Origin of the sequence: Streptomyces sp. NPDC058664, from assembly GCF_042716635.1 — a bacterium.
Taxonomy (GTDB): domain Bacteria; phylum Actinomycetota; class Actinomycetes; order Streptomycetales; family Streptomycetaceae; genus Streptomyces.
Window position 1 is genome coordinate 1 of sequence record NZ_JBHXRW010000028.1, and the last position, 57,016, is coordinate 57,016.

Genomic DNA, 57,016 nt, shown 5'->3' on the forward strand with positions numbered 1-57,016 from the left:
ATACCAAGATGTGGGTGGGGGTGGGTTTTTTTTTTATACCCCCCCGCGCCGCCCCCCTGGGCGGGGGCGGGCCCCCCCGTGGGGCCCCCCCCCGCCCCCCGGGCGGCGCGCCCCACCTCATGGGACCGTGTTCCCCTACAGCGCCGGGTGGGCGTTCTTCATGAGCTCCTGGAACTGGGCCGAGAACCACGCCCCCGAGAGCGGGGCGTCCGGCAGCGCGCCCGACATGCTGTTCCCGTTACGGGCGTTGCCCGTGTACGTCGGGTCGCACATCCGGTCGAAGCCCTTGCCCTCGGTGTTCGGGATCTCCTTGGAGGCGCCGTCGGACTCGCCCGGGGGCTTCATCCAGACGTACGCGTCGATGCCCGCGGCGGGTGCCGCCTGGGGCCGTTCGCCGAGACCGGCACCGGACTGGTTGCACCAGTTGCCGAGGTGGATGCGGCGGTCGTACTTGCCGCCGTTGACGTACGTGTCGACGTTGGTCAGCGCCCCCGGACCGGTGGGCCGCTGGGTGCCGCCCCAGCCGTTGCGGGAGGTGTCGATCAGCATGCCGAGGTTGCTGTTGAAGCCGATCGAGACCAGCTTGTCGCGCATGGCCTGGGCGTACGACAGCTCGTCGGTGTACTGGTTCCAGTCGATCCACTTCGACGTGCGCACGGAGGTGCCGTTGACGGAGTCCCCGATCTTGAAGTGGTCCTCCTTCAGGGCGCTGTAGTTGGCGGTGTTGACGATGAAGCCGTGCACCTTGTCGACCGTGGAGCCCTCGGCCGTGGCGGCCGTCTTGAACAGTTCGGCGGAGGGGCCGAAGTTGCTGTCCCAGCCCAGCCAGCCGTGGTGACCGGCGTCGACGTAGTTGTAGACGTTGCCGATCGAGCCCAGCTTGTTGAGCGCGTAGCCGACGCCGGTGATGTAGTTGCCGTTGGCCTTCATGACGTCACAGTTGGCGGTGGCCGTCGGGCGCCCGGAGACGTTGGTGACCAGGTTGGGCAGGGAGTCGATCTCGACCGTGGTGACGATCCGCAGGCCCGCGTACTTCGGGTCGGCGAGGATCGCGGCGATCGGGTCGATGTACTCGGTCTTGTAGCGGCCGATCTCCGTGGGGCCGAGCTCGCCGTTGGAGGCGAGCGCGGCACAGTCGCGGCCCGGCAGGTTGTAGATGACCAGCTGGACGACGAGCTCTCCGGTGCCCTTCTGCTTCAGGGCCTCGTCGAGGTGACCGCGCAGGCCCCTGGCACTGGGAGTGCCGTTGATGGCGGCGATCCGGTCCAGCCAGACGCCGGTGGGCTGGTTGGAGATCTTGGTGCCGCCCGGCTCCGCGGCGGCCTTCGCGCTCCAGTCGGGGTTCACGTACACCTTGGCGCCGGAGTAGGGGTTGTCGACCTTGCTGCCGGCCGGCGGCGGGGTCGTCGGGGGAGTGGTGGGCGGGGTGGTCGGGGGCTCGGTCGGCTCGGTGGCCCCGTTGCAGGTGACGCCGTTCAGCTTGAAGGTGGCGGGCACGGCGTTGGTGCCGCTGTACGAGCCGTTGAATCCGAAGGAGGTGGAACCGCCGGTGGCCAGGGTCCCGTTGTAGGAGACGTTCTTGGCGGTGACGGCGGCGCCGGACTGGGTGATGGTGGCGTTCCAGCCCTGGGTGACCTGCTGGTTGCCGGCGTAGGACCACTCCAGGGTCCAGGCGGAGACCGGGTCACCGGTGTTGGTGACGGTCACGTTGGCGCCGAAGCCGGTGCTCCACTGGTTGGTGACCTGGTAGTCGACCTTGCAGCCGGGGGCGGCGGCGCCGGCGGTGGCGGTGCCGAGGACGGTGGCGGTGGCGCCGGTGGCCGTGATGAGGCCGAGCGCCGCCAGAAGGGCGGTGCGGCCGGTACGACTGGTGCGGCTCATGCGGGTGGGGGTTCCTTTCAGGGGTTCTTTCAGGGGTTCTTTCACGGGGTGAGGCCACGCAGGCGGTCGCGCAGCCCGATCCCGAATGCGGTGGGGGTGCCGTCGTACGAACTGATCAGCGCGGGACCGGAGTTGCAGTTCCAGGTGTTCCAGGTCCAGCCCAGGTACGAGAGGCCGCGGTCGTCGAACCACTTCATGACGCGGTCGATGAACGCGTGTCCGCAGGTGTTCTCACCGATCTCGCCCGCCAGCAGGGGTACCTGGGCGGCTACCGGGGCGAGGGTGTCGTTCCAGCACGTCTCGTTCGAGCAGGTGTTGAAGTTGTAGACGTGCCAGGCGGCGGCCAGATTCTCCGCCGGGTCGGTGGGGCGGTACGTGAGCCACTGGCTCAGGTCGTTGGAGTACGCGATGCCCGGGACGAGGACGAGGTTCTTCGCCCCCGTGGCGCGGACGGCGTCCAGCAGGTCCTGCATGCCGGCGACCTCGTAGCCGATGCCGGGGCAGGTGCCGCCGTCGCGCCAGCAGGACCAGGCCTGTGCCGCGGTGGAGGTCGCCCGGTCCGGATAGGGCTCGTTGAACAGGTCGAGGACGACCCGCTCGTCGTTCTTGAAGGTGTTCGCCACCGAGGTCCAGAAGGCCGGGGTGTACTGGGCATTGGGCATCGGCTTCTGGCAGGAGGCGTGCACGTCGGAGCAGCCCGAGGAGTTCCCGGTGTACTGGCCGTGCGTCCAGTGCAGTTCGACCACGGGGGTCATGCCGTGGGCGAGGACCTTGGTCACCAGGTCCTTGACCGCGTTGATGTAGTGGGCGCCGCGGTACTCGGGCTTGATGTTGTCCAGGCCGAGCCAGCACTCCTCGTTGAGGGGGACGCGGACCGTGTTGGCCTTCCAGTCGGCGATCGCCTTGACCGAGGCGTCGTCGACGGGACCGTCCCAGATGCCGTGGCCCTGGACGCACATGAACTCGCCGCCGGAGCGGTTGACGCCGAGCAGGCGGCGGACCGCGCCGTTCTGGTCGACGAACTTGTTGCCGACGACGCTCAGCTCGGGTGCGCCGGAGACCGGAGTCGGCGGGGGAAGGGTCGGGGGAGTGGTGGGCGGGGGAGTCGTCGGAGGGGTGGTCGGAGGGGTGGTCGGAGGGGTGGTCGGAGGGGTGGTCGGAGTGGTCGGGGTCGGGGTCGGGGTCGGGGTGGTCCCGTCCGTGGCGCAGGGCGTGCCGTTGAGCGTGAACGCGGTGGGCGCCGTGTTGGCACCCGACCAGGAGGCGATGAAGCCGCCCGAGATCTTCGCGCCCGTGCCGAGCGCGGCGTTCCAGCTCTCGTTCGCGACGGTGACGTCCGTGCCGGACTGGGACCACTTTCCGCCCCAGCCCTGGCTGACGACCTGGCCGGCGGGGAAGTCGAAGCCGAGGCTCCAGCCGTTCAGCGCGGAACTGTTGTTGGTGACGGTGACGGCACCCTGGTAGCCGCCGGCCCACTGGCCGACGACCGAGTACTCCACCGTGCAGACGGGTGCGGCCGCGGCTCCTGAGGCCGTACCCATGAGGGCGAACGCGGTGCTCGCCGTCGTGAGCGCCACTCCGGAGAGCAGCGCGGACAGGCGTGGGGGATGTCGCATGAGCGAGTCCTCGCAGCGAGGGCACACCCCTGACGGCGTGCCGACCGGACGGATTCGCTCCCACTGGTCGGCCAGACCGTAGCGTCAACCGGCGTCAAGCAAAAGGGGGGTTGGGTAAATTTCCCGGTCGATTGCCTTCGACTCTTCACACACCTTGACGCCGTTGCGTCCCAACTGCACAGTGGGAGCGCTCCCACTGGTTCAGAGCTTGTCTCCACGCACCTTTCGCTCTTCGCTCCCCCGCCTCCCGAGCCGCGAGGAGAACCACCCGCATGCCACGCCTACGAGCAAGAACGAGACCACGCCGGCCGCTGACCGCCCTGGCCGCGGCGCTCTCCCTCCCCCTCGGCCTGCTGGCCGTCGGCGCCACCACCTCCCAGGCCACCGCCCGGGCCGCCGCCGTCCAGTGCAGCGTCGACTACAAGACGAACGACTGGGGTTCGGGCTTCACCGCCGAACTCACGCTCACCAACCGGGCCGCCGAGGCCCTGAACGGCTGGACGCTGACGTACTCCTACGCCGGTGACCAGAAGCTCACCAACGGCTGGAGCGGCGTCTGGTCCCAGTCCGGCAAGAACGTCACCGTGACCAACGCCTCCTGGAACGGCACCCTCGCCGCCGGCGCGGCCGTCACCACCGGCGCCCAGTTCACCTACAGCGGGGCCAACGCCGCCCCGGCCTCCTTCGCGGTCAACGGCACCCCCTGCACGGGTGCCCACCAGCCGCCCGTCGCCGTCCTGACCAGCCCCACCGCCGGGGCGACCTACTCCCGGGGCGACGCGGTACCGCTCGCCGCCACCGCCGCCGCGGCCGACGGCGCCACCGTGCAGAAGGTCGAGTTCTACAGCGACACCGCGCTCCTCGGCACCGACACCACCGCGCCCTTCACCCACAGCGCGGCCGGCCTCGCCACCGGCGCCCACTCCCTCTACGCCAAGGCCTACGACAGCCTCGGCGCCTCCGCCGAGTCGGCCCCCGTCGGCATCACCGTCGCCGCGGGACCCGCGCTCGTGGCCTCCCCGAGCCAGCTCGGGGTACGCCAGGGCGCCACCGGCACCTTCGACCTGAAGCTCTCCACCGCCCCCACCGCGAACGTCACGGTGAGCGTCGCCCGCACCTCGGGCAACACCAACCTCACCGCGACCCCGGCCGCCCTCACCTTCACCCCGGCGAACTGGAACACCGCCCAGAAGGTGACCGTCGCCGCCGCGGCCACCGGCACCGGCTCCGCCGTCTTCACCGCGACCGCCCCCGGCCACGCCAAGGCCGAGGTCACCGTCGCCCAGCTGGCCGCGGACTCCACGTACGACGCCCGCTTCCTCGACCTCCACGGGAAGATCACCAACCCGGCCAACGGCTACTTCTCGCCCGAGGGCATCCCGTACCACTCCGTGGAGACCCTGATCGTCGAGGCCCCCGACCACGGGCACGAGACGACCTCGGAGGCGTACAGCTACCTCATCTGGCTCCAGGCCATGTACGGCAAGATCACCGGCGACTGGACCGAGTTCAACGGCGCCTGGGACATCATGGAGAAATTCATGATCCCCACCCACGCCGACCAGCCCACCACCGGCTCCTACAACGCCTCGAAGCCGGCGACGTACGCCCCCGAGTGGGACCTGCCCTCGCAGTACCCGGCCCGGCTCGACTCCGGCGTGACCTCCGGATCCGACCCGATCGCCGCCGAGCTCAAGAGCGCCTACGGCACCGACGACATCTACGGCATGCACTGGATCCAGGACGTCGACAACGTCTACGGCTTCGGCAACGAGCCCGGCAAGTGCTCCGCAGGACCGACGGCGACGGGACCCTCGTACATCAACACCTTCCAGCGCGGCCCGCAGGAGTCCGTCTGGGAGACCGTCACCCACCCGACCTGCGACAACTTCACCTACGGCGGGAAGAACGGCTACCTCGACCTGTTCACGGGGGACGCCTCCTACGCCAAGCAGTGGAAGTTCACCAACGCCCCCGACGCCGACGCCCGCGCCGTCCAGGCCGCCTACTGGGCCGACCTCTGGGCCAAGCAGCAGGGCAAGGGCACCCAGGTCGCCGGCACCGTCGGCAAGGCCGCCAAGATGGGCGACTACCTGCGGTACGCCATGTTCGACAAGTACTTCAAGAAGGTCGGCAACTGCGTCGGCCCGACCGCCTGCCCGGCCGGCACCGGCAAGGACAGCGCCCACTACCTGATGTCCTGGTACTACGCCTGGGGCGGCGCCACCGACACCTCGGCCGGCTGGTCCTGGCGCATCGGATCCAGCCACGCCCACGGCGGCTACCAGAACCCGCTGGCCGCCTACGCGCTCAGCGAGTACGCCCCGCTCAAGCCCAAGTCGACGACGGGCCAGGCGGACTGGGCGACCAGCCTCGACCGGCAGCTGGAGTTCTACCGCTGGCTCCAGTCCGACGAGGGCGCCATCGCGGGCGGCGCCACCAACAGCTGGCAGGGCCGTTACGCCACCCCGCCGGCCGGCACCCCCACCTTCCACGGCATGTACTACGACGAGAAGCCCGTCTACCACGACCCGGCGTCGAACCAGTGGTTCGGCTTCCAGGCCTGGTCGATGGAGCGGGTCGCCGAGTACTACCAGCAGACCGGTGACGCCGCCGCGAAGACCGTCCTCGACAAGTGGGTCTCCTGGGCCCTGTCCGAGACCACGGTCAACCCGGACGGCACCTACCGCATCCCCTCCACCCTCCAGTGGTCCGGCAAGCCCGACACCTGGAACGCGGCGAACCCCGGAGCCAACGCCGGTCTGCACGTCACCGTCGCCGACTACACGAACGACGTCGGCGTGGCCGCCGCCTACGCCAAGACCCTCACCTACTACGCGGCCAAGTCCGGCCACGCGGAGGCCAAGCGGGTCGCCAAGGCCCTGCTCGACGGCATGTGGGACCACCACCAGGACCCGCTGGGCATCGCCGTCGAGGAGACCCGCGCCGACTACAACCGCTTCGACGACCCCGTGTACGTACCGAGCGGCTGGACCGGTGTCATGCCGAACGGCGACACGGTGAACAACTCCTCCACCTTCGCCTCGATCCGCGGCTTCTACCAGGACGACCCGGCCTGGCCGAAGATCGAGGCCTACCTGGCGGGCGGCGCGGCCCCCGTCTTCACCTACCACCGGTTCTGGGCCCAGGCGGACATCGCCCTGGCCATGGGCTCGTACGCGGAGCTGCTCGAATAACAGCCGCCCCGCACAGAGAAGTTCCGCGTACGACGAGACCGGGCGGACCCCGTGAGGGGCCCGCCCGGTCTTCGGCCGTTTCCTCGATACCGCCGACGCGCCACGCCTGGTCCGAAGGACAGGCCCTACGCGTCCGCGCGGAGCGCCACCTCGTCGACCACGTCGGCGAGCGAGCCCCGCCGCGCGAACACCGCACGCTGCCGGGCGGCGCCGCACCCGGCGGTCCGCCGGCTGGTCCACAGCTCCCGCACCAGGTCGAGCTCGCCGGCTGCCGCGAGGGCCGGGGCTGCCTTCGCGAGGAGGTCTTCGACCAGCTCCACCGCCGGGCGCGGCGTCCCGCTCGCCGGGTCCAGGGCGTGCCCCGCCAGACCGTCGCGCGCCGACCGCCAGTGGGCGGCGCGCAGCAAGGCGTCACTGATCTCCGGCACGGGGACCCCCTGGCGGACGTCGGTCAGCAGGGCGGCCGCAAGCCCGCGAAGCAACCCGGCCAGGAGCAGGACGGCGTCGAGCTCCGTGCACACGTCGGCGACCCGGACCTCCAGGGTCGGCCAGTGCTCATTGGGCCGGCAGTGCCAGTAGACCGTCCGCCGGTCGACCAGCATGCCGGAACCGACCAGCCGGTCCACCAGCAGGTCGTACTCGGCGGCGTCGGCGAGGAACGGGGCCGGTCCCGCTCCCGGCAGCTGGGCCCAGCGCATGAACCGCCAGCTCGCATAGCCGCTGTCCCGGCCGCAGTGGAACGGAGAGTTGGCCGCCAGCGACTGCAACGTGGGCAGCCAGGGGCGCAACCGGTTGCTGAGCCGCACCGCCTCCTCGCGGTCCGCCACCTCCAGGTGCACGTGGCAGCCACACACCCCGATCCCGCTCTCGGCGGTCACCAGTGGGCCGTAGCGCTCGGCGATCCTTCGGTACCGCGCCTCGTCGGTGACCTCCTGGCCGCCGCGCGAGGCCAGCGGGGCGGTGCCGGACGCCAGCGCCAGGCAGCCCGCCTCCTCGGCGGCCCCGGCCACCCCCGCGCGCAGCTCGGCCAGCTCCGCGCGCAGCCCGAGCAGATCGGCGACCGGTCGGGTGCGGGTCTCCACCATGTCGGTGAGGATCTCCGGCCCGACCCGGTCGGCCAGCCGGTCACGGGCGCGCTTGACCACCGCGGCCGCGGAACCGAACGGGGTCCGGCTGGTCCGGTCGACGAGGAGGAACTCCTCCTCCACCCCGATCCTGGGCAGGGCGGCGGCCCGGTCTGCGTGGTCGGTCACGGGGAGAGCATATGGATTGACGGTACGTCAGCTCGGTTGCCTCGGTGTCTTCCGCGCGCCGCGGCGGCCCGGCCGCACCGGGCCGCCCGTGCCGCCGTGCGTCCGCGACCTGCGGCGTTCGCGGCGAAAGGTCCATTGACGCGCGCGAGCTGCGCTCCTACGTTCTCGTTCGAACATGCGGTCATTGGTCGATATTTCGAACGATCCGAACGAGAGGATGTTGCGTGTCCCGCACCGATCGGGCCATCCGTGCCGCCCCCTTCGCGTCCGACCTCGACTTCAATGTCGGTTCGGTTTTTGAATCCTTTCACAAGGATGGGTCCGGCGTGGGCCTCGAAGCGCTTCGAGAGATCCGGTCCGAATCGTTGACGTGGCTGGCCGACGACCCTACTTTGTCCCAGCAAGCGCTTTCCTGAAACGTTCCATTAACGCGCGGAGGACGAACTGTGCGTACTCAAGGCACTGTTGACCGTCGGGGCATGCTGAAGGTCGCCGGCGGCTCGCTCGCGGCTCTCGGCCTGACCGCGGCGGGCTGTGGCACCGGCTCGGGCTCCGGAGACGGCACCGTCACCATTCGGTACAGCTGGTGGGGCTCGGAGGACCGGGCCAAGCGGATCAACCAGTCGATCGCGCTCTTCGAGAAGAAGTTCCCGAAGATCAAGATCAAGACCGACTTCCAGCCCTACGCCGACTTCTGGAAGAAGTTCAACACCCAGGCGTCCGGCGGCAACACGCCCGACGTCTTCCAGAACGCCATCGGCTTCCTGCGCAAGTACGACGCGAAGAACGTCCTCCTCGACCTGCGCGAGCAGGCCGAGGAGGGGAACCTCCGCCTCGACGGGTTCCGGGCCGGCCTGGAGAAGTTCGGCGAGGTCGAGGGGAAGCTGCTCGGTGTCCCCGTCGGCAGCAACTCGATGGCCCTCGTCGTCGACCGGGCCGTGTTCACCAAGGCCGGGATCACCCCGAAGCCGGGCTGGACCTGGGACGAGTACCACGCGGCCCTCACGAGGATCCGGGAGACGCAGGGCCGGGCCGGCGACGCGGGCCCGTACGGGATCATGTACCTGTACGACCTCTACCTGCGCCAGCAGGGCAAGGCCTTCTTCACCACCACCGGCCTCGGCTTCACCGAGGCGGACCTGACGGACTGGTGGACCAAGGCCACCACGCGGGTGAAGTCCGGCGTCTACGCCGACCCGAAGAAGACCATCCCGGTCAAGCCCAAGTCGGCCGTGACCGCCGAACTCGCGGGTTGCGAGTTCACCTGGGACAACTTCGCCGTCCGCTACACCTCCGAGGGCAAGAGCCAGTACGGCCTCGCCCCCATACCCACCACCGACGGCCGCAAGACCGGGCAGTACCTCGGCTCGCTCATGCTCAGCGCCTCCAAGCGCACCAAGCACCCCAAGGAGGCCGCCCAGTTCATCGACTTCATGGTCCACGACCCCGAGGTCGGGAAGATCATGGGGTACGACCGCGGAGTCCCGGCCACCATCGCCCAGAGCGACGCGTACGTGCCCTCCGACGAGGTCGGCAAGCAGATCGCCGCGTACGAGAAGCAGCTCGTCGAGTCCCGCGTCCTGGAGCCGATCACCCCGCACCCGGCCGGCGCCGACGTGTGCGAGGCGGCGTTCATGCGGCTCGCCGAGGAGATGTCCCTGGGCGAGCGACCGGTCGCGGACGCGGTGAAGCAGTACTTCACCGAGGCGAAGACGGCGCTCTCCTCCTGATGGGCGCCGTCGTGACCTCCGCACCGACTCCCGCACCGCCCCCCGGACGGGCGCCCCGCCCGGACGGGGAGACCGCGCCCGCGGTCTCCCCGTCCGGCGGCGGGCGCCCGCCCCGGGCGCCGCGCGACACCGCCCGCTCCGGCAGGGCCCGCCGCGAGAACCTCGCCGGCTACCTCTTCATGTCCCCCTGGATCGCGGGCTTCCTGCTGCTCACCGCGGGTCCCATGGTCGCCTCCCTCTACTTCGCCTTCACCGACTACAACCTGTTCGACGCCCCGAAGTGGATCGGCCTCGACAACTTCACCGAGATGTTCGGCGACGCCCGCTGGCGCACCTCGGTCGAGATCACCGGCTGGTACGTGGTCATCGGCACCCCGCTGAAACTGGCCGCCGCGCTCGGCGTCGCCCTGCTCCTCAACCAGAGCAGGCGCGGACAGGGCTTCTACCGGGCCGCGTTCTACGCGCCCTCGCTCATCGGCGCCAGCGTCTCCATCGCCATCGTCTGGCGCGCCATCTTCTCCGACGGCGCCGCCGTCGACCGCGCGCAACAGGTCTTCGGCATGGAGGCCGGAGGCTGGATCGGCGACCCCGACCGCATCATCTACGCCCTGGTCGCGCTGACCGTCTGGCAGTTCGGCGCCCCGATGGTCATCTTCCTGGCCGGGCTCAAGCAGGTGCCGCGCGAGCTGTACGAGGCGGCACAGGTCGACGGGGCGAGCCCGTGGCGGAGGTTCTGGCACATCACCCTGCCGATGATCTCCCCGGTGCTCTTCTTCAACGTGCTCCTGGAGACCATCCACTCCTTCCAGATCTTCGGGTCCGCCTACATCATCGGCAGCCAGGGCAACGCCTGCGGGCCGGCCGACGGCACGCTCGTCTACACCTGCTACCTCTACATCCAGGGCTTCGAGAACAGCCGGATGGGTCTCGCCTCGGCGATGGCCTGGATGCTGCTGCTCGCCGTCGGCCTGGTCACGGCGGTGCTTTTCTGGTCCCAGCGGCGCTGGGTGCACTACGAGGAGGGGGCCCGATGAGCCTCGCACGCATCGGCGCGAAGCCGTCCGGAGCGAAGCCGTCCGACGCGGACCCGCCCGACGCGGACCCGTCCGGCGCACGGCCGTCCGGTGCGCGGAACGGCAGGCCGCGCACGGCGGGTTCGGTCGCCTGGCACCTCGGGTCCCTGGCCGTCCTCGCGGTCATCCTCTACCCCGTGGTGTGGGTGTTCGGCGGCTCCTTCAAGCCGAACGACGAGATCGTCGGCAGCCTGACGCTCTTCCCCGCCGACCCCATCACCGACAACTACCGGCGGCTCGCCGACGGCATCGCCGACATCCCCATCACCACCTTCTTCGGCAACTCCCTCTTCCTGGCGGTCGGTTCGGTGGTGGGCGTGCTGATCTCCAGCTCGCTCTCCGCGTACGCCTTCGCCAAGATCGGTTTCGCCGGACGCGGAGTGCTCTTCACCCTGATGATCGGTACGCTGCTGCTTCCGTACCACGTGCTGCTCATCCCGCAGTACGTGCTGTTCCAGAAGCTCGAACTCATCAACACGTACACGCCGTTGCTGCTCGGCAAGTACCTGGCCACGGACGCCTTCTTCGTCTTCCTGATGCTCCAGTTCATGCGCGGACTGCCGAAGGAGCTCGACGAGGCGGCCCGCCTCGACGGCTGCGGGCACCTGCGGACGTACTGGTCGATCGTGCTGCCGCTCTGCCGTCCCGCGCTCATCACCAGCGCGATCTTCACGTTCATCAACGCGTGGAACGACTTCATGGGTCCGCTGATCTACCTCAACGAACCCGAGAAGTACACGGTCTCGCTCGGTCTGAAGATGTTCGTCGACCAGGACGGCGTCGCCAACTACGGCGGCATGATCGCGATGTCGCTCGTGGCGCTCCTCCCGGTGGTCGCCTTCTTCCTCGCCTTCCAGCGGTACCTCATCGACGGCATGGCCACCTCCGGCCTCAAGGGCTGAGGGGAGGTCCGGCGCGATGAGAGAACGGTTCATGGCCCGATTCGGGATCTTCGCGGAATGCCTCCTCGTGGGCGTGTGGATCGCCGTCGCCGCCCTCCCGCTGGTGACCCTTCCGGCGGCCCTCGCGGCCGGCGCCGCGCACCTGCGGCGCTGGACCGGCGACGAACAGGCCGGACTGCGGTTCTTCGCCGCCGACCTGCGTGCGGCCCTGCGGGGCGGGGGCTGGTCGGCGGGGCTCGGCTACGGCGCCGCGCTCGCCCTGGTGGGTGCCGACCTCGCGTTCGTACGGGCGCTGCCCGTGCCCGGCGGGCGGGCGGCGGGAACCCTCGCGATCCTCGCGGCGCTCTGGCTGACGGTCACCCTCCTGCGGGCGGCCACGGCCTGGCGCCCGGACCTGCGCTGGCGTACCCTCCTCGGCCCCGCCGCCCGCCGCACGCTGCGCGACCCGGCGGGCTCCCTCCTCGTCGTCTGCGGCCTCGCGGTGATCGCCGCGTCGGCCTGGTTCTCCGCCCCCCTGGCCCTGCCGGCCCTCGGCGTCCTCGTCGCCTCGGCCCTGGCGGCGGAGCGCCGCGGGGCGGTACCGGCGGCCGCCTGATCCACCCTCCCGGGGCCGCGGCAGTTCCCGGTCGCGCCACGCCCACGGCCCGGGGCCCTGAGCGGCACCCACCCCGTTGTGGGCAATCGTCCGCCAGGGGCGGGACGGGTGGGCACAACGGACGGCGCCCCCTGCCGGGCCCAGGCTTCCGTGCCTGGACCCGCACCCGGTGCGCGCCGCACAGTTCATGCCGCCTGAGCCCGCACCCCGGGTGCACCGCACAAGTGGTGCGGGTCCGGGCGCAAAGGGCGGAGGCGCCCGCATAGGGCGCCGTCCCGTGTGCCCACCCTCCCGCAAGCTCTCGGCTTCGCTCGAGCAGGGGCCCCCATCGCCCCAGCGGGACGAATGCCCACACGGGGGGTGGGGCCCGGGTCCCCCCAGGTCCGCCGCCCCGTGGCGTCATGGCCGCGCCTACCGAGGCGGCCCCCCGTACCCCCGCTTCCGCAGGCATGTCATCGGCATGCCCATGAAAGGAGTTTCCGTGTCCTCGATACCTCGCCGCTCCCTCCTCAAGGCCGCCGCCGTGGCCGGAGCCGCCGCGCAGTTCAGCTGGGTCCTCGGGCGCGAGCAGGCGCAGGCCGCCCCGGCCGCCCCGGCCGCCTCGGCGGCCGGGGAAGGGCGGCCCGCGACCGTCACCTGGCTGGAGCCCGGCGGGCTCGGCGCCGCCGCGGGATCCACCTTCGGCGCCGCCTGGCCCAAGGGCGTCCACCCCGACGACCAGGCCTTCGCGCTCACCACGGCCGACGGCGGATCCGTCCCCGTACAGACCTGGACCACCGCCCGCTGGCCCGACGGCTCCCTCAAGTGGACCGCGCACGCCGTCGGCCCCGAGGCCGCCGGGGCCGAACGCTTCACCCTCGCCCCCGGGACCCCCGCGACCGCCGCGAAGACCGTCTCCGTCACGGAGACCGGCCGCCGGATCACGATCGACACCGGCACCGTCCGGGCCGTCGTCTCCAAGGACGGCGGGAAGCTCGTCGAGTCCGTCACCCGTGACGGCGTGAAGATCGCCACTGACGGCCGGCTCGTCCTGCTCCGCCAGAGCGACCTCGACGACGGCGACCAGGGCAACGCCAAGTGGGAGCGGTTCGACGGCGAGATCTCCGGCGCCGTCGTCGAACAGAGCGGCCCCGTCCGGGCCGTGGTCCGCGTCGACGGCAAGCACCGCAAGGGAAGCCGTAGTTGGCTGCCCTTCTCGGTGCGCCTCTACTTCTACGCGGGCTCCGAGTCCTTCCGCATGGTCCACACCATCACCTACGACGGCGACCAGCAGAAGGACTTCATCCGCGGCCTCGGCGTCCGCTTCACCGTCCCCATGCGGGACGCCGCCTACGACCGGCACGTCCGGATCGCCGGCGAGGGCGCCGGCTTCCTCACCGAGGCCGTCCAGGGCGTCACGGGCCTGCGCCGCGACCCCGGCGCCGCCGTCCGCACCGCCCAGGTCAAGGGCGAGAAGCTGCCCGACCCCGCCACCTGGGACCAGCGCGTCACCACCCGCATGCAGTACGTCCCCACCTGGGGCGACTACACCCTCGCCCAGCTCTCCGCCGACGGCTTCGCCCTGCGCAAGCGCACCAAGCCCGGCCACGGCTGGATCCCGGCCGGCGGCGGCCGCCGCGCGAGCGGCTTCGGCTGCGTCGGCGGCGTCACCGGCGGACTCTCCTTCGGCCTGCGGGACTTCTGGCAGAAGCACCCCGCCCAGCTCGACATCAGGAACGCGGCCGGCGACGAGGCCGAGGTCACCCTCTGGCTCTGGTCGCCCGAGGCCCAGCCCATGGACCTGCGCTTCTACCACGACGGCATGGGCCAGGACGCCTTCCCCGAGCAGCTCGAAGGCCTCAACATCACCTACGAGGACTACGAGCCCGGCTTCGGCACCCCGTACGGCATCGCCCGTACCAGCGAGCTGATGTTCTGGGCCAACGCCGCCACTCCCACCGCCGACGCCCTCGTCGCCCAGTCCGCCGCCGTCCGCACCCCGCCGCAGCTCGCCGTCAGCCCCGAGGACCTCGTCCGCGCCCGGGTGTTCGGCGGGCTCTTCTCCCCGGTCGACCGCTCCACCCCCGCCAAGGCGAAGATCGAGGACCACCTCGACTACCTCTTCACCTACTACAAGGACCAGGCGGAGCAGCGCCGCTGGTACGGCTTCTGGGACTACGGCGACATCATGCACACCTACGACGAGGACCGGCACCAGTGGCGGTACGACGTCGGCGGCTACGCCTGGGACAACTCCGAGCTCTCGCCCGACCTGTGGCTCTGGTACGCCTACCTGCGCTCCGGCCGCGCCGACGTCTTCCGCTTCGCCGAGGCCATGACCCGCCACACCGGCGAGGTCGACGTCTACCACCTCGGTCGGTGGGCCGGACTCGGCACCCGCCACGGCGTCCAGCACTTCGCCTGCAGCGCCAAGCAGCAGCGCATCTCCACCGCCGTGTACCGGCGTCCCTACTACTTCCTCACCGCCGACGAACGCGTCGGCGACCTCATGCACGACCTCGTCGACTCCGACGAGACCTTCCTCGTCCTCGACCCCATCCGCAAGATCCGCACCGAGCCCTACACCCCCGACCGGCACGCCCTCTCCATCGGCTTCGGCACCGACTGGAGCGGCCTCGCCGCCGCCTGGCTCACCGAGTGGGAGCGCGGCGGCCCCAAGGCCGCCAAGGCCGAGGCCCGGCTGCGCTCCACCATGGAGACCATCGCCGCCCAGCCCAACGGCTTCGTCCAGGGCACCGGTCTCTACGACCTCGACACCGGCCGCTTCACCGTCGCCACCGAACCCGTCGTCGGCGTCTCCCACCTCTCCGCCATGTTCGGCCTGGTCGAGATGTGCGCCGAACTCATCGACCTCGTCGACCTGCCGGAGTTCAAGGCGGCCTGGCTCGACTACTGCCGCTACTTCAACGCCTCCAAGACCGAACAGGCCGCCCGGTACGGCAAGAACTTCGGCACCCTGCTGCTCTTCCAGGGCCACTCGCGCCAGGACGCCTACGCCGCCGCGCAGCTGAACGACGCCAAGCTCGCCCAGCGGGCCTGGGCCAAGTTCGACAGGAGCGACGGCTACACGGCGGCCATGGTCTGGGACAAGACCCCCGTCCAGGGCCCCGCCGCCCTCGAACCCGGCTACGAGCACCTGTGGATCAGCACCAACACCACGGCCCTGTACGGCCTGGCCGCCATCCAGAACCTCGCCCTCGTCGGCGACCACCTGCCCGCGTGACCACCGGAGGCCCCACGATGAGAAGGACCGCACTCCTCGCCGCCGCGGCGACCCTGCTCGCCACCCTCGCCGCCGCCCCCACCGCCCACGCGGACAGCCCCTTCGGCCAGGGCCTCGACCACTGCGCCCCCACCGCCGACGGGTCCCTCGCCTGCCACTTCGACGTGGCTCCCGGCACGTACGAGGTCACCATGGTCCTCGGCGGCGACACCGCCGGCGCCACCGCCGTCGGCGGCGAGACCCGGCGGGCCCTGCTCGCCGAGACCGCCACCGGGGCGGGGGAGCGGGTCCGCCGTTCGTTCACCGTGGACGTCCGCGACCCGGAGGGCGAGCCCACCGGGGCCGCCGGAAGCCCCGGCCTCGACCTGGTCCTCGGGGGCTCCGCCCCGCGCGTGACCTCGCTCCGGGTCACCCCCGCCCCCGGGGCGCGGCGGCTCTTCCTCGTCGGCGACTCGACGGTCTGCGACCAGCCGGGCGCCCCGTACACCGGCTGGGGGCAGATGCTCCCCGTCCATCTGAAGCGGGGGGTCGCGGTCGCCAATCACGCCGACTCCGGCGAGAGCACCGTCACCTTCCTGGCGAACCCGGCCCTCTTCGACCGGGTCGAGGCCGGGATCCGGCCGGGCGACCCCGTCCTGATCCAGCTCGCCCACAACGACAAGCAGACGGACGCGGCCACCTACCGGGCCAACCTGACGACCCTGGTCGAGCGGGTACGGGCCCGGGGCGGCGAGCCCGTCCTCGTCACCCCGGTCGTCCGCCGCTGGTTCAACGCCGACGGCACCCTGGACAACGGCACCGCCCTGCTCGTCAACGGCCTCGGCGTGGACCACCCCGCCGAGATCCGCGCCCTCGCGAGCTCCCTCGGCACCCCGCTGATCGACCTCACCGCCCTCACGAAGGCACGGGTCGAACAGCTGGGGCCCGAGGCCTCCAAGGCGCTGTACCTGACGGCGGAGAAGCGGGACAACACCCACACCTCGGTGCGCGGAGCCACGGAGTACGCGGCCCTCGTCGCCGACGAACTACGGGCCCGGGGCGTCCTGTCGGCCCCGCTCCTCCGCTAGACGGTGTCCGAGGGGCGCCGACCCTTCGTAGGCCCCTTGGCGGAGCACCTACCATGCCGGTGATCATCGCCGCCGTGCCGAACCACGGCGGCGTCACCGTATCCCGGGGAAACATTCATGGACGCCTACAACGTGCCTGTCGGACCGGCCGCGGTGCGGGGCCCCGCTACAGATTCCGCAACCCGAACGGACCGGCGCTCGTCGTCCAGTCGCTGATCTCCACCCAGGCCCTCACCGACGTCTCCATCATGGCGACCGGCGGCAAGGACTCGCCCTGGCTCGCCGAGGACATGGTCCCGTGGCCGGCCGTGCTCCAGGTGTCGTGCTGGATCGCGTTCCTCTTCTGGTTCTTCCGCGTCCGCTGCAACGCCGAGGTCCTCGCCCCCGGCAGCCACAAGTACACCGCTGGCTTCGCCATCGGCGCCTGGGCCGTTCCGCTCGCCATGTGGTGGCTGCCGCGCCGCGTCACCCTCGACATCCAGCGGGTCGGCGGGACGCCCCGCGACGTCTGGCTGATCAACGCCTGGTGGTTCGTCTGGCTCCTCGGCGGCCCGTTCTCGATTGCCTTCCACTTCCTGGTCCTCGACCACTTCGACTACCGCAACCCGGTCGACCAGAGCCTCAACATGCTCGCCGCGATTCTCGCGATCGCGGTGATCCGCCGGGTGACGGCCGCACAGCCGGCCGGGCCGCTGCCGTACTTCAACATGACCTGAGTCCCGGCCCCGGTGCGGGGCCGGGGCACGCCGGTCAGCCGAGCGGCGCGAACGTCAGGGAGAACGCGGCGGGGGCCGCGTCGAGCCGGTACTCCGGCAGCACACCGGGCCCGCAGGACTGGGAGCCGATGCCGTGCTGGGCGTGGTCCAGGTTCAGCCACAGCGTGTCCCCCGGCACCAGGTCGGGGCGGTGCGCCGCGGCGTCCAGCTCCTCGGAGGTCCAGCGGCGGGCGGTGAACCAGAAGGCGGGCTCACCCCCGACCCGCACCCCCGTGCTCCCGTCGCCGAGTTCCAGCCACCGGGTGTCGATCCTGGCCCCGTTCTCCTGCGGACGCACGTACGGCGTCCGGAGCCCGTCGACGGTCGACTCCCAGCGGCCCAGCCGGGCGGCCGCCCGGGTGTCCGGATACGCCTCTCCGGGCCCGCCCCCGTACCAGACCACCCGGTCGAGGGCGGCGGGCAGGCCGAGCCGGACCCCGAGCCGGGGGAGCGGCACCGTCCACGTGCCCTCCGGTGCCACCTCGACGTCGAGCCGCAGCGCCGTGCCGTCCGAGGTCCAGCGGTACGTGACGCCGAGGCCGAAGTCCCGGGCCGCGGGCGCCACCCGCGACCGCACGGTCAGGGCGTCCCCCGCGGTGTTCACCCCGTCGGTGCGGTGCCGCATCCGGTGCAGGCCGAGCTCCCGCCAGAGCGGCCCGTACCGGACGTCGGGCTGCCAGGGCGCGCCCTCGTCGTTGTCGGTCGGCGCCCGCCAGACGTCGAGCCGGAGTCCCGTGACGGGGAGGGTTCCGAGGGCGAGCGGCTCGCCCGTGCGGGCGTCGAAGACGCCGGGCCCGAGGGTGATCCGGTCCGCCGCCGGGGCCGGCCGGGCGCCGGTGAGGGCACGGAGGCGGGGGACCGGGACGGTGGTGGCCGGAATCTGCCCCCAGGCCACCTCGTGCCCGGCGGGCGCCCACGCGGTGGCGTGGGCGAGGACGGCCCGTACGGTCCACACCGTCTCCGCGCCGGGCGGAGCGAGGGGCGGTTCGGGCAGGCGGACCGGCGCGCTCCGCCCGGCGGCGAGCGCGGGCACCTCGAGCGGGCCCTCGGCGAGGACCTCGCCGTCGGCCAGGAAGGACCAGGTGAAGGCGAGATGAGCGAGATCGGAGACATCATGGCCGTTGGTCACCGAGACCGTGCCGGGCTCCTCCCCGGGAGCGATCCGGACCGGCTCGATCACCTTCTTGTACTCGACGAGCCCCGGCGACGGCGTCCGGTCGGGGAAGAGCAGCCCGTCGCAGACGAAGTTCCCGTCGTGCAGCTCCTCGCCGAAGTCGCCGCCGTAGCCGTACCCGTGGACCGGGTGGACCAGGCCGTGGTCGATCCACTCCCAGACGAAGCCGCCCTGGCAGCGCTCGTACGTCTCGAAGAGCCGCTGGTACTCGGTGAGCCCACCGGGACCGTTGCCCATGGCGTGCGCGTACTCGCAGAGGATGAAGGGGAGTCGGCGGCGGGCCTCGGGGCCCTCGTCGGCGCGCCGGCCGATCTCCTCCACCTCCGCGTGCGGCGGGTACATCCGCGAGTAGACGTCCGTGTCCGCGCAGGAGCGGTCGCCCTCGTAGTGGACGAGCCGGGAGGGGTCGCGGTCGCGGATCCACTCCGCCATCGCGGTCAGGCCCGCGCCGGTGCCGCACTCGTTGCCAAGGGACCACAGGACGACCGAGGGGTGGTTCTTGTCCCGTTCGACCAGTCGGGTCGCCCGGTCGAGGAGGGCGGGCGTCCAGCGCGGGTCGTCGACCGGGTTGCCCTGCCAGGCCAGTTCCTCGTAGCCGTGGGTCTCCAGGTCGCCCTCGTCGATCACCCAGAGCCCGTACGTGTCGCAGAGGTCGAGGAAGGCGGGGTGCGGCGGGTAGTGGGAGGTGCGGACGGCGTTGACGTTGTGCCGCTTCATCAGCTCGACGTCCTCGCGCATGGTCGCGAGGCCGAGGGCCCGTCCGCGCTCCGGGTGGAACTCGTGCCGGTTCACGCCGCGGAAGAGGATCCGGCGCCCGTTGACCTTCAGGACGCCGTCCTCGACGTACACCGAGCGGAAGCCGATCCGCAGCGGGATCCGCTCGCCGCCGGCCGTGAGTTCGCCCTCGTACAGACGGGGGACCTCGGCGCTCCACGGCTCGACCGGGACGGTGGCGCTCTCGCCGGTCGCGAGGTCGAGACCCAGCTCGGGGACGCGCACCCGGCCCGGCACGTCACAGTCGACGCGCAGGCCGCCGGTGCCCCCGGTGTGGTCGTAGGAGGCGTGGACGAAGAAGTCGCCGGGGGCGCCCTCCGGCCGGTGCAGCAGCGTCACGTCACGGAAGACGCCCGGCAGCCACCACTGGTCCTGGTCCTCCAGGTAGGAGCCGGAGGACCACTGGTGGACCCGGAGGGCGAGGACGTTGTCCCGGGCCTTCAGGAGGTGGCCGACGGCGAACTCGTGGGCGAGCCGCGAGCCCTTGAAGTCGCCGAGCTCCGTGCCGTTGAGCCAGACCCGGGCGCAGGACTCGACCCCGTCGAGACGGAGCACCGTCCCGCCGTCCGCCGGCCAGTCGGCGGGCAGGTCGAAGCGGCGCAGATGGTCGCCGGTCGGGTTCTCGGCCGGGACGCGGGGCGCGTCGACGGGGAAGGGATAGCGCACGTTGGTGTAGACGGGGCCGCCGGACCCCTTGCCCTGGAGCACCCAGTGGCCGGGGACCGCGACGGTTCCCCAGCCGCTCGCGTCGAAGTCCGGCGCGGCGAAGGACTCGTCCTCGGCGTCGGCCGTGGGGGAGAGGCGGAAGCCCCAGTCGCCGTTCAGGGAGAGGGCGGGGGCGTCGGAGCGGGCGTACCAGGCGCGGGGCGGGAGCGTGCCGCGGCCGGGGGAGACGTCTTCGTACCAGGGCAGGGCGGACATGGTCCTCCTGACGGGGAGAGGGAGGGAAGGGGAAGCGCGAGAAGAAGCGCGGAGGGAAGCGCGAAAGGAAGCGCGAAAGGAAGCGCGAAAGGAAGCGCAAGGGGGCGGAAAGCGCTTGCCGCCCGGTGTTCATCCCATCGCGCCGGACGCCCGCGCACAACCCCGCCCGGGCCCCGGACCCTTGGACTCTTCGCGACCCGCCTGGACAGCCCGTCGAGCGGCCGCTTAGGGTCGGGGTCCGAATCACCGACGGGCGCCGTACGCCCGGAACACCGGGAACTGCCGAGGAGCGCGCACGTGGTCACCCTCGCCGATGTCGCCCGCCACGCCGGGGTGTCGGCCAGCACCGTCAGCTACGTGCTCAGCGGCAAACGCTCCATCTCCGCCCCCACCCGCGAGCGGATCCAGCACAGCATCGACACCCTCGGCTACCGGCCGCACGCCGGCGCCCGCGCGCTCGCCAGCAGCCGGACCGGCATCCTCGCCCTGATGATGCCGCTGCGCACCGGCCTCTACGTGCCGGTCATGATGGAGATCGCGATGGCCGTCACCACCACGGCCCGCTCCCACGGCTACGACGTGCTGCTGCTCACCGGCGAGGAAGGCCCCGAGGCCGTCCGCCGCGTGGAGGGCAGCGCCATCGCCGACGCCATGATCGTCATGGACGTCGGGATCGACGACCCCCGGCTCCCCTGCCTCCGGGAGGCCGAGCGGCCCGCCGTCCTCATCGGGCTCCCCGCCGAGACGGCGGAGGCCGCCGACGCGACCGGACTCGACTGCGTCGACCTCGACTTCGAGGCCGCAGGAGCCCGCTGCGTCGAGCACCTCGCCGGCCTCGGCCACACCCGTGTCGCCGTGCTCGGCGAGCCACCCGCCGTGTACGAGCGGGGTACGGGCTTCGCCGCCCGCACCCTCACCGGGCTGCGCGCCGCCGCCCGCGCGCACGGCGTCGGGCTGCTCCACCGGCCCGTCGACGGCACCTACGCGGCCGTCGCGGCCGCCGTCACCCGTGTCTTCGAGGAACGTCCCGGCACCACGGGCCTCGTCGTCCAGAACGAGGCCGCCGTCGAACCGCTGCTCGCGCTCCTGCGCCACCAGGGCCGCGCGGTGCCCGAGGACGTCTCGGTCGTCGCCATCTGCCCCGACCAGATCGCGGTCCACGCCTCCGTACCGCTCACCGCCGTCTCCGTACCCGCCCACGAGATGGGGCGGCTCGCCGTCGAGCGGCTCGTCCGGCGGCTCTCGGGGGAGGGCCCGCGGGGCACGGAACTCATCGCACCCCGACTGACCACACGCACCAGCACGGGTCAGGCCGCGCCCGGTGCGTCCGGTACGCCCGGTGGCCCCACCGGCCCCGGTGCGTCCGGCGTCCCCGGTGGTTCCGCCCCCCTTCCCGAGGACCGGCGTGGTCGCGGCGAACGGTGAGGCCGGCGACAGCGCGGCGGAGTTCAAGGCCTTCTTCGAGCGCCACTACGCCGAACTCGCCCGGCTCGCCCATCTGCTGACCGGCGAGACCGACGCCGCCGACGACCTCGCCGCCGACGCCATGCTCGCCCTCTGGCACCGCTGGGACCGGGTCCGCGCCGCCGACCACCCCGCCGCCTACGCCCGGGGCGTCGTCGCCAACCTCGTCCGCACCCGGATCCGGGGCACCGTCCGCGAGCGTCGCCGCGTCGCCGCCTTCTGGGACCGGCGCCCCGACCACGTCGAGGACCCCGACGTGCCGGCCGTCGTCGACGTGCGGACGGCGCTGCGCGCCCTGCCGTTCCGCAAGCGCGCCTGTGTCGTCCTCCGGCACGCCTTCGACCTCTCCGAACGCGACACGGCCCTCGCGCTCGGCGTCTCGGTCGGTACGGTGAAGAGCCAGACCGCCAAGGGAATGGCGGAACTCCAGCGGCTGCTCGGCCCCCGGGCCGCCACCGAACTCGCCGCGGGAAGGCGCTGATGGACGAGACACGGATCCGCCGCGAGCTGCGGGAGGCGGCGCTCGCGCACCGGCCCGACCACGCCCGGATCCTCGCCCGGGTGGAACGCGGCCTGGCCGAGCCCGCCCCGGCGGTCCGGTCGCCCCGGCCGGCGAGCCGGTGGCACGGCCGGCGGTGGACGGCGGTCGTGGCCGTGACCGCGGCCGTCGCCGGAGCGGTCGGCCTCGGCGGCCTCGCGGCGACCACCCTGGACGACCGGCCCGCCGGGCCCGCCACCACGGTGCCCGCGCCCGGCCCGACGGCACGGGCGACCGCCACGATCGACCCCGGCAGCAACCGCTGGTGGGCGCAGAGCGATCTCGCCGTGACGACGGACACGCCGGTCACCGGGCTCACCGTGGAACTGCGGATCGCGCGCACCCCCGGTGTCGTGAGCACGGGCCACTGGCGCACCCGCCCGGCCGAGGACTTCACGGTGACGGTGGACCAGGAGCCCGGGGCCCTGGTCTACCGGTGGACCCTGAAGCCGGGCCGCACGGTGCCGCCGGGCCCCCATGTCTTCGCGGGCCAGTACAACCACGCCGAAGGGGTACGGGACGCCTCGGCCGACACGTACGCCGTCGTCCTGACGGGCGGTGACGGCGGCCGGTCCGTCCTGCGGGGCGACTTCGGGGCGGCCTCCGCGAAGTGACCGCCGACGGGCGGCCGTCCGGGCCCTTCCGCGCAGGGCGGCGCGCCCCCGCGTGGCCGTCCGCGTGCGCGGTCACGCGCCCGTCGTGGAACCGGGCCGGACGATCATCAGGACGACGACGACCGCCCACAGGACGTTGAAGACGCCGGTGAGCATCGTCAGTCGGGTGGCCGTGGGCCGCGCCTCCTCCCCGGTGGACGCGCCCTCGGCCAGTGCGAGCAGGCGTCGCTGACCGGGGAGGACGGCGAGCCCGAGGAGGGCGCCGGCGGCCGTGGTCAGGACGAGGGACGTGATCAGCCAGGCATCGGTGAGCACGCCGAGCTGGGCGCCCGTGGCGATCCCGAACACCGGCACGACGACACCGGCGACGGCGTAGACGGTGCAGACGCGGTGCAGGAGCACGGCCGTCCCGAGCCCCTCGGGGCGGCCGTGCTCCTTTCCGGGGTGGCCGTCCCCCTTCTCGGCGCCGCAGGCCCGCAGCGCGTGGCGCGGGAACATCGACGCGGCCACGGTGATCGACCCCACGGTGAGGATCGCCACCAGGACATGGACGGACAGGAGGAACTTGGTCACGGCGCGGGCCTCCGGCTCGGCTCAATAGGTTGGCTGCCAATACGTATGGCGTCAATACATACACTGCCTACCGGTCTTTTAGGTAGGCTGCCTACTCATGAAGGCGGATGCGGTGCGAGGGCACCTGGACGGACTGTTGCTCGCGGTGCTCGAACCGGGCCCGCTCCACGGCTACGCGATCATCGCCGCGGTGCAGAACCGCAGCGGGGGCGTGCTCGAACTGCGCACGGGCACGATCTACCCGGCGCTGAACCGGCTGGAGCGCACCGGCCTCCTGAGCAGCAGCTGGGAGTCCTCGGGCGAACGGCGCAGGCGGTGCTACGAGCTGACCGACGCCGGCCGCCGCACCCTGGCCGGCGAACGGACGGCGTGGAGCGAGTTCACCGCCGCGATCGGCTCGGTCCTCAACCCCGTCACGCCGCCCGGGCTCCCCACGTGAACGCCACCGGCCAGGACACCGACCCCGTCCGGGAGTACGTCGCGGACCTCACGGCCGCCCTGCACGGACCGGCCCGCGCCAAGGCCCGGCTGGTCGAGGAGATCCGCGGCGGCCTCCTGGACACCGTGGACGCCCACGTCGACCGGGGCCTGCCCCACCACCACGCCGTCCGCGAGGCGGTACGGGAGTTCGGGACCGCCGACGAGCTCGTGCCGAGCTGCCAGCGGGAACTGACCCTCGCCCAGGCCCGGCACACCGCCCGCTCCCTCGCCCTCACCGCCCCCTTCCTGATCGCCTGCTGGTATCTGGCGGGCGCTTCGGGCCAGGACCGGTCCGGGCTCGTCCCCCGCACCGCCCAGCTCCTCGCCGTGAACGCGGCCGGTGTCGCGCTCGCCACCACCCTGCTCGCCGCCGCGGCCCTGGCCGCCACCGGCACCCTCGGCCGCCGGCTGCCCACGCCGCGCCGGCTGCCGCTCGTGGTCGCCTGGACCGGCACCACCGCCGGCGTCGCCATGGCGGTCACGACGCTCGCGCTCGCCACCGCCGCCGCCCTCGCCGTGAACCGGCCCCTCCTCGCGTGCGCCGGCGTCCTCGCGGCCGCCTCCCACGCCGCGGTGGCCACGTCCGCCCGCGCCTGCCGCCGCTGCGTCCGCCTGCCGGCGTCCGGGACACTCCGGCCCGGCTGACGAACGGCGCCGTACGGGGGCGACCTTCCTGCCGTACGGGGGCAACCCTTCTTCGGCCGGCGGCGACCCAGTGACGACCGGGAGCCGCCCCGAACCCCGTACCGAAGGAGCCGCACGCCGATGAGCCCGTACGACACCTCCGCACAGCCCCTCCGCCGCCGCACCCTCCTCGGCGCCGCCGTCGCCGGCGCGGCCGCCGCCACCGGCCTCGCGGCCGGCGGTGCCGAAGCCGCCGGTTTCGGCTGGAGCGACGACGGCACCCACTACGTCGTCGACACCGGCGCCGGACTGGTCCTCAAGGTCTCCAGGTCGACCGGCGACCTCACCTCCCTCGTCTACAAGGGAAAGGAGTACGAGGGCTACGGCGGCAAGCACTCGCACGTCGAGTCCGGCCTCGGCGCCTCCACCGTCACCCTGAAGCAGACCGGCTCCACCGTCCTCGTCACCGTCGTCCACGGCACGCTCCGCCACTACCTCGCGGCGCGCGCCGGACGGAACAACGTGTACCTGTGGACCGACAAGGCCGACACGTCCTTCACGGCCACCCGCTTCATCGCCCGCCTCAAGCCCGGCACCTTCCCGAACGAGGGACCGGACTCCTGGGTCGAGGGCGCCGACACCGTCATCGAGGCCGGGGACGTCTGGCGGCGCGCCGACGGACACACCCGCTCCAAGCACTACTCCGGCGTCCGCGTCATGGACTACGACCACATCGGGTACACCAACGGCTCGGTCGGGCTGTGGATGGTCCGCTCCAACCACGAGAAGGCCTCCGGCGGGCCGTTCTACCGCTCCCTGCTCCGCCACTCCAACGAACTCGGCGTCGGCCTGTACGAGATCCTCCACTACAACCAGTCCCAGACCGAGCCCATGCGCTTCGGCCTCCAGGGGCCGTACACGCTCGCCTTCACCGACGGCGGCACCCCCGACCCCGCCCTCTTCCCCGCGAACCACGACACGAGCTGGGTCGACGGCCTCGGCATCCCCGGCTGGGTCGGCGCCGCGGGCCGGGGGCGGGTCGCGGGCGTCGGCCTCCGGGGCATGGCGGCGGGGCACGCGTACACGGTGGGCTTCGCCAACGCCGACGCCCAGTACTGGGCCCGTGCCGCCGCCGGCACCGGCGCCTTCTCCTGCCGGGGGATGCTCCCCGGCACGTACACCCTCACCGTGTACAAGGGCGAACTCGCCGTCCACACCGGCACGGTGACCGTGACCGCCGGCGCCGCCACCGCCCTCCACACGATCACCCTCACCGGTGACCCGGGCACCGCGCCCGCGCTCTGGCGGATCGGCGACTGGGACGGCACCCCCGGCGCCTTCAAGAACGCCGCCCTCATGACGTACGCCCACCCCGCCGACGTCCGCGCCGCGCCCTGGACCGGGAACGTCGTCCTCGACGGCGGCGACGTGTCCGCCTCCTTCCCCTGCTACCTGTGGAAGGGCGTCAACGACGGCGTCCTCGTGTACTTCCGGCTCACCGCCGCCCAGGCCGCCGCCGCGCACACCCTGCGGATCGGGGTCACCACGGCCTTCCTCAACGGCCGCCCCCAGGTGACCGTCAACGACTGGGTCTCCGCCGCCCCCGCACCGCCCGCCCAGCCCTCGACGCGGTCGCTGACCACCGGCTCCTACCGGGGGAACAACCACACCTTCACGTACGTCGTCCCGGCGAGCGCCTGGAAGACCGACCCGAGCCAGTACAACGTGCTGAGGCTGAACGTCGTCAGCGGCTCCTCCGGCACCGGATTCCTCAGCCCGGGCACGGCGATCGACTGCGTCGACCTGCTGCCCTGACGCCTGTGCCCCGGCATTGACATCGGTCGTGCGTGAATCGTCATGATCTTGGTGTTGGTGCCGGTCAGGGGCGCGGTGACAGGCTGAACCCATGGACATCTTCAAGACGACACACGGTGCGGTACGGGGGTTCCGGGCGTCCGCCGGCGTCGTCGCCGTGCTCGGAATCCCCTATGCCGCACCGCCGTTCGGCGCCCTTCGGTTCCGGGAGCCCGCCCCGGCGGCCGACTGGACCGGCGTGCGCGACTGCACGGCCCACGGCCCGATCGCCCCGCAGTCGGCGGAACTGCCCGGCTCGCCCGCGTGGTCGCCGGGCGACGAGGACGTCCTCACCGTCAACGTCTGGACACCCGCCCCGGACGGCGGCGCCCTGCCCGTCCTGGTCTGGATCCACGGCGGCGCCTACACCTTCGGATCCTCCGCCCAGCCCGACTTCGACGGCGACGCGCTCGCCCGCGCCGGCCTGGTCGTGGTCACCCTCAACTACCGTCTCGGCTTCGAGGGTTTCGGTCACGTCCCCGGCGGCGGAGCCGACCACCCGGACAACCGGGGCCTGCTCGACCAGGTCGCGGCCCTGCGCTGGGTGCGCGAGAACATCGCCGCGTTCGGCGGCGACCCGGGAAACGTCACGGTCGCCGGCCAGTCCTCCGGGGCCGCCTCGGTCGCCTGCCTCATGGTGATGGACCGCGCCCGGGGCCTCTTCCACCGGGCCGTCGCCCACAGTCCCGCCAGCCCCTGCTACCCGCTCGACGTCGCCGCCGCGACCACCCGCGAGGTGGCCGCCGCCGCCGGCCGCCCCGCCACGCCCGAGGGCCTGGCCGCGGCGACTCCGCGGGACCTGGTGCTCGCCTCCGACCGGGTGGTCGACGCCTACCGGCGCGACCCCGACTCCGGGTCCCGGCACTACGACCCCTCGCTCTACGCCCCCGTCCTCGACGGCGACGTCCTGCCCGTCGACCCCCTCACCGGGATGGCCGCGGGACTGAGCCGGGGGATCGACCTGCTGGCCTGCCACACCACGGAGGAGTACTGGCTGCTCGACGCCGTCGGCAGCAGCGCCAAGATCACCACGGAGAAGCGACTCGACCGCTTCGCCGAGGACTTCGGCCTTCCCGACGGCCTGGTGGCCGGCTACCGAGCCGCGCTGCCCGACGCCCCGGTGTCCGACGTCCACCTCACCGCCTTCGGCGACCTCCTGTTCGTGGAGTACGCCCACCGGCTCGCCGAGGCCCACGCCCGGGCCGGCGGCCGGGCGTTCCTGGCGCGCTTCGACCGCCGGCGCACCGGCCCGCGGGGACCCGTCCGGGCCTGGCACTGCGCGGACATCCCCTTCGCCTTCGGCAACCTGGACAAGGAGGAGGTGGCCTTCCTCATCGGCGGCGCCCCCACCCCCGAGGACCACGGGCTCGCCCACCGCATGGTGGCCGCGTGGGCCGGCTTCGCCGCCACCGGAGACCCGGGCTGGCCGGCGGTCGACGACTCCGCCACCCACACCAGGACGTGGCGCACCGCCGACACCCCCGCTGCCGATGTCCGCACGGCCCCCCGCGCCCTGTGGGCCGAGGCCCGCTTTCCCCTCACGCGCCCGTGAGACGGAAACCACCGGACCCCGCGCGGGGGTCCGGTGGAGAGGTCCGTCAGGGGTGCCCCGTCAGGGGCAGGGCCGCCGGGGGACCCAGTCGCCGAGGTACGCCGCCGGGGTCGCGACGGCCGCCTCGGCCGCCGTGAGCAGGGGACGGTTCTCCGGGACGGTGATCCGGGCGCCCGGACCGGAGTTGCGGTACTCGGCGAAGCGCTGCGCCTGCCAGGGGAAGGCCTCGCGCATGTTCGCGTACGGGGCGACGGCGTCGACACCCGCGCCGAGGACGCTGTCCCGGACGACGAGGGACGGCCAGGCCGTGAGGTCGGAGCTCGGCACCCACGGCCGGGCCAGCTTGTAGAAGCCGTCCGGTGCCGAGCTGCTGACCCGGCAGCGGGTGGCGAGGTACCCGTAGGGGTTTCCCCGGGCCGTCGACGGGGCGAAGACGAAGCCGTGCGGCGCCGACGCCAGGTCCGGCCGCGGCAGCGTCCGGAAGTGGCAGTGCTCGAAGACGGCGGTGCCCCGGCCGAAGACGAAGTCGACGTCCCCCTCCACGTAACAGTGCGCGAAGTACTGGCGCGCGAAGGCCGAGAGGGACGCGGAGTCGGCGTACAGGGTGTCCTGGTGGCCGAGGAAGCGGCAGTGGAAGAACGCCGACCGGTCGCCGGTCACCTTGAGGGCGACCGCCTGGGTGCCCGGGTTCCCCGGCAGGTCGGTGCGGAGGAAGTCGTTGGCGAAGGTGACCCCCTGGGCGGTGAAGCCGTCCGCCTGGACGGTGCTGGTCGCGGAGCCCGAGGTGCCGTAGGTGCCGCCCTCCGGCCGGGGCGTCCCGGCGGCGTTGGCGTACACCACGACGACGTCCCGGGGGTCGCCGCTCGCGCCGATCCAGGTCATGCCGGTACGGGTGGGGCCGACGACGACCGTCTCCCGGTACGTGCCGGGGGCGATCACCAGGGTCCAGCCGGGGCCGTCCGCGGCGGTGACCGCCGCCTGGACCGAGGTGTGGTCGCCGAGGCCGCCGGGGTGCACGTACAGCGTCCGCCCGGTCAGCCGGCCGGCGGGCGAACCGAACCGGCCGAAGGGGCCGCCCGACGGCACGGCCGACGCGGGCGCGGCGGGCAGGGCCAGGGCGAGCGCGGCTCCGGCGGCGCCCAGGAGCAGGGAGCGGCGTCCTGGGACGGCTCCGGTGGGGTGCGGGGACATGCGCGGGTCCTCCTGGAGGGGTCGGGGCTAGGGCCTGTCTTTCGGACCAGGCCGGGCTCGCGGCGCCTGGCACGCACGCTCGCCGCGTTGTCGTCGGTCGCCAACGCTCCGCGTCGACTCCCTCCTCCGCCTTGCGATCGCACGCACCAGACGCCGCTCCCTGATCCGGCCTGATCCGAAAGACAGGCCCTAGCGGAGACGGCCGGCGCCCGCGCGGAGACCGACGAGCCAGGGCACGGCCCTCGGGTGGTCGACGCGGGTGCGCAGGACGGGCGTCCAGCCCGCGTCGGCCCGCAGCAGCTCCGCGGGGAACTGCTCGTTGTGGACGGCGAGGAGATCCGTCGGCGCGCCGTTGACGTAGTTGCCCGTGGTGGTGACGGGCGAGTCCTTCCACTTCTTCAGGATCTTCCCGGCGGGCACCCCCTCGGCGAGCGTGAACGCGTTCTTCTCCGCGACCAGCTGCGACTCCTGCCCGATGCCCAGGCTGTACGCGTACCCCGTGTCCGGCACCACGAAGTGGTTGTTGTACGCGTCGACCTGGCCGAACCGGACGCGGGGCGCCCGCTCGATCACGTTCTTGAAGAGGTTGTGGTGGAGGGTGACCCGCAGCTTCCCCCGGTCGGTGGCGCCCGCGCTGTCGCTGTTGCCGATCATCAGGGTCTTGTCGTGGTCGGTGAACACGTTCCAGGAGACCGTGACGAGGTCCGCGCCCCGCACGACGTCCAGTTCGCCGTCGTGCTGCTGGTACACCTCCCCGTAGTACGAGGGCAGCGAGCTGTCCGGGTGGGCGCCGTCGGTGAACGTGTTGTGGTCGATCCACACGTGGGTGGAGCCGTACACGACGAGGCTGTCGTACTCGGAGTTCCACGCCCCGGTCGCGCCGTCGGTCGGGTCCCACTGCGGGAAGCAGTCGAGCGGGCTCTCCAGGGTGAGGTTGCGGACCACCACGTTGTCGACGCCGGTGACCTGGAGGCTGGCGCCGGTGATCCCGGCGTGCCGGCCGACCCCGGTGATCGTGGTGTTCGCGGGCACCTTGGCCTTGATCGCCTCGCCCTGGGCGGTCGCCGACGCCGCCCGCAGGTCCTCCTGCGGGCCGCTGACCTCGGTCTCGTACCCCCAGACGGCCGGGTCGTAGTCGGCGAGGTAGCGGGCGAAGTCGTAGCCGGGGGCCTCGAAGGCGGCGCAGCCGGCGGCGGTCGCGTTCAGCGTGCCCACCACCTTGACGATCCTCGGCTCGGTGCCCGGCACGGCGAGCGCGGCCCGGAACTCCTCCCAGGTGGTGACGGTGAAGACCCGGGAGGCGTCGGCGGCGGCCCCGCCGGTGGTGCCGGTACCGGCCGACGCCCAGCCGTCACCGGCGGGCAGGGTCGCCCGGGCGGGATCGGCGCCGGACCGGTGACCGGCGTGCGCGCCGGCCACGGGGGCGGTGACCGTCAGGACGAGGGCGGTCGCGGCCACCACTCCCAGTTGCTTGCGTCGGTTCATGGACGGCTCTCCTCGGCATCGGGCCAGGTGATCAGGTCGGTGGGGATCTCGTCGTCCAGGCGGCGCGTCTCACGCGGCGCGAGGACATGGGTGCGGAGCAGCTCGGTGGCGACGAGCCGGGCCACCTCGATCGCGCCCGGCGGGTTGAAGTGGGTGTTGTCCTGCTCGGTCGCCGTCCAGTTGAAGTACGTCTTGGTGGCCTCGGGCCCGAGCCGCTGCCACAGGGCGAGCGACAGCGCCTCGAGGTCGAGGAGCGGCACGTCCGACTCCCGGGCGGTCTCCCGCATCGCCGCCGGGTAGGCGCCGTGCGTCCGCAGCGCGGTGCCGTCGGCGCCGAACTTCCGCCGCTCCACGGAGGTGGCGAGCACCGGGAGGGCGCCGCGGGAGCGCGCGCCCTCGACGAAGACCCGCAGGTTGTCCGGGTAGGTGGTCCACGGCTCGGTGTAGCGGGTGGGGTCGGCGACCTTCTGGTCGTTGTGGCCGAACTGGATCAGGAGCAGGTCGCCGGGGCGGATCGCCGTCAGGATCGCGTCGAGCCGTCCCTCGTCGAGGAAGCTCTTGGTGCTGCGTCCGTTGACGGCGTGGTTGGCGACCCGGACGCCCCGGTGGAGGAAGAAGGGGAGGGCCATGCCCCAGCCGGTCTCGGGTGCGGCGTCGGCGTACTTCTGGGCGGCCGTGGAGTCGCCCGCGATGAAGAGGGTGCGCATGGGGGGATGTCCTTGGGAACGGGCCGGGGACGCCCCGGCCAGGGCGAGCGCGAGGCCCGCCCCGGCCGTGACCACCGCGCGGCGGCCTACGCTCACTGCTTCTGCTGCAGCCACTCGGCCTGCGCCGTGTTCAGCTGCTCGGCCAGGTGGTCGAGGAAGGCCTTGGCCGTGGACGTGCCGAGCAGGACCTTCTGGAAGCCGGACTCGTTCTCGGTCTTGGAGATCGTGTTCCAGTCCGGCAGGTAGTACGGCAGCTCGACGATGGTGGCCTCGCCGCTGAACAGGACGTCGGCGCCCAGCTTGGTCGGCTCGGCCTCCTGGAGCCACGGGTCCTTGGCGGCGTCCGTGTTGGCGGGGATGGCGCCGGCCGACTTGTTCCACTTGCTGTTGGAGGCGTGCGAGGCCGCGAACTCGATGAACTTCCAGGCGGCGGCCTTGTTCTTGCTCGTGGAGAACAGGCCGAGGCCGTCGACCGGGTTGGAGACCTGCACCCGGGTGCCGTCGTCGAGGGTCGGGTTGGGGATGCCCCGGAACTTGTCCGTGCCGAGCGCCTTCACATGGTCCTGGTAGGAGCCCAGGTTGTGGTTCAGCATGCCGATCTCGCCGCTGTCCCACTGGGCGACCATCTTGGTGAAGTCGTTGTTGACGTCGGCGGCCGGAGTGGTCCTCTTGAACAGGCCGGCGTACTTCTCCAGGGCCGCCACGTTCTTCGGGTGGTTGACGGTGGTCTTGTCACCGTCCCAGAAGCTGGTGATGCCGCTCTGGCCGTACATGGCGTCCAGGGCCTGCGCGATCGAGCCCGCGCCGCCGCGGATCGTGTAGCCGAACTTGTTCTTGTCGGTGTCGGTCAGCTTCTCGGCCGCCGCGTAGAACTTCGACCAGGTGGTGGGCTCCGGCAGCCCCGCCGCCTTGAACAGGTCGGTGCGGTAGTAGAGGACGCCGTTGCTGGCGGAGGTGGGGACGGTGAACAGCTTGTCCTGGCCGCCCGCCGCCGTGACGCTCCTGACCATGGCGTTGTTCAGCTTGCCCTTGAGGGAGCTGCCCTCGACGCGGGCGTCGAGCGGCTCCAGGGCGTTCTGCGCGGCGATCCCGGCGAGCATCGCCGCGCCGACGCCGCCCACGTCCGGCAGGCCGCCGCCCTGGATCGCGGTGTCGTACTTGGACTGGACCTCCTTGGAGGCGATCCCGACGTACTCGACGTCGATGTCGGGGTTCGCCTTCTCGAAGTCCGCGATGATCTCCTTCCAGACGTCGGTGCGGACACCGCCGTTGTTGTCCCAGAAGGTGATCTTTCCCTTGCCCGATCCCTCGGTGCCCTTGTCACCGCCCGCGCCGCTGCCGTCGTCACCGCAGGCGGTGGCGGTCAGGGCGAGGACGCCGGACAGGGCGAGGGCGAGGGCGGCTCTGCGCCGTCCGCCGGGGAAGATGGTCATCGTCGGCTCTCTTCTCTCGGGGTGTTGCGGGGGACTTGCGGGGATGGGACGTGGGGGAGTGCGGGGGCGTCGGGGACGCCCGGGGGAGGAACCGTTCAGGCGGGGGTGACGCGGAACGCGGAGAACACGGCCGTCCCGGCGTGTTCCGCGTCCTCGGGCGCCCCGGCGAACAGGCCGAGGAGCGCGCCGACCCAGCGCCAGGGCGTGGCGGCGAACTCGGGTCCCAACGGGACCGGCCCCTCACCGTCGTCGGAGGAGTACGAGAAGCGGCAGCGGGCGTCCGCCGTGACCTCGATCCGCAGGCGGACCCGGTCCCCGGACACGGGCCGGGAGCGGGCCGCGTCCCGTTCCGCGTCGGCGTTGGCCGGCGCGAAGCGGTGCACCAGCCGGACCGTGCCGTCAAGGGCGCGTTCCAGACCGATCCACGCGTACGCGTCGCCGAGGACGACGAGCCCCGCGCGGGACCCGGCCGCCGCGGAGTCGAGCCGCAGCCCGACCTCGACCACGAGGGCCCCGGCGGGCAGCCGCTGGGTGAGCACGTGCGGCACGCCCCGCAGGTCGTCGAGGCGGTCCGTCCGCACACAGCCGAGGCGCAGGCCGTCGCCCGTGTGCTGGCTGGCCCAGCCCTCGCCCGGATTGGCCGTCCACTGCCACTGGCGGCCGAACCGCCCGCCGGGGAAGGTGTCGTCCACGGCCGGCCGCGCGGGCGGCTGCTCCGGCAGGTCGGGCTTGCGGTGGACCCGGACGGGGGCGCCGTCGTCGCCGAGCACCGGCCAGCCGTCCGCGTCCCAGCGCATCGGCTGGAGGTGCACGATCCTGCCGTGCGCGCCGGACTGCTGGAAGTGCAGGAACCAGTCCTCGCCGTGCTGGGTGCGCGTCCAGCCGCCCTGGTGCGGGCCGTTGACGTCGGTGTCGCCCTGCGCGAGGACGATCCGCTCCTCGTACGGGCCGAGGAAGGACCGCGACCGGAACGCGCCCTGCCAGCCGGTGGCCACCCCGCCCGCCGGGGCGAGGATCCAGAACCAGCCGTCGTGCCGGTAGAGCTTCGGGCCCTCCAGGGTGAACCAGCCGGGGATCAGGTCGGCGTCGACGAGGACCCGGCCCTCGTCGAGGACCTTCGTGCCGTCCGGGCTCATCCGGTGCCCGAGGAGCCGGTTGTTGAAGCCGGCGCGGGACTTGGCGAAGGCGTGCACGAGGTACGCCTCGCCCGACTCCTCGTCCCACAGGGGGCAGGCGTCGATCAGCCCCAGGCCCGCCTTCACCAGGTGCGGTGACGTCCACGGGCCGCGTACGGAAGGGGCGTTGACCTGGAAGATCCCGTGGTCCGGGTCGCCCCAGAAGATCCAGAACCGTCCGTCGTGGTGCCGCAGCGAGGGCGCCCACACCCCCCGGTCGTGGCGGGGCTCCGTGAACGCGGCGGCCGGTTCGAGCCGTTCCAGGGCGTGGCCGACGAGCGTCCAGTTGACCAGGTCCCTGGAGTGGAGCAGCGGCAGACCGGGGGCGCGGCCGAAGCTGGACGCGGTCAGGTAGTAGTCCTCGCCGGCCCGCAGGACGTCCGGGTCGGACCAGTCGGCCGCCAGGACCGGATTGCGGTACGTACCGTCGCCCAGGTCACCGGTGACGGTCGCGGGACTCACGACGCCACCGCTTTGCGGACCAGGGCCGCGGCCCCGTCCCGGTCGAGGCGGCCGTCGGCGACGACGGTCACCACTCGCCGTACGAAGGTCTCCCCGTCCGCCACCGCGAGCCGTTCGCCGTGGGCGAGGGACGAGCCGACCCCCGGGTACTCGGCGGCGCGGACGAACCACGGGTCCTCCCGGGTCCGCGCGGTCGCCCCGGCGAAGACCAGGGTCCAGCCCTCGCCCGCGAGCGCCACCCAGTCGGAGCGGACCCCGTGCACCGCGTCCTCGCCGTCGGCTTCCGCCCCGAACACCACCGGAGCCGTCGCCTCCTTCGGCGCGCGCCAGAAGAAGCCGCCGTACGCGGCGCCCGGCCGGCCGTTCGTCGCGGGACTGCCGACCGACAGGTCGTGCCCGGACACGTTGGTGAGGGAGAAGGTGAGGTCGAGCGCCCAGGCGGAGTCGGTGAGCGCGGTGGCCGCCACCGTCCGATGCTCACGGAGCAGCCGCTCGCCGCCGGCCGTCCAGCTCAGCTCCTCCACGAAGCCGTCCGGGTCGCACAGCTTGAACCCGTCGTGCCGCTGCACGCCGTGGTTGTCGAGCTCGACCGAACCGCGGCCGCGGACGAAGGTGCGCCCGCCCCAGAAGTTGTGGCCCGCGACGTCGGGCACGGCCACGCCCGCCCCCAGGTGGTGCGGGTGGTCCTCGGGCAGCGTCTCGGTCACCGGCCGCCCGCCGAGGGTGGTGACGGGGTGGAGGTACGGCCGGGGGGAGTGGTCGGTGGCGAGGCCGGGCCGGGTGACGTACCGGGCGACCGGGCGGCCCGCGCAGCGCAGCACGGTCGGGGGCTCGGGGGTCATCGGACCTCCGCCCGGGCCTGCGGCGCCCAGGCGGCGCCGAGTTCGGAGAACAGCCTGAGCCCGTCGGCGCCGGCGTCCACCAGGGCGTCGACGCCGTCGACGACCCGGCGCGGCGCGCTCTCGCCCGGTTCGGTGTGCCAGTGCGCGGCGGGGATCTCCACCGGGTCGGGAGCCGTCCGTACCGCCTCGACGACCCGCATGAACGCGCCGGTCTCCGCCGGCGGCACCCACAGCGGCTCGCCGTCGGTGACGTGCGCGACGAGGTTCTCCAGGAGGTCGGTGCGCCCGTACTCGGTCTCCACGGGACCGTGCCCGGCGCGCTGCACGAGGACCCGGTCCTGCCGGTACCAGAAGGTGATCCGGCCCTGGCTGCCGTGGACGATCACGTACGGCTCCGACGACTTCCCGGCGCACAGCGTCGCGGCGACGGTGACCTGGGTGCCGGCGGAGGTCACGACCCGTACCGCCGACGTGTCGTCGGACTCGATGGCGTTCGCGTGCAGCAGTTCGGTCTCGATGTGCAGGACGTCCTCGGCCCGGGTGGAGCCGGACAGCGCGAGCGCCGTGGCGACGGCGTGCGCCAGGGGGTTGGTGAGCGCCCCGTCGACGACGTCGACCCCGCCGAGCCGCCGGTGCCCCGCCCAGGGGGCGCGCCGGAAGTAGGCCTCGTCGCGAACCCAGGCACCGGCCCCGCCGACGCCGAGGAGTTCGCCGATCGCGCCCTCCTCGACCAGCCGGCGGATCGCGGGCACGGCGTGCGAGCCGAGCGACTGGAAGCCGATCTGGCAGGCCACCCCGGCCGCCTCGACGCCGTCGGCCATCCTGCGGAACTCCGAGAAGGAGGGGGCGGGCGGCTTCTCCAGGAGGATGTGCGCCCCGTGCCGGGCCGCGGCGAGGGTCATGTCGGTGTGGGTCTGGATGGGGGTGCTGAGCACGGCGATCCGGGCGCCGGTCGAGGCGAGCAGCGCCTCGAAGTCGGCGGACTGCTCCGGGTCGCCGATGCCGTCGAGCTCGGCCGCGTCGAGGGGGCGCAGCTCGCAGATCCCGGCGAGCCGGACGAGCCCGCGCTCCTCGAGGCGGCGGATGTTGAGGAGGTGGCTGCGGCCGTGGCCGCGGGCGCCCGCGAGGACGACGGGCAGCGGGGTGCGTGCGGTGTTCATGTCTTCCTTGTCCACGTGGTCGCGGCTCATCCCTTCACCGCCCCGGCGCTGAAGCCTGTGACCAGCCACTTCTGGATGAAGCCGAAGACGATGACGACGGGGACGGCGGCGATGACGCCGCCCGCGGCGAGCGCCCCGAGGTCGACGCTGTCGGCGCCCATGAGGGTGTTCAGACCGACCGGGATCGTCTGCTTGTGCTGGCTGCTGAGGAACATCAGGGCGAAGAGGAAGTGGTTCCAGGCGTGCACGAAGGCGAAGGAGCCGACGGCGACGAGACCGGGCCTGAGCAGCGGGAGGACGACGATCCGGAAGGCGCTGAAGCGGTTGCAGCCGTCGACCCAGGCGGCCTCCTCCAGGGAGTACGGCACGTTCCTGATGAAGCCGCTGATGAGGATCATCGACAGCGGGAGCTGGAAGACGGTCTCGGCGATGATGACGCTGCCGAGGGAGTTGATCATCCGCAGCTCGGCGAAGATCTGGAACAGCGGGACGAGGAGCAGGGCGCCCGGCACGAACTGGGAGCAGAGCAGGGCCAGCATGAAGCCCTTCTTGATCCGGAAGTCGAAGCGGGCGAGCGCGTATCCGCCGGCGAGGGCGACGACGGTGGTCATCACCAGGACCGCGACCCCGATGAGGAGGCTGTTCTGGAAGAAGACCCCGAAGCTGCGCTCGTTCCACACCTTCTCGAAGTGCGCGGTCGTCATCGGCCAGGGCAGGAGCGAGGTGGAGCCGGCGGGCCGTACGGCGAACAGCAGGATCCAGTAGAAGGGGATCAGGGTGAAGAGGAGGTAGATCCCGAGGGGCAGGTAGATCTGCCAGCGGGGCACCTCGTCCCAGGCCCGGTGCCTGGAGCGGGCGGGGGAGGGCGGGGTCCGGTCGGGCGGCGGTGCCGCCTGCGCGGCCTGCGGGGCCGGGGCCGGGCTGAGGATGGACTCGGCTGTCACTTGCCGTCGCCTCCGAACTTGCTCAGGCGCAGATAGATCACGGAGCAGAAGAGAAGGATCACGAACGCCACCGTGGTGAGGGCGGAGGCGTATCCGAAGTTGTGGGCCTCGACGCTGGTCTCGGCGATGTAGAGCGGCAGCGTGGTCGTCACGCCCGCGGGGCCGCCGCCGGTCAGCGTGTACAGCAGGTCGACGTTGTTGAACTCCCAGACCGCGCGCAGCAGCGTGGAGAGGACGATCGCGTCCCGGATGTGGGGGAGCGTGATGTGGACGAACTGGCGTATCCGGCCTGCCCCGTCGACCTCGGCCGCCTCGTACAGGTCCTTCGGTACGGACTGGAGGTCGGCGAGGATCAGGATGGCGAAGAAGGGCACCCCGCGCCAGAGGTCGGCGACGATCGCCGCGGGGAACACGGTGGCGGTGTCGGAGAGCCAGGACGTGCCGTACGTGCCGACGCCCATGTCCGCCAGGTAACGGCTGATGCCGGTCTGGGAGTTGTAGAGCAGCACCCAGATCGCGGAGGTGAGCACGCCCGAGACGGCCCAGGGGGAGAAGACCAGGGCCCGGCCGAGGGCACGGCCGACGAAGGTCTGGTTCACGATGAGGGCGAGCGCGAGACCGAAGAGCAGTTGGAGCGTCACCTCGACGACGACCCACTTGAGGCTGAAGGTCAGCGTCCCCCAGAAGTGCGGGTCCTCGGTGAAGATCCGGGTGAAGTTCTCCAGGCCGGCGAAGCCGTTCCGCCAGGGCTTCGTGGGGTTGTAGTGCTGGAGGCTGTAGTAGAAGACGCTGAGCACCGGGTAGGCGATGAAGCCCAGCATCAGCAGTCCGGCGGGGGCGATGAGCAGGTACGGCAGTCGGCGGGGGGTCGCTCCCGTGCGGCGGCGTCCCCGTGCCGTGACGGCTTGGGGCGGTGGGGTCACAGCTGAGGCCATGACGGCGGCTCCGTTCTCGGTGAAGCGCTTCGCGAACGTCGTTCGAGATTTCGGACAAGGTGGAGCGGGTGGAGCTGATGGGGCTTCCGGCTCGGGCCGGCGGGCTTCCGGGGCGGGTCTCAGCCCGCGTACGGATCGGGGGTGGCTCCCGGCCGGGACAGGAACTCGAAGTCGCAGCCGGTGTCGGCCTGGGAGATCTGCTCCATGTAGAGCGCGCCGTAGCCGCGCTCGTACCGGGCCGGCGGCGGCGTCCACGCGGACCGCCGGGCGTCCAGCTCCTCGTCCGTGACGTGCAGGTGGAGGGAGCGCGCCGCGACGTCGAGGGTGATCGTATCGCCCGTACGGACGAGGGCAAGGGGTCCGCCGACATGGGACTCGGGCGCCACGTGCAGCACACAGGCCCCGTAGCTCGTCCCGCTCATCCGGGCGTCGGAGATCCGCACCATGTCCCGGACGCCCTGCTCCAGGAGGTACCGGGGGATGGGCAGCATGCCGTACTCCGGCATCCCGGGACCGCCCTTGGGGCCCGCGCCGCGCAGCACGAGCACGTGCTCGGCGGTGATGCCGAGCGCCGGATCGTCGATCGTCCGCTGCATCGAGCGGTAGTCGTCGAAGACGACCGCGGGACCGGTGTGCTCGAGCAGGTGGGGCTCGGCCGCGATGTGCTTGATGACCGCCCCGTCCGGGCAGAGGTTGCCGCGCAGCACCGCCACCCCGCCCTCGGCGGCCAGCGGCCTCGACCGGACGCGGATCACCTCGTCGTCGTGCACGAGGGCGCCGTCGAGCTGTTCCCGCAGGGTGGCGTGCGAGACGGTGGGCCGGTCCAGGTGCAGCACGTCGGTGAGCCGGGAGAGGAAGCCCGTCATCCCGCCGGCGAAGTGGAAGTCCTCCATCAGGTACTGCCCGCCCGGCCGCAGGTTCGCGAGGACGGGGACCGTCCGCGCGATCCGGTCGAAGTCGTCGAGCGTCAGTTTCACCCCCGAGCGCCCCGCCATCGCGATCAGATGGATGACCGCGTTGGTCGAACCGCCGAGCGCGAGCACCGCGGCGACCGCGTCCTCGTACGCCTCCCGGGTGAGGAGCCGCGAGAGCCGCAGGTCCTGCCGTACGAGCTCCACGATCCGCAGCCCCGACGCGGCGGCCATCCGGTCGTGACCCGAGTCCACCGCCGGCACCGAGGAGGCACCCGGCACGGTCACGCCCAGGGTCTCGGCGGCGGCGGTCAGCGTGGACGCCGTGCCCATCGTCATGCAGTGGCCGGGGGAGCGGGCGAGACCGCTCTCCAGCTCCGCCATCTCGCAGTCGCCGATGAGACCGGCCCGCTTCTCGTCCCAGTACTTCCACATGTCCGTACCGGAGCCCAGGGTCTCGCCCCGCCAGTGGCCCGGCAGCATCGGTCCCGCCGGCACGAAGACCGCCGGCAGGTCGACCGAGGCCGCGCCCATCAGGAGCGCCGGGGTCGTCTTGTCGCAGCCGCCCATGAGCACCGCGCCGTCCACCGGGTACGAGCGCAGCAGCTCCTCGGTCTCCAGGGCGAGGAGGTTGCGGTAGAGCATCGGCGTCGGCTTCTGGAAGGTCTCCGAGAGGGTGGAGACCGGGAACTCGAGCGGGAAGCCGCCGGCCTGCCACACCCCCCGCTTCACGGCCTGCGCGCGGTCGCGCAGGTGGACGTGGCAGGGGTTGATGTCGGACCAGGTGTTGAGGATCGCGATGACCGGCTTGCCGAGGTGCTCCTCGGGCAGGTAGCCGAGCTGCCGGGTGCGGGCCCGGTGGCTGAACGAGCGCAGCCCGTCCGTGCCGTACCACTGGTGGCTGCGGAGCTCCTCGGGCCGCCGTCCGGTGGCGGTGTCGGAGCCGGTCCCGCTCATGCCGACCAGCCGGCGGCTATCGCGGCGACCTCGGCCCGCTCGTTCTCCGGGAGTTCCCGGCTCGGGGGGCGGACCGCGCGGCGGCAGAGGCCGAGGGAGGCGAGGGCCTCCTTGACCACGGTCACGTTGTCGGCGCTGCCGTTCGCCGCGCGCAGCTCCTCGAAGCGGCGGATCCGCTCCCACACCTTCATGGCGGCCGGGTAGTCGCCGGCCCGCAGGGCGCCCAGCATCTCCAGGGAGACCGCGGGGGAGACGTTGACGAGACCGGAGGTGAAGCCGGTGGCGCCGCTCGCGAAGTAGGCGGGGGCGTACGGCTCGGCGAGGCCCGCCACCCACACGAACCGGTCGATGCCCGCGTCCCGGGCGAAGCCGGCGAACCGGGCCGCGTCGGGGACCGCGTACTTCACGCCGATGACGTTGGGGCAGGCGGCGCCGAGCTCGGCGAGCCGGGCTCCGCTCAGCAGCGGGTTGCGGATGTAGGGGACGACACCGAGCTCCGGGACGGCCTCGGCGATGGCCCGGTGGTAGTCGACCCAGCCGCTCTCGGAGACGTACGGGTGGACGGGCTGGTGGACCATCAGCATCTGGGCGCCGGTGGCACGGGCGTGCCGGGCGGCCTCGACCGCCGTCGGCACGTCGTGGCCGACGCCGACCAGGATCGCGGCCCGGTCGCCGGCCTCCTCGACGGTCACCTCGGTCAGGGAGCGGCGCTCCTCGGGGGTGAGGGCGTAGAACTCCCCGGTGTTGCCGTTCGGGGTGAGGGTGCGCACCCCGCCGTCGAGGAGCCGGTGCAGCAGCGCCCGGTAGGTGGCGGTGTCCACGGAGCCGTCCTCGGCGAACGGGGTGACCGGGATGGCCACGACGTCGGCGAGGGCGTCCCTCAGGGTCTCGAATTCCATGCTCACGTGCTGCCCGCTCATTCGCTGTCCAGGGGGGTGTGGGGGAAGGCGCGCTCGACGAACGAGGCGATGTGGTCGTGTACGGCCCGGCCCGCCCCGTCGACGTCGCCCGCGACGGCCAGCCGCAGGATCTGCTCGTGCTCCGCCGCCTCGCGCTCCCAGGAGGGGACGGCGGCCCAGGCGACCGTGGAGACGAGCGCGGCCTGGTCGCGGACCTCGTCGAGCATCCGGCCGAGCAGCGGGTTGCCGCAGGGCAGGTAGAGCGCGCGGTGGAAGTCCCGGTTGGCGAGGGACCGTTCGGCGGGGTCCTCGGCCGCGGCGGCCCGGTGCAGGGCCTCGTCGGCCGCGTCGAGCGGGGCGCGGGAGGCGACGGCGCGGCGGACCGCCTCGGGTTCGAGGAGCAGCCGTACGTCGTAGACGGCGCGGGCCATGTCCGCGTCGACCATCCGGACCGTGACGCCCTTGTACTGGCTCATCTCCACGAGTCCGCTGCCCGCGAGGGTCTTGAGCGCCTCGCGGACGGGGGTCTTCGACACCCCGAAGCGGGCGGCGAGTTCGGTCTCCACGAGCGCCTGGCCGGGTCTGAGCCCTCCGGTGAGGATGTCGTGCTTGATCGCTTCGAGGACGTACTGGGTGCGGGAGGGGATGGGACTGGGGGCGAAGGACATGGCGCGCTCTCAGATCTCATGTATCGCGTCTCATATATGACGTACGAAGTGCAACGGGCATGAAGCTATGGGGGCGTTCGTGTTTCGTCAATGCTTCGCGCAAGCGTTTTCTACGAGGGGCACCTGCGGTTTTCGCGAGGAGCTCCTGTGGTGTCCGCGAGGGGCTCCTGCGGCGCGGGTCTGGTTCGCCGTTTTGTTTTCTGGGATAACTATTCGGGGCCCCTGCCGCCCCTCCCACCCCATCCCCAAGGACCAGCATGAAGTTCACCGACGGCTTCTGGCTGATGCGCGAGGGTGTCCACGCCTCGTACGCCACCGAAGTCCGCGACCTGCGCCCGGAAGCCGACCGCTTCACCGCCCACGCCTCCGTCAGACGGGTCGAGACCCGCGGCGACACGCTGAACTCGGCCCTCCTGACCGTCGAGTGCCACGCCCCCGCCGAGGGCGTCATCGGCGTCCGCGTCACCCACCACGCCGGCACGGTCCGCCGGGGCCCCGACTTCGCCCTCGACGGCTCCGGAACCGGCGCGGGCACGGTCCGCACCGAAGGACCCGTCGTCGAGCTGACCTCCGGGCCGCTGCGCCTCCGCCTCGACCGCTCCGCACCCTGGACCCTGGAGTTCCAGGACACCGACGGCCGTACGCTCACCGAGGCCGGCCGCAAGGGCACCGCCTTCGTCACCACCCCCGACGGCGCCCACCACATGGCCGTCCAGCTCGCGCTCGGCGTCGGCGAGCAGATCTACGGCCTCGGCGAGCGCTTCACCCCCTTCGTGAAGAACGGCCAGAGCGTCGACATCTGGCAGGCCGACGGCGGCACCAGCAGCGAACAGGCCTACAAGAACATCCCGTTCTACCTCTCCTCGCGCGGCTACGGCGTCTTCGTCAACCACCCCGGCCGCGTCTCCTTCGAGGTCGGATCCGAGGCCGTCGGCCAGGTCCAGTTCAGCGTCGAGGACCAGACCCTGGAGTACCTCGTCGTCGCGGGACCCACCCCCAAGGAGGTGCTCGCCCGCTACACCGCGCTCACCGGCCGCCCCGCCCTGCCCCCGCCGTGGTCCTTCGGCCTCTGGCTGACCACCTCCTTCACCACCCGCTACGACGAGGCCACCGTCACCTCCTTCGTCGACGGCATGGCGGAACGGGACATCCCGCTCTCCGTCTTCCACTTCGACTGCTTCTGGATGCGCGAGTACCAGTGGTCCGACTTCCGCTGGGACCCGGAGACCTTCCCCGACCCCGAGGGCATGCTGACCCGGCTCAAGGCCCGGGGCCTGCGCGTCGGGATGTGGATCAACCCGTACATCGCCCAGAAGTCGGAGCTCTTCGCGGAGGCCGCGGCCCGCGGCCTGCTGGTCCGCCGGCCCAACGGCGACGTGTGGCAGTGGGACCTGTGGCAGCCCGGCATGGCCCTCGTCGACTTCACGAACCCCGAGGCCAGGACCTGGTTCCAGGACAAGCTGCGGCCCCTGCTCGCACAGGGCGTCGACTGCTTCAAGACCGACTTCGGCGAGCGCGTCCCCACCGACGTCGTCTGGCACGACGGCTCCGACCCCGAGCGCATGCACAACTACTACGCCCAGCTCTACAACCGGACCGTCTTCGACCTCCTGGAGAAGGAACGCGGCACCGGCGAGGCCGTCCTCTTCGCCCGCTCCGCCACCGCCGGCGGCCAGCAGTTCCCCGTCCACTGGGGCGGCGACTGCTGGGCCTCCTTCGAGGCCATGGCCGAGTCGCTGCGCGGCGGCCTCTCGCTCTCCCTGAGCGGCTTCGGGTTCTGGAGCCACGACATCGGCGGCTTCGAGGGCACGCCCGAGCCCGAGGTCTTCACCCGCTGGCTCGCCTTCGGGCTGCTCTCCTCGCACAGCAGGCTGCACGGCAGCGACTCGTACCGGGTGCCGTGGGAGTTCGGCGAGGCGGCCGTCGAGGTCGCCCGGCGCTTCACCCGGCTCAAGCACCGCCTCATGCCGTACCTGTACGGGGCGGCCGCCGAGGCCCACGCGACCGGCGTCCCCGTGATGCGGCCCATGCTCCTGGAGTTCCCCGACGACCCGGCCTGCCGGACCCTGGACCGGCAGTACATGCTCGGCCCCGACCTGCTCGTCGCCCCCGTCCTCACGCCGGGCGGCGAGGCCGAGGTGTACGTCCCGGAGGGGGAGTGGACCCACCTCCTCACCGGCGAGACGGTGACCGGCCCCCGCTGGCGCCACGAGACCCACGGCCTCGACAGCCTCCCCCTGTACGTCCGCCCCGGCGCGGTCCTCCCGCTGGGCGCCGACGACTCCCGCCCGGACGGCGACTGGCCCGACGGCCTCACACTGCTGGTGGCCCCGGGCGGCGCGCCCGGCACGACGACCACGGTCACGGTCCCGGACCACGGCGGCGCCCCGGCGGCCGTGTACGAGGTCACCCGCACACCGGAAGGCCCCCGGGCGTCGGTGGGGGGAACGGAACTGCCTTACACGGTAAGCGTCCTGGGGCCGGGAGGCCTTGGTGGATGAGGCGGGCGCGCCACCGGACGGATCACGGTCCGATCCGCCCGTAGGGTCGGGGACATGACGAACACGGGGACGACACGAGGTCCCGAACAGCGCAAGAAGGACGTCCTCGGGCGCCTGGCGGAAGAGGTGGACATCTGGGTGTCCTCGGCGGCCGCCGACGGGACGCCGTACCTCGTACCGCTGGCCTTCCACTGGGACGGCGCGGACATCTGGCTCTGCACCCGCCTCACCAACCCCACCGGGCGCAACCTCAGCACCGGAGGACGGACCCGGCTCGCGCTCGGACACACCCGGGACGTGGTGCTGCTCGACGGGACGGTGACGACCCTGCCCGTCGAGGACGTGCCGACGGCGGCGATCGAGGGGTTCGCCGCCAAGTGCGGCTGGGACCCGCGCGTTTCGGGCCCCGCGTACGTCTGGTTCCGGGCCCGTCCGACCGCCGTGGAGGCATGGCACGAGGAGCCCGAACTCGCCGGCCGCCACCTCATGCGGGACGGCGCCTGGGTGGTCTGAGCCCGGTTCCCCGGGGAGGCGTGACCGGAGCCCGGCACCGAAAGATCCGGTGCCGGGCTCCCGGGGTCGGTTCCGCCGGCCCCTCGGCCGGTGAGACCGACGCGCGGGTCCACGACGAACGGGACCCGGGGAAGCGCCGTACTACCCGGGCCCCGGCAGGTCCCGCCCGGGACGAGTGGTGGCTGTCGGTGTCACGGTCGTTCTGTCGCGGTCATGTGACGTCCGCCGGGTTCCTCAGGACCTCGATCACGCTCGCGTAGCTGTCGGAGCCGTGGCCTGCGGCCCGGGTCCGTTCCATGGTGGCTTTGAGGAGTTCGGGCAGGGCGTTGTCGATGCCGCGGGCCGCCGCGGCGTGGATGAGATGGTCGACGGCCGCGATCTGCACGTCGACGGTGGCGTCGTCGCCCGGGTAACGGCCGGCGTCCACCTGGGGCGCGTAGGTGGTCAGGAAGCCGGTCACGGCGGTCAGCCAGCGGATCGCGACAGGGGTGAAGGCCGTGGCCCGGATCTTCTCCGCGCCGACCAGCGCGGTGCCGTGCAGCCAGCCGGTCATGGTGGACCACATCAGGCCGAGCAGGGCGGCGTCGTAGAGGGAGGCCAGGCCCGGGTCGGTGCCCAGGTACAGGGGATCGCCTAGGGCCCCCAAGGTCGGACGAAGGGCCTCGAAGACGGCGTGGGAACCGCTGTAGAGGAACATCGTCTCGGGGTTGCCGACTCCCGGCGGGGTGGTCAGGATCGCGCCGTCGAGGTAGTCGGCGGCGTGCGACCGGGCCCACGCGGCGGTCTCGTCGGCCTGCTCGGGGGAACCGGAGGTGAGGTTGACCAGGACCTTGCCCGCGAGGGACCCGGCGACGGGGTCGAGTACGGCGCGCAGCACCTCGTAGTCCAGTACGCAGGCGATGGTCACGGGACTCGCCGCGATCGCCTCCTCGGGTGTCGCGGCCGGCCGGGCACCCCGGTCGACCAGCGGCTGGGCCTTGTGCGCCGAGCGGTTCCACACGGTGGTCTCGTGGCCCCGCTCCAGCAGTACGGCGGCCAGCGCCGAGCCCATCGATCCCAACCCCATGACGGTTACTGGCGAATGATCAGAAGACATGCCACAACTCCCTGTTCGTCCGCCTGCGGCGGCCGGTCACGTAAGGACCAAGATCGCAGCGCGCGGTGGCCGGGAACAGTGACACCGGTGACGGCGACCACCAAATTCCTGCCGTACCCTTCGGGGCATGAATCCTGGCTCCGTCGCCTTGGTCGTGACCGAGGACATCGGATTCCCCTCATGGGATCTGTACGAGTTGAGCATCCCCTGCACCGTCTTCGGGAAGCCGCAGCCCGACCTGGCCGACCCCTGGTACGACCTGCGGCTGTGCAGTACGGGAGAGCGGCAGCAGGACGACTCCCCGTCCGGGGCCGGCCTGTCACTGCGGACCCGCTACGGGCTCGACGACCTCGTCGGCGCCGACACGGTCATCGTGCCCTCGGTGCCCGACCCCTGTGTCGACGAGGGCAGGCCGCTGCCGCGGGAACTGATCACGGCCCTGCGCGACGCCCACGAAGCGGGCGCCCGCATGGTCTCCCTGTGCACCGGCGCCTTCGCACTCGCCGAGGCGGGTCTGCTCGACGGACGACGCGCCACCGCCCATTGGATGCACACCGCCCAACTGGCCGAGCGCTACCCGAAGGTGCAGGTCGACGACTCGGTGCTGTACGTGGACGACGGCGATGTGCTCACCAGCGCCGGGCTGACCGCCGGACTCGACCTCTGTCTCCATCTGGTACGCCGTGACCTGGGCGCGCACGTCGCCAATCAACTGGCCCGCCGGATGGTGGTGCCCGCCCACCGGCCCGGCGGACAGGCGCAGTTCATCGACCTGTCCGTGCCCACCACCGACGACGGGAGCCTGGGGCCCGTACTGGACTGGGCCCGTACACACCTGGACCGACCCCTGACGGTCGAGGACCTGGCGCAGCGCGCGGCGATGAGCCCGCGGACCTTCTACCGACGGCTCCAGGCGGCCACCGGGACGACTCCACTTCAGTGGATCCTCAACCAGCGCCTGGGACGGGCGCAGAGCCTGCTGGAATCGACGGACCTGCCGATCGAGAAGGTCGGGGAACTGAGCGGCCTCGGCACGGCGAACAACCTCCGCCACCACTTCCTCAAACAGGTCGGGGTGTCGCCGAGCAGCTACCGACGGGCCTTCCCCCGGACGATGCCCGAGCCATCCCCCTGAGGCCGGGACGAGCCGTCAGCCACTGCCTTCCTCTGCGCATCCACCGTCCATGCGGCGCGCGGGCATGGCCCCGGAGTCCTGGCTCGGACACCAGCCGCAAACCAGCGGGGTGTGATCATGGGCTCGCCGCCGTGGTGGCCTGCTCGTCGTGCTCTCGCAGCATCCGCATGACCGTGGCGGGTGAGGGACGCCGGCCCTTCTTCGTACCGGTGGTGACGACGAGCCGCTTGGCGATGTCGCGCAGACTCCTCTCCTGGTCACGCAGGTGAAGGGCCATGGACAGCATGTCTTCGTCGGTGACGCCCGCGCCGCCGATGGTCTGCCGCGCTTGCGGGCGGACTCGTGGCCTTCGAGGGGGCGGTCACGGATGTACTCGCGCTCCATGCCGGACATGGCCGCGAGCACGGTGAACACGATGCCGGGGGAATCGTGCGATCCCTTCAGCTCCCCGGTCAGGAACTCCAGCCCGACATCGCCGGCCTTCAGCCCCTCGGCGAGCATGGCAAGCTCGATGCCGCGTCCGGGCCGCTCCACAGGCCTTGCAAGGTCATTCTGATCCGGGACCGGGACCGCTCGCCGGTGGCTCGGGCAGCCAGTCGCGGGTCGGGTCGTACTCCAGCCATCGGCTTCGCCCTGCTTCCTCGGCGCAGGCGGCGGCGAGGCCGTTCAGGCCCGGGTGCCCGTTGCCGGTGCGCCAGAGCAGCGACCAGGCGTACAGCGGCGTGGGATCGACCAGGGGGACGGAGCGCAATCCGGTGACCTCCGGCAGCGGCACATCGGCAGGAAGCAGCGAGAAGCGTCGCGGGTCCTGCGCCACCTCGGCGAGGAAATGGGAGAGCCCCAGGTTGACGCTCGTGGCTGTGCTCCGGATGCCGAATCGGTCGGCGAACCGATGGAGGAAGTCGAGCCGGTGCAACGCGCCGGGTGCCCACAGCACGCTGTCGCGCAACTGGTCCGGCCGCAGTGCCGGTTCGGCTGCGAGCGGATGGTCCGCGCTCAGTACGGCGTCCACCGGTTCGAGGCGGACGAGACGGTGGGCAAGGCCGGCGGGCAGCGGGGGGTGGACCCGGCCGAAGGCCGCGTCGATGTCGCCGTGCAGCAATGCCGTCGTCACCGACGGAAGATCGCGCCCGTGCCCCGACGCCAGCTCTCCGGCCCGCCCGGCGACCCGGGCCAGCGTCCGCATCGGCGCGTAGAGGTGTCCCCAGACGTCCACCCGCAGCGGACGTTCCTTGCCGACCACCGCCGCGACTGCGGTGTCGGCGGCGGCCACGACCTGCCGGGCAGGTGGGAGGAAACGCCGGCCGTCCTCGGTGAGGCGTACGCCGTTGCCACCGCGCTGGAACAGTGCGGTACCGAGCAGAGATTCCAGCCGCGCGATCCTCTTGGACAGCGCCTGCTGAGAGATGGCGAGCGTCCCGGCCGCCCGCCCGAAGTGCAGCTCCTCGGCGGTGCGCACAAAGGCACGTACCTGCGCCACGTCGAGATCCATGGTTCCCACCATAGGCGACAACCACAAGTTGTTGGCCTTGCCTGTTCGTTGTTGGATCATGGGGTGGCCGCGGGGGTTGCATCCTCCGCATGCAAAGACTGATTCCTACGGGAGAAGCGGCGTGCCCGGTCACCTTCGCCGAAGTCCCCCAGCCCGTGCCTGAGCCCGGCGAGACACTGATCAAGGTCGAGGCGTTCGCCCCGAACCGGGGCGAGACGTTCCTGCTCGAACACCCCCGGCCGGGGGTACTGCCCGGCAAGGACGTCGCAGGGCTCGTCGTACAGGCGGCAGCCGACGGAACCGGCCCCGGCGTCGGCACCCGCGTGGTCGGGCATCCGGCGCAGGGCGGCTGGGCGGAGTACGCCGCCGTGCCCACGCACTCGCTCGCGGTCCTCCCGGACAGCATCGACAGCGTACGGGCGGCTGCCCTCCCGCTGGCCGGGATCACCGCCCTGCGGCTGCTGCGTACGGCCGGTTCCCTGGCCGGCCGACGGGTGCTCCTGACCGGCGCCTCAGGCGGCGTCGGCCACTACGTCACCGAGCTGGCCATCGGTGCCGGAGCCGACCTGACCGCGGTGACGGCCACGCCGGTGCGTGGCGAGCGGCTTGCGGAGCTGGGCGCGAACGTGGTGCACGAGGTCGAGGCGGCTCAAGGGCCGTTCGATGTCGTGCTGGAGTCCACGGGCGGGCCGGATCTGCCGCTCGCCCTGTCCAAGGTGCGCCCGGGCGGCACGCTCGTCTGGTTCGGCCAGGCGAGCCGCACCCCGGTGACCCTCGACTTCTTCCACCTCCTCGGCGGGCCCGAGCGCGTCACGATCCAGCACTTCCACTACGCCGGCGCCCCGTACGGCTCCGATCTCTCAGCCCTGGTGAATCTCGTGGAACAGAGCCGGCTGCACCCGGAGATCGGCCGCATCACCGACTGGGCACAGACCGCCGACACCCTGGTCGACCTGCGAGAGCGCCGGATACGCGGCAAGGCCGTCCTGCTGACCGGAGGAACACGATGAGCGCCACCGACTTCGCCGCCGCCCAGTGGACACGCGCCACCGGCGCGGGAGTCGACCCTCACGAGTACCGGCGCGTCACCGCGGGCCTCACCTCCGTCGCCGACTGGGGCCCGGCCTTCCTCCGTACCGGACACGGCTACCTCCAGCTCGCGGAAGACACGGGGTCGTTCCTCTCCGCGGGGGAGTACCTCCTGACGGCGGCCCGGTGGTTCCACCTGGCCACCCTGGCGCCGTACGCGGACGCGTCCGGTGCCGCCGCCGAGGCGGACCACGCCCTGAGCAGGGCGCTCGCCGTGCTGGAGCCCGGTGCGCGGCGGGTGAGCGGCGAGGGATTCACCGGCTGGCTGCGCGGCCCCGCCGACGCACCGGGGACCGTGGTCGTCGTCCCCGGCCTGGACTCGGCCAAGGAGGAGTTCCTCGATCTGGCCTCCGCGCTACTGGCCAGGGGCCTCGCGGTGTTCGCGATGGACGGCCCCGGGCAGGGCGTGCTCGCGGCCACCACGACCTTCGTACCGGACTACGAGCGGATCGTGGGCCGGGTCATCGACGCCCTCGGCGTCGCACGTGTCGGACTCGTCGGCCTGAGTCTGGGCGGCTACTTCGCGGCCAGGGCCGCTGCCCTTGAGCCGCGCGTGGCGGCCGTCGCCACCGTCAGCGGGCCCTTCCGCCTCGACTGGGAGGAACTACCCCCGCCGGTAAGGGACATCATGGCCGGACGCACGGGAGGTGCCGATACTGCCCGCGAGTTCGTACGTCACGTGGACCTCGCCGCCCTGGCACCCCGCATCGCGGCCCCGCTGCTGGTCGTGGACGGCGGCCAGGACATCATCCCCGGAGTGACGAACGGCGAGGCCCTGGCCCGCCTGGCGCCGCGCGGCAGCTACCTGTCCGTCCCGCACGGCGACCACCTCCTCGGCAACGCGCGGTCCGACTGGATGCCCCACCTCAGTGACCACTTCGCGCACACCCTGACGGGAACACCGGCATGAACCGCTTCACCGAACCGAGCGCGGGCCGGCCGGGTGGGGTGTCGTCCGGGCGGTACAGGCGGATGCTGCCGATGTTCTTCGGCCTCGGCAGCAGGCGGAAGTTGGGCAGTTCGGTGGACGCGAACCCGACGACGCTCGCGCCGTGTGTGTCCACGTAGTCGGACTCGATCTCGGTGTCCGCGCGGTGCCGCAGCAGGCCCTCGATCATCGCCGTCGTCCCCGTCCGCGACTCGAAGGTTCCGGCCGGTCCGGCCCTCGCCGTCTCCGCCGCCTTCGCGGTCTTCGTCGACTCGGTCAAGGCGCGGCGGTCCGGCGTCTGAGGAACGAGGGCGGGGCGACCCGGGGCGCCGTGGTCAGCGGTAGTCGTCCGGGTGGCCCTGCATCCACGTGTTGATGAAGTCGCGGGTGCCGATGAGCAGCTTCTCGTGCTTCTTCAGGTTCTCGTAGGAACTGTCCCCGGCCAGTGCCTTGTTGAGCTCGGTCATCTTCTGGATCGGCTCGGGGAAGTGTCCGGGCCCCTTGGGGTCTGCCTTCATCGCCCCGTCCAGCTCCTGGAGTTCCTTGTGGACGCGGCCGAGGAAGTAGGCGCAGTCGGTCGCGCAGGAATCGTTGAGTGTGGCCTGGAGAGTGGCGAAGGCGTCACGGACCTTCTCGCCGGAGGCGGGGGCGAGTTCGCCGGTCGGAGTGGGGGTGGTCGCCGCCCCCGCGCCCTCCGCCGGACGGTCGGGCTCAGGGGCCGTACCGCAGGAGACGGCCAGGGCCGCCAGAGTGACGGCGACCAGCGCGGCGCGTCGTACGGACGTCTTGTCGATCATGTGGAGCCCTCCCCGGTGTCATGTACCGGGCGACCCTATCCCGCGCGTGATCAAGGCCCGGCACCGGATGGCTTCGGTGCCGGACCCCGGTGAGGTGTCCCGTCGGGAGGAGACTGGCGGGACACCCCGTCGTCGCGCTTCTCCGGACCCTCAACCGGAGAAGGCGACGTGCGCGAGGCGCACCGGCCCGCGCAGCTCGACGCGGAGGTCCGTCACGTCCCGGACGTGACAGGCCGCACCCACGGTGGTGTAGGCGTACGGGCCGTCCGACGGCCCCACCGTGACGCCGGCCAGGGCGGTCGTCCCGTCGGCCGTGAAGAACGCCAACTCGCCCGTCCCCGAGGCCGTCACGGCGACCTCCGTGACGCCGTCGCCGAAGTCGCACGCACGGTAGAGCAGGGTGCCGGGCACGTCAGGGGCCGCCGGAGCCACCGCGTCGCCCGAGACCTTCGTACGGTCCACGATCACCGTGCCCGACTGCTCGTCGTAGTCGGCGGCCGCGAGGCCCGCCACCAGGACCGGGCGGGTACCCGGCGCCTCGCCGGCCACCTCGACGCGGACCGTGCGGCGTACGTCCGCGCTGGACGCGCCCGCCTGGAACTCGTACGGGCCCGCCTCCACGACCCACCGGCCGCGGGTCACGTCCCAGAAGCCGAGCGCCGCCACCGGCACCTCGAAGGACAGCCGGGCCGAGGCGCCCGGCGCGAGCCGCACCCGCTCGTGGGCGACGAGTTCGCGGTGCGGGCGCGGGACGGAGGGCGCCACCGCGCGCGCGTACACCTGGACCACCTCGTCCGACGCGACGGCGCCCGTGTTGGTGACCGCGCAGCCGATCCGTACCGTCTTCCCGCCGACGGACGCCGACAGTTCCCCGTACCCGAAGCTCGTGTACGACAGTCCGTGCCCGAACGGGAAGAGCGGCGTCCCGTCGAAGTACAGATACGTCTGGCGCCCCCCGATCACGTCGTAGTCGAAGAGGTCGGGCAGGTCCGCGTCCGCCGCGTACCAGGTCTGCGGGAGCCGCCCCGCGGGGGAGACGTCACCGGCCAGGACCCGGGCCAGCGCCGTGCCCGCCGCCTGACCGCCGTGCGCGGTCCACAGCAGGGCCGGGAGCGTGGCGGCGGCCTCCGGCACCGCGTACGGGTAGGAGGAGACCAGGACGAGGGCGGTCCGCGGGTTCGCGGCGTACGCCGCCCGCCACAGCCGCTCCTGGTGGGCGGGCAGGTCGAGCGTCGTACGGTCCTCGGTCTCGCGGCCGTTGACGTGCGGGTCGTTCCCGGCGACGACGACCACCACGTCCGCCCCCGCGGCGGCCCGGGCGACCGCCTCCTCGCCCCGCTCGACGGTCTCGACCGAGAACACCGCGGCGGATTCCCGGCCGGCGGCAACCTTCACGCCGTCGGCGGCGACAGAGACGTAGCCACCCGTCCCCAGGTGCAGAAGGAGGTGCCCGGTCCCGTGGTCGCCGTCCCCGTCGCCGCCGTCGCCCTCGGCGGATTCGAGCCGGAAGGTCTCCTGGACCACCCAGCCGCCCGGCTCGTCCGCCGAGGCGCGGACGAACCCGTCCTCGGCGACCGACAGGTACCGGCCGTCGGGGGCGCGCAGGGTCAGCACCCCGCCGCCCCAGTCGATCAGGGCCAGTTCCGAGCCCTCGGCGTCGGCCGTGAGCGGCGGAAGGTCGGTGCGGCCCGCGACCAGCGCCGGGTCGAGCGCGCCCTCCGCACCCCGTACCGGGCCGGCCGCCCCGCTCTCCGGCACCCGCAGCAGGGTGCCGGACGCGGTGCGCAGCCGGATCCGGTCCACCCCCTCGGCGAACGTCACCCGGTCCGCGCCGAACCGTTCCCGCAGCCCGTCGAGCGGCGAGGACCGGTGCAGCAGCGCACCGCTGTACCAGTCCAGCTTGCAGGCGTCCCCGAGCAGCCCCACCACGGCGATCCGCCCCGGCCGCCCGAGCGGGAGCAGCGGCCCCTCCTCGCCCACGGGCTCGTTCCTGAGCAGGACGACCGCCGCCTCCGCCGCCTCCAGGGCCAGCTCCCGGTGCTCGGACGTGTCGAACCGCCCCTCGTCCGCGTACGGACCGGAGTCGGGATCGAACTCGCCGAGCAGACACCGCACGGTCAGCTGCCGCCGTACCGCCCGGTCCACGTCCTCCGGGCCGATCAGGCCGCGTTCGAGCGCCCCGCGCAGCCGTTCCAGGACGATCGAGGCGTCCGTGCCGTGGTCGGTGAAGGAGTCGACCCCGGCGCGCAGCGCCGCCGCCACGGCCTCCTCGTGCGTGGCGAAGTACCCCTGGGAGTCACCGAGGTTGGACGGCGCTCCCGCGTCCGAGCAGACGAACAGCTCCTGGTCCGTCCAGCCGCGCAGCTCGTCCTCCAGGTACGGGGAGAGGTGGTTCGGGCGCCCGTTGACCAGGTTGTACGCGGGCATCACCCCGGCCACCGCGCCCGCCTCGACGGGGCCGCGGAAGGCCCGCAGGTCGTACTCGTGGAGCACCCGGGGCCGTACGGAGGCCGAGGAGGTGTCGCGCGCGGTCTCGTTGTTGTGGGCCAGCCAGTGCTTGAGGACCGGTGCCGTGCGCCAGTGCACGGGGTGGTCGCCGCGCAGCCCCCGGGTGTACGCGGTGGCGATCGCGGCGGTCAGGGCGGGGTCCTCCGCGTACCCCTCCTCGCCGCGTCCCCACAGCGGGTTGCGGAGCAGGTTCACCGTGGGCGCCCAGACGTTCAGGCCCGCCCGGTCGTCCTTGGCGCGCATCGCCCGCACCTCGCGGGAGACCGCCTCGCCCACCCGGCGCACCAGCTCCGGGTGCCAGGTCGCGCCCAGGCCCACGGACTGCGGGAACACCGTCGCGGGACCCAGCCAGGCGACGCCGTGCAGGGCCTCCTGGCCGGTGCGGAAGGCCGCGAGGCCGAGATGGTCGACGGCGGGCGTGAACTGGTGCAGCAGGGCGAGGCGTTCGTCGGCGGTGAGCCGGTCGAGCAGGTCGTCGACGCGCCGGGCGACGGGGAGGGCCGGGTCACGGAAGGGCGGCCGGTGTGCGGTCACGTGCGAGTCCCTTGGCAGAGGAGGGCGGATGTCGGCAGGGGCGAGGATTTCGAAGCGCTTCGATGCTCCGGTCGGGAAGGGCGGGTGTCAAGGCGTGCGCCACGAGCACTCCCCTTCCCTCCACGGCTACTTGGGAAGAGTGGACAGGACGCGAAAACCCCGAGTTTCTCGGGAACGACTCTTGCCGCGCCTGTGACGTTCACTTAACCTCGCAGCAATATCGAAGCGCTTCGACTCGAACCGTCGACGGCGCCGGGGATACCGCCCCGCCCGCACCACCTCCACCACCGCAGCCGGCCGGCACCTCGACGGTCGCCGTATGTCCTGGCGCGTGCCATGAAGGGTTGACGCAATGACGCCGAACGCCGTCTCCACGGGCTCCCGGAGAACCACCCCGAGCCGGAGGGGTTTCCTCGCCTCCACCGCCGTCGCCGCCGCCGCGGTGGCCGGCGGCGCCCCCCTGCTCGCGGCCTGCGGTGGCGGCGGGACGGACACCGGGAAGAAGGACGGCACCACCACCGGCAAGGACGCGGCGAAGCTCCTCCCCGCCTTCGTCGCGAGCACCGTCGTCGCCCCCGACATCGCACCGAAGAACGGCTCGGCGGCCGGCTTCACCCGCGCCATCCCGAGCGCCGAACTCAAGGCCTCCGTCCCCGCCAAGCGCGGCAAGAGCGGCGCCCTCACGATCATGGCCCCGTTCTGGGGACCGCCGCCCGCCCCCGACAACCCGTACTACCAGGCCATGAACGAGGCCATCGGCGTCCGCGCCACCTGGCAGAACCAGGACGGCAACGTCTACGACCAGAAGCTCGGCGCCGTCCTCGCCTCCAGCGAGATCCCCGACATGGTCGTCGTCCCCGGCTGGAACCTCGGCGGCAAGATCCCCAGCGCCGTCGACGCCAAGTTCGAGGACCTCGGCCCGTACCTCGCGGGCGACAAGGTCAAGGCCTACCCCAACCTCGCGGCCATCCCCACCGACGCCTGGCAGCGCTCGATCTTCGGCGGCAAGCTCCGCGGCCTGCCCATGCCGGCCTCCTACGTCACCAACATCGCGCCCTTCTACCGCAAGGACGTCTTCGACGCGAAGGGCTGGCAACTCCCCAGGACGGCCGACGAGTTCCTCGCCCTCGCCAAGGAGATCACCAGCGCCAGGGCCAAGGTGTGGGCCTGTGGCGACATGACCTGGACCGCCTACAGCATGTTCGGCGTGCTCAACGGCGGCGACAAGGCGCTCGGCTGGCACCTGGCCGACGGCAAGCTGATCAACCGCATCGAGACCCCTGAGTACCTCGAAGCGCTCGAATGGACCCGCAAGCTCTTCGACGCCGGCGTCGTCCACCCCGACGAGAAGGCCCAGAACCAGGGCGACGCGGGCAACCGCTTCACCGCAGGACAGTGCCTCATCTACAACAACGACCTCTCCCACTGGTACGCCAAGACCTCCGAACAGGCCACGCAGAACCCGAAGTTCGCCATGGCCGCCATGGACATCCCCGGCCACGCGGGCGGCCTCCCGAAACTGTGGGCCACCAACCCGGCCAACATCTGGGCCTTCGTCCGGAAGGGCAGCTCCAAGGCGGTGATCGAGGACGCCCTCGCCGTCGCCGACTTCACCGCCGCCCCCTACGGCACCAAGGAACGGATGCTCACCGACTACGGGGTCGAGGGCGTCCACCACACCGTCAAGGACGGCCTGCCGGTCAAGACCGACAAGGGCAACCAGGAGGTCAGCAGCTCCTGGATGTTCGTCGCCAGCCCCGCCCCCTACATCGCCCACCCCGACACCCCCGACGTCACCCGGGCCATGATCGAGTGGCAGCAGCGCATGGGCGCCGTCACCTCCAAGTCCTCCTTCTACGGCATGACGGTCACCGAGCCGTCCCGCTGGACGGGCCTCATGAACGACTTCGAGCAGCTGGAGAAGGACATCGTCCGCGGCCGCAAGAAGGTCTCCGACATGCAGCAGGCCGTCTCCGAGTGGAAGACGAAGGGCGGCGACCAGCTCCGCGACTGGTACAAGAAGCTCCTCGACGCCAACGGCTCCGCGGCGAGCTGACCGTGAGCACGCTCGACACCGAGAGGGCGGACCCGGCGGGACGGTCCGACGCCGGCCCGCCCCCGCGCGGCCACCGCCTCCGGGACCGGCACCGCGACCGCCGCCGGAGCCGTACCGACGGGCGCGTCCCGCTCGGCCGGCGGCTCCGGCGCGACCGGACCCTCCTCCTCATGACCGTCCCGGCCCTCCTCCTGGTCACCGTCTTCCACTACGTCCCCATCCTCGGGAACGTCGTCGCCTTCCAGGACTACGACCCGTACGTCTCCACCAACGGCGTCACCGCCATCCTGGAGAGCCCGTGGGTCGGCCTCGCCCAGTTCGAACGGGTCTTCTCCGACCCGGGGTTCTGGCACGCCGTCGAGAACACCCTCGTCCTCTTCCTGCTCCAGCTGGTCCTCTTCTTCCCGGTGCCCATCGCGCTCGCCCTGCTCGTCAACAGCGTGCTGCGCCCCCGGGTCAGAGCGGTCGTCCAGGCGATCCTGTACCTGCCGCACTTCTTCTCCTGGGTGCTCGTCATCACCGTCTTCCAGCAGATCCTGGGCGGCGCCGGCATCATCGCGCAGACCCTCCGGCAGCACGGCCACGAGGGCTTCGACCTCATGACCGACCCGGAGGTCTTCAAGTTCCTCGTCACCGCCGAGGGCATCTGGAAGGACGCCGGCTGGGGCGTCATCGTCTTCCTCGCCGCGCTCGCCGCCGTCAACCAGGACCTGTACGAGGCCGCCGCCATGGACGGGG

Annotated in this window: 47 protein-coding genes and 1 pseudogene (1 of these 48 cut by a window edge); 24 read left to right on the forward strand and 24 right to left on the reverse strand. The window is 72.3% G+C overall.

Annotation, left to right across the window (positions count from 1 at the left end; genetic code table 11):
- Positions 1 to 135: 135 nt before the first annotated feature.
- Positions 136 to 1,881: a glycoside hydrolase family 6 protein gene (locus ACFWUY_RS22795; RefSeq protein ID WP_384111708.1), complete on the reverse strand. Its 1,746-nt coding sequence runs from the start codon at positions 1,879 to 1,881 to the stop codon at positions 136 to 138.
- Between the two features lie 41 nt (positions 1,882 to 1,922).
- Complete coding sequence (locus ACFWUY_RS22800; protein WP_384111710.1) at positions 1,923 to 3,497, reverse strand: cellulase family glycosylhydrolase; 1,575 nt, start codon at positions 3,495 to 3,497, stop codon at positions 1,923 to 1,925.
- Positions 3,498 to 3,769: 272 nt separating this feature from the next.
- Here ACFWUY_RS22800 and ACFWUY_RS22805 point away from each other — a divergent pair, with 272 nt between their 5' ends.
- On the forward strand, positions 3,770 to 6,694 hold the full coding sequence (locus ACFWUY_RS22805; RefSeq protein WP_384111713.1) for a glycoside hydrolase family 48 protein: 2,925 nt from the start codon (positions 3,770 to 3,772) through the stop codon (positions 6,692 to 6,694).
- 125 nt (positions 6,695 to 6,819) lie between these two features.
- Here the strand turns inward: ACFWUY_RS22805 and ACFWUY_RS22810 are convergent, their stop codons facing one another.
- Complete coding sequence (locus ACFWUY_RS22810; protein WP_384111715.1) at positions 6,820 to 7,947, reverse strand: glutamate--cysteine ligase; 1,128 nt, start codon at positions 7,945 to 7,947, stop codon at positions 6,820 to 6,822.
- Between the two features lie 224 nt (positions 7,948 to 8,171).
- Here ACFWUY_RS22810 and ACFWUY_RS22815 point away from each other — a divergent pair, with 224 nt between their 5' ends.
- The 8 genes from ACFWUY_RS22815 to ACFWUY_RS22850 all read left to right on the forward strand — a co-directional run bounded on the left by ACFWUY_RS22815 (position 8,172) and on the right by ACFWUY_RS22850 (position 17,253).
- The gene (locus ACFWUY_RS22815) at positions 8,172 to 8,363 is read left to right on the forward strand and encodes a hypothetical protein (protein ID WP_384111718.1); all 192 of its coding nucleotides are present in this window, start codon (positions 8,172 to 8,174) and stop codon (positions 8,361 to 8,363) included.
- A 63-nt stretch (positions 8,364 to 8,426) separates the two neighbouring features.
- Positions 8,427 to 9,677: an ABC transporter substrate-binding protein gene (locus tag ACFWUY_RS22820; protein ID WP_384111720.1), complete on the forward strand. Its 1,251-nt coding sequence runs from the start codon at positions 8,427 to 8,429 to the stop codon at positions 9,675 to 9,677.
- On the forward strand, positions 9,677 to 10,711 hold the full coding sequence (locus tag ACFWUY_RS22825; RefSeq protein ID WP_384111722.1) for a carbohydrate ABC transporter permease: 1,035 nt from the start codon (positions 9,677 to 9,679) through the stop codon (positions 10,709 to 10,711). The genes ACFWUY_RS22820 and ACFWUY_RS22825 overlap by 1 nt, the downstream gene beginning before the upstream one ends.
- On the forward strand, positions 10,708 to 11,652 hold the full coding sequence (locus tag ACFWUY_RS22830; RefSeq protein ID WP_384111725.1) for a carbohydrate ABC transporter permease: 945 nt from the start codon (positions 10,708 to 10,710) through the stop codon (positions 11,650 to 11,652). Before ACFWUY_RS22825 ends, ACFWUY_RS22830 begins: the two co-directional genes overlap by 4 nt.
- Positions 11,653 to 11,668: 16 nt before the next feature.
- A complete protein-coding gene (locus ACFWUY_RS22835) occupies positions 11,669 to 12,247 on the forward strand; it encodes a hypothetical protein (protein ID WP_384111728.1) in 579 nt (192 codons plus the stop codon).
- 481 nt (positions 12,248 to 12,728) lie between these two features.
- A complete protein-coding gene (locus tag ACFWUY_RS22840) occupies positions 12,729 to 15,470 on the forward strand; it encodes a Tat pathway signal sequence domain protein (RefSeq protein WP_384111731.1) in 2,742 nt (913 codons plus the stop codon).
- 17 nt (positions 15,471 to 15,487) lie between these two features.
- Positions 15,488 to 16,537 carry a rhamnogalacturonan acetylesterase gene (locus tag ACFWUY_RS22845; RefSeq protein ID WP_384111734.1) on the forward strand — a complete coding sequence of 350 codons (1,050 nt, stop codon included), beginning with the start codon at positions 15,488 to 15,490 and terminating at the stop codon, positions 16,535 to 16,537.
- A 53-nt stretch (positions 16,538 to 16,590) separates the two neighbouring features.
- On the forward strand, positions 16,591 to 17,253 hold the full coding sequence (locus tag ACFWUY_RS22850) for a DUF4328 domain-containing protein (RefSeq protein ID WP_384111737.1): 663 nt from the start codon (positions 16,591 to 16,593) through the stop codon (positions 17,251 to 17,253).
- A gap of 34 nt (positions 17,254 to 17,287) precedes the next feature.
- Here the strand turns inward: ACFWUY_RS22850 and ACFWUY_RS22855 are convergent, their stop codons facing one another.
- Positions 17,288 to 20,161: a glycoside hydrolase family 2 TIM barrel-domain containing protein gene (locus ACFWUY_RS22855; RefSeq protein ID WP_384111740.1), complete on the reverse strand. Its 2,874-nt coding sequence runs from the start codon at positions 20,159 to 20,161 to the stop codon at positions 17,288 to 17,290.
- 297 nt (positions 20,162 to 20,458) lie between these two features.
- Here ACFWUY_RS22855 and ACFWUY_RS22860 point away from each other — a divergent pair, with 297 nt between their 5' ends.
- Genes ACFWUY_RS22860 through ACFWUY_RS22870 form a run of 3 tightly spaced genes read left to right on the forward strand, consistent with a single transcriptional unit; the run spans position 20,459 to position 22,777 of the window.
- Complete coding sequence (locus ACFWUY_RS22860) at positions 20,459 to 21,586, forward strand: LacI family DNA-binding transcriptional regulator (protein WP_384111742.1); 1,128 nt, start codon at positions 20,459 to 20,461, stop codon at positions 21,584 to 21,586.
- Positions 21,567 to 22,106, forward strand: a complete 540-nt coding sequence (locus tag ACFWUY_RS22865; RefSeq protein WP_384111745.1) for a SigE family RNA polymerase sigma factor — start codon at positions 21,567 to 21,569, stop codon at positions 22,104 to 22,106. The genes ACFWUY_RS22860 and ACFWUY_RS22865 overlap by 20 nt, the downstream gene beginning before the upstream one ends.
- The gene (locus ACFWUY_RS22870) at positions 22,106 to 22,777 is read left to right on the forward strand and encodes a hypothetical protein (RefSeq protein WP_384111748.1); all 672 of its coding nucleotides are present in this window, start codon (positions 22,106 to 22,108) and stop codon (positions 22,775 to 22,777) included. Before ACFWUY_RS22865 ends, ACFWUY_RS22870 begins: the two co-directional genes overlap by 1 nt.
- Positions 22,778 to 22,849: 72 nt before the next feature.
- Here ACFWUY_RS22870 and ACFWUY_RS22875 read toward each other — a convergent pair whose 3' ends face one another.
- The gene (locus ACFWUY_RS22875; RefSeq protein WP_384111751.1) at positions 22,850 to 23,350 is read right to left on the reverse strand and encodes a hypothetical protein; all 501 of its coding nucleotides are present in this window, start codon (positions 23,348 to 23,350) and stop codon (positions 22,850 to 22,852) included.
- Positions 23,351 to 23,447: 97 nt separating this feature from the next.
- Between ACFWUY_RS22875 and ACFWUY_RS22880 the strand changes: the two genes are divergently transcribed.
- From ACFWUY_RS22880 to ACFWUY_RS22895, 4 genes are all read left to right on the forward strand, one after another.
- Positions 23,448 to 23,789, forward strand: a complete 342-nt coding sequence (locus tag ACFWUY_RS22880) for a PadR family transcriptional regulator (protein ID WP_384111753.1) — start codon at positions 23,448 to 23,450, stop codon at positions 23,787 to 23,789.
- The gene (locus ACFWUY_RS22885; protein ID WP_384111755.1) at positions 23,786 to 24,475 is read left to right on the forward strand and encodes a permease prefix domain 1-containing protein; all 690 of its coding nucleotides are present in this window, start codon (positions 23,786 to 23,788) and stop codon (positions 24,473 to 24,475) included. The genes ACFWUY_RS22880 and ACFWUY_RS22885 overlap by 4 nt, the downstream gene beginning before the upstream one ends.
- Positions 24,476 to 24,595: 120 nt before the next feature.
- Positions 24,596 to 26,269, forward strand: coding sequence for a rhamnogalacturonan lyase B N-terminal domain-containing protein (locus ACFWUY_RS22890; RefSeq protein ID WP_384111758.1), 1,674 nt, complete (start codon positions 24,596 to 24,598; stop codon positions 26,267 to 26,269).
- 91 nt (positions 26,270 to 26,360) lie between these two features.
- Positions 26,361 to 27,860, forward strand: coding sequence for a carboxylesterase/lipase family protein (locus tag ACFWUY_RS22895; protein ID WP_384111761.1), 1,500 nt, complete (start codon positions 26,361 to 26,363; stop codon positions 27,858 to 27,860).
- A 60-nt stretch (positions 27,861 to 27,920) separates the two neighbouring features.
- Here the strand turns inward: ACFWUY_RS22895 and ACFWUY_RS22900 are convergent, their stop codons facing one another.
- The 12 genes from ACFWUY_RS22900 to ACFWUY_RS22955 form a co-directional block, all read right to left on the reverse strand.
- The gene (locus ACFWUY_RS22900) at positions 27,921 to 29,051 is read right to left on the reverse strand and encodes a pectinesterase family protein (RefSeq protein ID WP_384111764.1); all 1,131 of its coding nucleotides are present in this window, start codon (positions 29,049 to 29,051) and stop codon (positions 27,921 to 27,923) included.
- Positions 29,052 to 29,240: 189 nt separating this feature from the next.
- Entirely contained in the window at positions 29,241 to 30,536 is a 1,296-nt protein-coding gene (locus tag ACFWUY_RS22905) for a polysaccharide lyase family 1 protein (RefSeq protein ID WP_384111767.1), read from the reverse strand.
- Complete coding sequence (locus tag ACFWUY_RS22910; RefSeq protein ID WP_384111770.1) at positions 30,533 to 31,339, reverse strand: rhamnogalacturonan acetylesterase; 807 nt, start codon at positions 31,337 to 31,339, stop codon at positions 30,533 to 30,535. Before ACFWUY_RS22910 ends, ACFWUY_RS22905 begins: the two co-directional genes overlap by 4 nt.
- Positions 31,336 to 32,676: an ABC transporter substrate-binding protein gene (locus ACFWUY_RS22915; protein WP_384111773.1), complete on the reverse strand. Its 1,341-nt coding sequence runs from the start codon at positions 32,674 to 32,676 to the stop codon at positions 31,336 to 31,338. Before ACFWUY_RS22915 ends, ACFWUY_RS22910 begins: the two co-directional genes overlap by 4 nt.
- Before the next feature lie 95 nt (positions 32,677 to 32,771).
- Complete coding sequence (locus tag ACFWUY_RS22920) at positions 32,772 to 34,313, reverse strand: family 43 glycosylhydrolase (RefSeq protein ID WP_384111776.1); 1,542 nt, start codon at positions 34,311 to 34,313, stop codon at positions 32,772 to 32,774.
- Positions 34,310 to 35,155: a PmoA family protein gene (locus ACFWUY_RS22925; protein ID WP_384111778.1), complete on the reverse strand. Its 846-nt coding sequence runs from the start codon at positions 35,153 to 35,155 to the stop codon at positions 34,310 to 34,312. Before ACFWUY_RS22925 ends, ACFWUY_RS22920 begins: the two co-directional genes overlap by 4 nt.
- Positions 35,152 to 36,315 (reverse strand): Gfo/Idh/MocA family protein, encoded by a 1,164-nt coding sequence (locus ACFWUY_RS22930; RefSeq protein WP_384111781.1) that lies wholly within the window; start codon positions 36,313 to 36,315, stop codon positions 35,152 to 35,154. Before ACFWUY_RS22930 ends, ACFWUY_RS22925 begins: the two co-directional genes overlap by 4 nt.
- Positions 36,316 to 36,341: 26 nt before the next feature.
- Positions 36,342 to 37,259 (reverse strand): carbohydrate ABC transporter permease, encoded by a 918-nt coding sequence (locus tag ACFWUY_RS22935; RefSeq protein WP_384111784.1) that lies wholly within the window; start codon positions 37,257 to 37,259, stop codon positions 36,342 to 36,344.
- A complete protein-coding gene (locus ACFWUY_RS22940) occupies positions 37,256 to 38,194 on the reverse strand; it encodes a carbohydrate ABC transporter permease (protein ID WP_384111787.1) in 939 nt (312 codons plus the stop codon). Before ACFWUY_RS22940 ends, ACFWUY_RS22935 begins: the two co-directional genes overlap by 4 nt.
- Before the next feature lie 119 nt (positions 38,195 to 38,313).
- The gene (gene araD / locus ACFWUY_RS22945) at positions 38,314 to 40,062 is read right to left on the reverse strand and encodes an L-arabinonate dehydratase (protein ID WP_384111790.1); all 1,749 of its coding nucleotides are present in this window, start codon (positions 40,060 to 40,062) and stop codon (positions 38,314 to 38,316) included.
- On the reverse strand, positions 40,059 to 40,967 hold the full coding sequence (locus tag ACFWUY_RS22950; RefSeq protein ID WP_384111793.1) for a dihydrodipicolinate synthase family protein: 909 nt from the start codon (positions 40,965 to 40,967) through the stop codon (positions 40,059 to 40,061). The genes araD and ACFWUY_RS22950 overlap by 4 nt, the downstream gene beginning before the upstream one ends.
- A gap of 11 nt (positions 40,968 to 40,978) precedes the next feature.
- Entirely contained in the window at positions 40,979 to 41,629 is a 651-nt protein-coding gene (locus ACFWUY_RS22955) for a GntR family transcriptional regulator (protein WP_384111795.1), read from the reverse strand.
- 257 nt (positions 41,630 to 41,886) lie between these two features.
- On the opposite strand from ACFWUY_RS22955, the gene yicI reads away from it, so the two are divergent.
- Positions 41,887 to 44,130, forward strand: coding sequence for an alpha-xylosidase (gene yicI, locus ACFWUY_RS22960; protein ID WP_384111798.1), 2,244 nt, complete (start codon positions 41,887 to 41,889; stop codon positions 44,128 to 44,130).
- Between the two features lie 54 nt (positions 44,131 to 44,184).
- On the forward strand, positions 44,185 to 44,643 hold the full coding sequence (locus ACFWUY_RS22965; RefSeq protein WP_384111801.1) for a pyridoxamine 5'-phosphate oxidase family protein: 459 nt from the start codon (positions 44,185 to 44,187) through the stop codon (positions 44,641 to 44,643).
- A gap of 211 nt (positions 44,644 to 44,854) precedes the next feature.
- Here ACFWUY_RS22965 and ACFWUY_RS22970 read toward each other — a convergent pair whose 3' ends face one another.
- A complete protein-coding gene (locus tag ACFWUY_RS22970; protein WP_384111803.1) occupies positions 44,855 to 45,739 on the reverse strand; it encodes an NAD(P)-dependent oxidoreductase in 885 nt (294 codons plus the stop codon).
- A gap of 127 nt (positions 45,740 to 45,866) precedes the next feature.
- Here ACFWUY_RS22970 and ACFWUY_RS22975 point away from each other — a divergent pair, with 127 nt between their 5' ends.
- Entirely contained in the window at positions 45,867 to 46,874 is a 1,008-nt protein-coding gene (locus ACFWUY_RS22975; RefSeq protein WP_384111806.1) for a GlxA family transcriptional regulator, read from the forward strand.
- 115 nt (positions 46,875 to 46,989) lie between these two features.
- Here the strand turns inward: ACFWUY_RS22975 and ACFWUY_RS22980 are convergent, their stop codons facing one another.
- The 3 genes and pseudogenes from ACFWUY_RS22980 to ACFWUY_RS22990 form a co-directional block, all read right to left on the reverse strand.
- Positions 46,990 to 47,151 (reverse strand): hypothetical protein, encoded by a 162-nt coding sequence (locus ACFWUY_RS22980; RefSeq protein ID WP_384111988.1) that lies wholly within the window; start codon positions 47,149 to 47,151, stop codon positions 46,990 to 46,992.
- Positions 47,152 to 47,252: 101 nt separating this feature from the next.
- Positions 47,253 to 47,375: pseudogene (locus tag ACFWUY_RS22985) on the reverse strand (recombinase family protein); the annotation flags it as partial.
- A gap of 46 nt (positions 47,376 to 47,421) precedes the next feature.
- Entirely contained in the window at positions 47,422 to 48,366 is a 945-nt protein-coding gene (locus tag ACFWUY_RS22990) for a LysR family transcriptional regulator (RefSeq protein ID WP_384111809.1), read from the reverse strand.
- Between the two features lie 89 nt (positions 48,367 to 48,455).
- On the opposite strand from ACFWUY_RS22990, the gene ACFWUY_RS22995 reads away from it, so the two are divergent.
- Together ACFWUY_RS22995 and ACFWUY_RS23000 are read left to right on the forward strand one after the other, a co-directional pair.
- Complete coding sequence (locus ACFWUY_RS22995) at positions 48,456 to 49,376, forward strand: zinc-binding dehydrogenase (RefSeq protein ID WP_384111812.1); 921 nt, start codon at positions 48,456 to 48,458, stop codon at positions 49,374 to 49,376.
- Complete coding sequence (locus tag ACFWUY_RS23000) at positions 49,373 to 50,365, forward strand: alpha/beta hydrolase family protein (protein WP_384111815.1); 993 nt, start codon at positions 49,373 to 49,375, stop codon at positions 50,363 to 50,365. The genes ACFWUY_RS22995 and ACFWUY_RS23000 overlap by 4 nt, the downstream gene beginning before the upstream one ends.
- Here ACFWUY_RS23000 and ACFWUY_RS23005 read toward each other — a convergent pair.
- Entirely contained in the window at positions 50,322 to 50,573 is a 252-nt protein-coding gene (locus ACFWUY_RS23005) for a Tn3 family transposase (protein ID WP_384111817.1), read from the reverse strand. The two genes, ACFWUY_RS23000 and ACFWUY_RS23005, sit on opposite strands and share 44 nt — an antisense overlap.
- On the opposite strand from ACFWUY_RS23005, the gene ACFWUY_RS23010 reads away from it, so the two are divergent.
- Positions 50,539 to 50,685 (forward strand): DUF397 domain-containing protein, encoded by a 147-nt coding sequence (locus ACFWUY_RS23010; protein WP_384111821.1) that lies wholly within the window; start codon positions 50,539 to 50,541, stop codon positions 50,683 to 50,685. The genes ACFWUY_RS23005 and ACFWUY_RS23010 overlap by 35 nt on opposite strands.
- A gap of 33 nt (positions 50,686 to 50,718) precedes the next feature.
- Here ACFWUY_RS23010 and ACFWUY_RS23015 read toward each other — a convergent pair whose 3' ends face one another.
- Both ACFWUY_RS23015 and ACFWUY_RS23020 read right to left on the reverse strand, forming a co-directional pair.
- The gene (locus ACFWUY_RS23015) at positions 50,719 to 51,180 is read right to left on the reverse strand and encodes a hypothetical protein (protein ID WP_384111824.1); all 462 of its coding nucleotides are present in this window, start codon (positions 51,178 to 51,180) and stop codon (positions 50,719 to 50,721) included.
- 150 nt (positions 51,181 to 51,330) lie between these two features.
- Positions 51,331 to 54,222 (reverse strand): glycoside hydrolase family 3 C-terminal domain-containing protein, encoded by a 2,892-nt coding sequence (locus tag ACFWUY_RS23020; RefSeq protein ID WP_384111827.1) that lies wholly within the window; start codon positions 54,220 to 54,222, stop codon positions 51,331 to 51,333.
- Positions 54,223 to 54,574: 352 nt separating this feature from the next.
- Here ACFWUY_RS23020 and ACFWUY_RS23025 point away from each other — a divergent pair, with 352 nt between their 5' ends.
- Positions 54,575 to 56,278 (forward strand): Tat pathway signal sequence domain protein, encoded by a 1,704-nt coding sequence (locus ACFWUY_RS23025; RefSeq protein ID WP_384111830.1) that lies wholly within the window; start codon positions 54,575 to 54,577, stop codon positions 56,276 to 56,278.
- Between the two features lie 2 nt (positions 56,279 to 56,280).
- Positions 56,281 to 57,016, forward strand: partial view of an ABC transporter permease gene (locus ACFWUY_RS23030; protein WP_384111833.1) — the 5' portion only. Its footprint extends 311 nt past the window's final position; the window shows 736 of its 1,047 coding nt (coding positions 1–736); it begins with the start codon at positions 56,281 to 56,283; the stop codon falls past the right edge of the window.

Coding starts and splice junctions, on each gene's coding strand:
- ACFWUY_RS23015 (WP_384111824.1), bottom strand. CDS start 51,180: ATGATCGACAAGACGTCCGTACGACGCGCCGCGCTGGTCGCCGTCACT.
- ACFWUY_RS22970 (WP_384111803.1), bottom strand. CDS start 45,739: ATGTCTTCTGATCATTCGCCAGTAACCGTCATGGGGTTGGGATCGATG.
- ACFWUY_RS22805 (WP_384111713.1), top strand. CDS start 3,770: ATGCCACGCCTACGAGCAAGAACGAGACCACGCCGGCCGCTGACCGCC.
- ACFWUY_RS22990 (WP_384111809.1), bottom strand. CDS start 48,366: ATGGATCTCGACGTGGCGCAGGTACGTGCCTTTGTGCGCACCGCCGAG.
- ACFWUY_RS22995 (WP_384111812.1), top strand. CDS start 48,456: ATGCAAAGACTGATTCCTACGGGAGAAGCGGCGTGCCCGGTCACCTTC.
- ACFWUY_RS22980 (WP_384111988.1), bottom strand. CDS start 47,151: ATGGCCCTTCACCTGCGTGACCAGGAGAGGAGTCTGCGCGACATCGCC.
- ACFWUY_RS22905 (WP_384111767.1), bottom strand. CDS start 30,536: ATGAACCGACGCAAGCAACTGGGAGTGGTGGCCGCGACCGCCCTCGTC.
- ACFWUY_RS22855 (WP_384111740.1), bottom strand. CDS start 20,161: ATGTCCGCCCTGCCCTGGTACGAAGACGTCTCCCCCGGCCGCGGCACG.
- ACFWUY_RS22900 (WP_384111764.1), bottom strand. CDS start 29,051: ATGTCCCCGCACCCCACCGGAGCCGTCCCAGGACGCCGCTCCCTGCTC.
- ACFWUY_RS22940 (WP_384111787.1), bottom strand. CDS start 38,194: ATGGCCTCAGCTGTGACCCCACCGCCCCAAGCCGTCACGGCACGGGGA.
- ACFWUY_RS23005 (WP_384111817.1), bottom strand. CDS start 50,573: ATGATCGAGGGCCTGCTGCGGCACCGCGCGGACACCGAGATCGAGTCC.
- ACFWUY_RS22800 (WP_384111710.1), bottom strand. CDS start 3,497: ATGCGACATCCCCCACGCCTGTCCGCGCTGCTCTCCGGAGTGGCGCTC.
- ACFWUY_RS22915 (WP_384111773.1), bottom strand. CDS start 32,676: ATGACCATCTTCCCCGGCGGACGGCGCAGAGCCGCCCTCGCCCTCGCC.
- ACFWUY_RS22825 (WP_384111722.1), top strand. CDS start 9,677: ATGGGCGCCGTCGTGACCTCCGCACCGACTCCCGCACCGCCCCCCGGA.
- ACFWUY_RS22845 (WP_384111734.1), top strand. CDS start 15,488: ATGAGAAGGACCGCACTCCTCGCCGCCGCGGCGACCCTGCTCGCCACC.
- ACFWUY_RS22835 (WP_384111728.1), top strand. CDS start 11,669: ATGAGAGAACGGTTCATGGCCCGATTCGGGATCTTCGCGGAATGCCTC.
- yicI (WP_384111798.1), top strand. CDS start 41,887: ATGAAGTTCACCGACGGCTTCTGGCTGATGCGCGAGGGTGTCCACGCC.
- ACFWUY_RS23000 (WP_384111815.1), top strand. CDS start 49,373: ATGAGCGCCACCGACTTCGCCGCCGCCCAGTGGACACGCGCCACCGGC.
- ACFWUY_RS22895 (WP_384111761.1), top strand. CDS start 26,361: ATGGACATCTTCAAGACGACACACGGTGCGGTACGGGGGTTCCGGGCG.
- ACFWUY_RS22975 (WP_384111806.1), top strand. CDS start 45,867: ATGAATCCTGGCTCCGTCGCCTTGGTCGTGACCGAGGACATCGGATTC.
- ACFWUY_RS22795 (WP_384111708.1), bottom strand. CDS start 1,881: ATGAGCCGCACCAGTCGTACCGGCCGCACCGCCCTTCTGGCGGCGCTC.
- ACFWUY_RS22870 (WP_384111748.1), top strand. CDS start 22,106: ATGGACGAGACACGGATCCGCCGCGAGCTGCGGGAGGCGGCGCTCGCG.
- ACFWUY_RS22880 (WP_384111753.1), top strand. CDS start 23,448: ATGAAGGCGGATGCGGTGCGAGGGCACCTGGACGGACTGTTGCTCGCG.
- ACFWUY_RS22890 (WP_384111758.1), top strand. CDS start 24,596: ATGAGCCCGTACGACACCTCCGCACAGCCCCTCCGCCGCCGCACCCTC.
- ACFWUY_RS23025 (WP_384111830.1), top strand. CDS start 54,575: ATGACGCCGAACGCCGTCTCCACGGGCTCCCGGAGAACCACCCCGAGC.
- ACFWUY_RS22820 (WP_384111720.1), top strand. CDS start 8,427: ATGCTGAAGGTCGCCGGCGGCTCGCTCGCGGCTCTCGGCCTGACCGCG.
- ACFWUY_RS22925 (WP_384111778.1), bottom strand. CDS start 35,155: ATGACCCCCGAGCCCCCGACCGTGCTGCGCTGCGCGGGCCGCCCGGTC.
- ACFWUY_RS22965 (WP_384111801.1), top strand. CDS start 44,185: ATGACGAACACGGGGACGACACGAGGTCCCGAACAGCGCAAGAAGGAC.
- ACFWUY_RS22850 (WP_384111737.1), top strand. CDS start 16,591: ATGCCGGTGATCATCGCCGCCGTGCCGAACCACGGCGGCGTCACCGTA.
- araD (WP_384111790.1), bottom strand. CDS start 40,062: ATGAGCGGGACCGGCTCCGACACCGCCACCGGACGGCGGCCCGAGGAG.
- ACFWUY_RS22955 (WP_384111795.1), bottom strand. CDS start 41,629: ATGTCCTTCGCCCCCAGTCCCATCCCCTCCCGCACCCAGTACGTCCTC.
- ACFWUY_RS22930 (WP_384111781.1), bottom strand. CDS start 36,315: ATGAACACCGCACGCACCCCGCTGCCCGTCGTCCTCGCGGGCGCCCGC.
- ACFWUY_RS22830 (WP_384111725.1), top strand. CDS start 10,708: ATGAGCCTCGCACGCATCGGCGCGAAGCCGTCCGGAGCGAAGCCGTCC.